Below are 55,118 nucleotides of genomic sequence, written 5' to 3' on the forward strand. Positions count from 1 at the left end.
GTGCTGGCACAGGTCGACAATGCCCGCGCACAGCAACTGGCGGATGCCGTAGGGGTGCCGTTGCTGTTCGAAGCGTTTGCCGATCGGGCCTACCAGCCGGATGGTCGTCTGCTGCCACGCAGCCAGGCGTCTGCCGTGCATGCCGGGGAGGAACAGACCATTGCCCAGGGGCTGGCCATCGCTCGCGGCGAGCCGTTTGCCGATTGCAATGGCCAGGCCTTGCAATTGACGGCTGACAGCCTCTGCGTACATGGCGACAACCCGCAAGCACTGGCCGTGTTGCGGCGCTTGCGGGCATTGCTGGACTGCACATGATCCGTCTCGAGCCGGCCGGTGCCGAGGCGCTGCTGCTGGTATTGGCAGAGCAGCCGGACGCCGATCTGCCGCAACGTATCAACCGGCTGGCGGCGCGCATCCGGCAGGTGCTGGGGCCGGCAGTGATCGATCTGGTGCCGTCCTGGACCACTTTGCTGGTGCACTACGATGTGCTGAAAATCAACCATGCCCGGCTGCTCGAACGTCTGGAGCCGGTTCTCGAAAACTGGCTGGATCAGCCGCTGGCCGAACAGGCCGGTAGCTGTTTCGAGCTGCCGGTGTGGTACGCCGGCGAGGATCTGGCTGCTGTAGCCCAGGCCTGCGGGCTGGGTATCGACGAGGTGATCGAGCGGCATAGCGTTGCGGAGTACCGGGTCGGCGCGATCGGCTTTGCGCCGGGATTTGCCTATATGCGTGAGCTGGATGCGCAACTGGCGTTACCACGTCGCAGCACTCCACGGATCCTGGTGCCGCAGGGCAGTGTGGCGATTGCCGAACGGCAGACGGCTGTCTACCCGCAAGCATCGCCGGGTGGCTGGCATCTGCTCGGGCGCTGTCCGTGGCGACTGTTTGATCTGCAGGCAGAGTTGCCCTGCCTGCTCGGCATCGGCGACCGGGTGCGCTTTGTGCCGGTTGACCATGCCACCTATCTGGCGGAGGGCGGCCAGCCATGAACGGCTTCGAGGTGCTGCAGCCGGGGCCTTTGACGCTGTTGCAGGATGCCGGGCGCCCGCATGTACAGCACCTGGGCGTCTCGCCAAGCGGTCCGGTGGACATGCATGCTGCGGCCTGGGCCAACCGCCTGCTGGGCAATCGCTGGGGCACGCCCCTGCTGGAAGTAGCACTGGGCGGGCTGAGTCTGCACTGTCATGTCGATACCCGGGTGGCGCTGTGTGGTGCAGACCTGCCGATCAGTCTCGATGAATTGCCGCAGCCGAACTGGTCGTGCTTTGCCGTACGTGCCGGGCAGCGCCTGCAGCTGGGCTATGCGCGCAGTGGTCAGCGTGCCTATCTGGCGGTGAGCGGCGGCTTTGTCGCCAGTGCACAACTGGGCAGTGTGGCTACCCAGCAGCGCGAGGGCATCGGTGGCTTGCGCGGTGACGGCAGCCCGTTGCAGGCGGGCGATCTGCTGTCCTGCGCCGGGCAACTGCCAGGGCGGATGCACAGCGTGCCGGCAGTCTTTCAGCCGGATTACCAGCTGGAGCCCGAGCTGCGGTTTATCAGCGGCGGGGATGCGCTGAACTTTGGCGAACATGAACTCAATGCCTTTTTCGCGCGTGCCTGGCGGGTCAGCCCGCAGTCCGACCGTATGGGCGCGCGATTGCTCGGCGAACCGTTGCAGCTGCCCGCGCTACCGGCAGCACGCGAGTGGTCGCAGGGCGTCAGTAACGGCACGGTACAGGTACCGCCGGATGGCCTGCCCATCGTGCTGCTGGCCGACCGGCAGAGCATGGGCGGTTATCCGTTGCTGGGCTGGGTGCATCCGCTGGATCTCGGCCGGCTGGCCCAGTGCCCGGCTCACCATGGGGTACGTTTCACGCCGGTGACCCTGGGCAAGGCGCAGGCCGACTTGCGGCGGTTCTACCGCTTTTTTGGCCGCTGAGGGGCAGTGGGCGTCTGTCATCGCGCCGGAGCGGCGGTGACGGACGACTCGGCGGGCGCGGTTTTTTGTTACTGTCCCCGGTGAGAATGGCAACTGCAAGGCTTCTGGCACATGAGCATTGCTGAGACTGATCAGGCCCGGTTGCATCTGTCGGTGACGCTGCGGCGGGCACTATGCCTGCTGTCGGTGTTGCTGGGCCTTGGGCTGGGCGGCTGCAGCAGCAATCAGTCGCACAGCTCGATTGTCAGTAATCAGAGCGAACCGGCTCCCGATGAGCTGTTCCAGACCCAGGCCGACCGCATTGCCACCATCAGCATGCGCAACAACCTGAATACGCTCTATCTGCTGATGAGCAAGTTGTACAAGCGCAACCCGCGCGAGTGGCGCAAGACCACTGCGCCGAACCGTCTGGTTGCCGAGCAGCGCATCCAGTGGGCCATTGAACATCAGCAAACGCTGCCGGGGCTCGGCGGGAGAAGGAATGTGGTTGCTCTGGCCTACACCCTGAGTCCGGAATACCGCGGCGACCGCGTTGGCGCCTTCATCTTCTCGCTGGGCAGCATGCTGATCACTGCCCACGGCGGGCGGACCCGTTTCTACATGACCGATACGCTGGATCCGCAATATATCCACAATGCCGCGCGCAACATGGAAAAGGCGTCCTGGATGCTGGCCAATCGCAAGGATGCGCAAGGCCAGCCCTGGCTGCTATCCAATGAAATCAGCGAGCATGGCAGCAACCTGAGTTATGCCGTGCAGTTCGGCAAAATAGTCGCCCGCCTTGATCTGCTCACCGATGTGCTGGATGAAAGTACGCGGCGCATGGGCGTGGGCTATGCCCAGAGCCTGCTGTTCATGAACTTCCTGCCGGTGCAGTAAGCTCCAGCCGGACTACAGCTTGCAGCCCGCCTGTGAGGAGCCAGTGTTTGGCGCGATGTTCACCCTGGATGCGTGCCGAAGCCTTAGGGCATCAATACCTCGATCACCCCGTCGGCGCTGACGCTCACCTCGCTGCTACCGGCTTCGATTTCCTGCGCCGGCGCCGCATCGGACATCATCGCCATACCCTTCATGGCTTCCATGCGCATTGGCATCGGTGGGCGGAAGCCGCCGCTGTTGAGGTTCAGGCTGACCAGGCGAAAGCCGGTGCCGCCCATGGCCTGACTGATCAGGCTGGCGCGGGCATTGAAGGCCTGGATGGCGTCCTTGTACAGGGCGTCTTCGGCTTGCTGGCGGGAGGCTTTGGCAATGCTGAAGCTCATGCCGCCCATCTGCAGTGTGCCCAGCAGGTCGGCAGTCAGTTGCGAGAGGGCGGCAAAGTCACTGCTTTCCAGACGCAGGTCGGCGCGTTCGCGCCAGCCGGTGATCTTCTGCCGCTTGTTGTCGTAGACCGGATAACTGTTGCGGCTGCCCAGGCTGACCCTGACCGCCTTGACCTCGCGTGCCCTGGTTACGGCAGCGTTCATGGTTTCGCTGATCTGGCGCGCCAGGCGGGCAGGGTCACTGTCCTGTGCCTCGCTGAACAGGCTGACCTGCATCTCGTCATGGGCAATGCTCTGGCTGGCCTCGGCGCGCAAGGCGACCTGGTTGTACTGCGGCTGTCCGGCCAGCGCCGGGTAACTGAGCAGCATGCTGGCCATCAGCGCCAGAGCTGCACCAAAACGAATGCTGTGGGTCATGGGGAATTCCTCGAGCAGAAGCAACATTGCCCGGACATCTGTCAGGGCTTCGGGGCTGCAGGCAGTTTGCCTGATTGGCAGCGGATAAGGGGGTCTGACCTGCTTGTGCCAAAAGGGTTCCTTCCGCGCCGGTCGGTCAGCTGCCCATGGCCTGCACTGCAGCGGGTGGCGTGGCTTGGGTATACTCGCGGCGGAGTTTACCCGGAGTCAGCATGAACACCCCTGTGCAGTTGTTGTCCGCCAGCCGGCAGAATCTCTGGCGCCTGATCCTGATCCGTTTGCTGGTACTGGCTGCACAGTCGGCGGCGCTGGGCTTTGCCTATCTGTCCGACCTGTTGCCGCTGCCCTGGTTGCCGCTGGCGATCACCCTTGGCGTGTCGCTGGCCATATGCCTGCTGACGGCCCTGCGCATGCGCGCCCCATGGCCGGTGACAGAGCTTGAATACGCGGTCCAGCTGGGCTGTGACCTGCTGATTCACAGTGTTCTGCTGTATTTTTCCGGCGGCTCGACCAATCCGTTCGTGTCCTATTACCTGGTGCCGTTGACCATTGCTGCAGCCACTCTGCCATGGGTCTACTCCATGCTGCTCAGCGGTCTGGCGTTGAGCGGTTATACGGCACTGCTGATCTGGTACCACCCCCTGCACCTGCTTGGCATGCATCAGGAAGCCACCCTGATCAGCCTGCACCTGTTCGGCATGTGGCTCAACTTTGCCCTGTCGGCCGCCTTCATCACCTTTTTTGTGGTGAAAATGGCGGCGGCGCTGCGTCTGCAGGATCAGCTGCGCGCGCAGCGGCATGAGGAGAGCATGCGTGACCAGCAGTTGTTGGCCGTGGCAACCCAGGCCGCCGGTGCGGCCCATGAACTGGGGACGCCGCTGGCAACCATCAGTGTGCTGCTCAAGGAATTGCGCCGCGAGCATGCCAGCCAGCCAGCCTTGCAGGATGATCTGGCCTTGCTGCAGGAGCAGGTCAAGCTGTGCAAGGACACCCTGCAGCAACTGGTCCGGGCCGCAGAAGCGGACAGGCGGCAATCGGTGTCCGAACTGACAGCGCTTGAATGGCTGGAAACCAGCCTGAACCGCTGGCATCTGATGCGCCCGGAGGCCAGCTATCGTTACCGGATGGTCGGCCCGGGAGTGCCCCCGAGCATCAAGCCGCCGGCCGATCTGACCCAGGCCCTGCTCAATCTGCTGAACAATGCGGCCGATGCCTGCCCGGACAAGCTGGATATTCAGCTCGACTGGGACGCCCAGTGGCTGGTGCTGGGTATTCGCGACCATGGTGCCGGCGTGCCGCTGGCGATTGCCGAGCAGCTGGGCCGCCCGTTTATAACCAGCAAGGGCAAAGGCCGCGGTTTTGGCCTCGGCTTGTTTCTCACCCAGGCCAGTGTGGCCCGCGCCGGCGGCACGGTGAAGCTATACAATCTGGAACAGGGTGGCACGCTTACCGAAATGAAGCTGCCACGGGCCTTTGGCCTGATTTGAACAGGTATAGGGAGGATGAATGAGCGAAGTACCCCTGCAGGACGATGAAGAGCAGCCACATCTGTTGCTGGTTGATGATGATCCGACCTTTACCCGGGTCATGGCGCGCGCCATGACCAGCCGGGGCCTGCGTGTCAGTGTGGCCAATTCTGCGGAAGAGGGTTTGCAGCTGGCGCGTGAAGACTTGCCCGACTATGCCGTGCTCGACCTGAAAATGCAGGGTGACTCCGGGCTGGTGCTGCTCCCTCGGCTGCTGGAGCTGGATGGCGAGATGCGTGTGCTGATTCTTACCGGCTATTCGAGCATCGCCACGGCGGTCGAGGCGATCAAGCGCGGTGCCTGCAATTACCTGTGCAAACCGGCCGATGCTGACGACGTGCTGACGGCCCTGTTATCGCAACATGCCGATCTGGACACACTGGTGCCGGAGAATCCGATGTCGGTCGACCGTCTGCAGTGGGAGCACATCCAGCGCGTGCTGGCAGAAAACGAGGGCAATATTTCGGCCACTGCGCGGGCCCTGGGCATGCACCGGCGCACCTTGCAGCGCAAGTTGCAAAAGCGGCCGGTCAGGCGCTGAAACACATGGGGGCGCAGCCGGCAGGAGGCCAGGCATCCACAGGCCTTTGCCGCCAATCATCACCAGCGGGCAAAGGCTAAAGCGTCAGGCTTTTTTCTGCTGCTCGTCGATCACTTCCTGCGCCGCACGAAACGCGTCTATACATGCCGGCACCCCGGCATACACCGCGCAGTGCAGCAGGGTTTCACGAATTTCTTCCACCGTGCAGCCATTGTTCAGTGCGCCACGCACATGGCCTTTGAGCTCTTGCGGGCATTTCAGCGCCGTCAGCGCGGCCAGGGTAATCAGGCTGCGGGTTTTGCGTGGCAGGCCGTCGCGATTCCATACGCCGCCCCAGGCATGCTGGTTGACGAAGTCTTGCAGAGGCTGGGTGAATTCGGTGGCGTTGCCCAGCGCGCGGTCGACAAAGGCATCGCCCATCACTTCACGGCGTACTTGCAGGCCTTCAGGCTTGGTTGTGGACATGCGGTTCTCCTCAGAGGTAGCGCTGGCGCTGCCAGGCACGGGTGCCGACCACCAGCAGGGTCACTGTGGTCAGCGGCAGAACGAACCAGATCATCGCCTCGCGCAGAAGTTCCACTCCCGACATGCCGGTCTGGCTCATGATCAGGTACAGCGTGTAAAGCAGGTAATAGCTGACAAACAGCGCGCCTTCCCAGCGCTTGATGCAATAGCCGTTAAAGAAGATCGGCAGGCAGGCGATGGCCACGGCGATCATCACCGGGAAGTCGAAGGCCAGTGCATTGGTGGCTACCGGAACATCCACCGGTGATACCAGCGCCGTCAGTCCGAGCACGCAGAGCAGGTTGAAAATATTGCTGCCGACGATGTTGCCCACGGCAATGTCGCGCTCGCCCTTGAGTACGGCGATCAGCGAGGTCGCCAGCTCCGGCAAGGAAGTACCGATCGCGATCACCGTCAGACCGATCACCAGCTCCGACAGGCCGAAGGCCCGTGCCAGTTCAACCGCACCTTCCACCAGCAGGTTGGCACCTCCGACCAGCAGCGCCAGGCCGAGGATCAGCAAACCGAGATTGACTGCCCAGGCATAGGCTCGAGGCGCTTCGTGCAGACCATATTCTTCGGTGAATTCATCACTGCTTGCTGCGGCCTTGTCCTGACGACCCTTGATCACCTGAAATGTCGTGTAAGCCAGGATGCAGGCAAACAGCAGGGCACCATCCAGCCGGCTGAGGTTGCCGTCCAGGGCCAGGCCGTAGGCCAGCAGGCTGGCGCCAATCATCAGCGGCACATCCAGACGAATCAGTTGTCGCGAGACCACCAGCGGGGCAGCCAGCGCGGTGATGCCGAGGATCAGCAGGACGTTGGCGATATTGCTGCCCAGCACGTTGCCAATCGCCAGGTCGCCACTGCCGGCGTAGGCCGCCTGTACGCTGACGGCCGTTTCCGGGGCGCTGGTGCCGAAAGCCACCACGGTCAGGCCGATAATCAGCGGCGGGATGCCGAACTGCGCTGCCAGTTTGGCGGCACCGCGTACCAGTACTTCGGCACCGCCGACCAGCAGCACCAGACCGGCAAGCAAGTAGAAGGCAATTGTCAGGGTCATGGGCAGGCTCCGGAAAGGTCGGCATAGCTTACTTAATCGGTGCGGATCGGCCAGTGCAACCTGCAGGGCATTGTTGCAGGGTTTTGCCGGCCTGGTGGTTGCTGCCGGTTGCCGGGGGTGGAGCCCCGAAACCGGCTGCGCCCGGACGGCGGGACTAGGCGTCGAGTTTCTTCTTCAACAGCTGGTTGACCTGGCCCGGGTTGGCTTTGCCTTTCGAGGCTTTCATCGCCTGGCCGACGAAGAAGCCGAACATCTTGCCGCGTTTGGCTTCGTCGCTGGCGCGGTATTGCTCGACCTGTTCGGCATTGGCGGCGAGCATTTCATCGAGCATGGCTTCGATAGCGCCGCTGTCGGTGACCTGCTTGAGCCCCTTGCTCTCGATGATCTCGTCGGCGCTGGCACCTTCGCCGGCAGCCAGGGCTTCGAAGACCATCTTGGCGAGCTTGCCGGAGATGGTGTTGTCGATGATGCGTACGATCATGCCGCCCAGTTGCTCGGCAGAAACCGGTGACTGCTCGATCGAAAGGTTGCCGGTGTTGAGCAGGCTCGACAGTTCGCCCATCACCCAGTTGGCCGCCAGCTTGGCATCGCCGCAAATCTGCTGAACGGCCTCGAAGTAGTTGGCCAGCTCGCGGCTGGCGGCCAGCACGTCGGCGTCGTAGGTGGAGAGGCCGTACTGGCTCTCGAAGCGTGCGCGTTTTTCCCCGGGTAGCTCCGGCAGGCTGGCGCGGATTTCATCCAGCAGGCTCTGCTCGATGACCACTGGCAGCAGGTCAGGGCAGGGGAAGTAACGGTAATCGTTGGCTTCCTCTTTGCTGCGCATGGAGCGGGTCTGGTCCTTGTTGGGGTCGTACAGGCGGGTTTCCTGCACCACCTTGCCGCCGTCCTCGATCAGCTCGATCTGCCGCTGCACTTCATGATTGATGGCTTTTTCGATAAAGCGGAAGGAGTTGACGTTCTTGATCTCGGCACGGGTGCCGTATTCGGCCTGGCCGACCGGGCGCACCGAGACGTTGCAGTCGCAGCGCAGCGAGCCTTCGGCCATGTTGCCGTCGCAGATGCCGAGGTAGCGCACCAGTGCGTGAATCTGCTTCACGTAGGCCACGGCCTCCTTGGCGCTGCGCATGTCCGGTTCGGAGACGATCTCCAGCAGTGGCGTGCCGGCGCGATTGAGGTCGATGCCGCTCATGCCGTGGAAGTCTTCGTGCAGGCTTTTGCCGGCGTCTTCTTCCAGGTGCGCGCGGGTCACGCCGACGCGTTTCTGCGTACCGTCTTCCAGGGTGATGTCGAGGAAGCCCTTGCCGACGATCGGGTGATCCATCTGGCTGGTCTGGTAACCCTTGGGCAGGTCGGGGTAGAAGTAATTCTTGCGGGCGAACACGTTGCGTTCGGCGATTTCGGCGTTAATCGCCAGGCCGAACTTGCAGGCCATGCGCACGGCTTCGGCGTTGAGCACCGGCAGGGTGCCGGGCATGCCCAGATCGATCAGGCTGGCCTGGGTGTTCGGTTCGGCGCCAAAGGTGGTGGCGCTGGCCGAAAAAATCTTCGACCGGGTGCTGAGCTGGGCGTGAATTTCCAGTCCGATGACAGTTTCCCATTGCATGTTTCTAATCCTCAGAAGCCGGCGGGCGCTTGTTGGTGCCAGTCAGTCACTTGCTGGTACTGGTGCGCCACATTGAGCAGGCGGCTTTCCGCAAAGTAGGGTGCGAGCAACTGCACGCCTACCGGCAGGCCATCGACGAAGCCTGCCGGCATCGACAGGCCGGGGATACCGGCCAGGTTGGCGGTGATGGTGTAGATATCTTCCAGGTACTGCGCCACCGGGTCGTTGTTCTTTTCGCCCAGCTTCCAGGCCGGGTTCGGCGTGGTTGGCCCGAGAATCAGGTCGACCTCGTCGAAGGCGCTGACAAAGTCATTCTTGATCAGCCGGCGGATCTGCTGGGCCTTGATGTAGTAGGCATCGTAGTAACCGGCCGACAGTGCGTAGGTGCCGACCATGATCCGGCGTTTCACTTCGGCGCCAAAACCTTCACCGCGCGAGCGCTTGTACAGGTCTTCCAGATTGACCGGGTTTTCACAGCGATAACCGAAACGCACGCCGTCGAAACGCGACAGGTTGGAGCTGGCTTCTGCCGGCGCGATGACGTAGTAGGCCGGAATCGCGTGCTGCATATTTGGCAGGCTGATGTCCCTGACGCTGGCGCCGAGCTTTTTCAGCACTTCGACCACTTCCAGCACCTTTTCTGCGATGCGGGCATCCAGGCCGGCACTGAAGTATTCCTTTGGCAATCCAATGCGCAGGCCGTTCAGGGGCTGGTTGAGGTTGGCCAGATAGTCATCGACCGGCTGCTCGACGCTGGTCGAGTCCTTGGGGTCAAAGCCGGCCATGGCTTGCAGCAGCAGGGCGCAGTCTTCGGCAGTGCGCGCCAGCGGGCCACCCTGATCGAGGCTGGAGGCGTAGGCGATCATGCCCCAACGCGAGACACGGCCGTAGGTCGGCTTGAGGCCGGTGAGGTTGGTCAGTGCCGCCGGCTGGCGGATCGAACCGCCGGTGTCGGTGCCGGTGGCAGCCGGCAGCAGGCGTGCCGCCACCGCCGCAGCCGATCCGCCGGAGGAGCCGCCAGGCACGTGCTGCAGGTTCCACGGGTTTTTCACCGCGCCGTAATGGCTGGACTCGTTGGCCGAGCCCATGGCGAATTCGTCCATGTTCAGCTTGCCCAGCATCACCGTGCCGGCACTGGCGAGCTTTTCCACCACGGTGGCGTCATAGGGCGCCTTGAAACCGCTGAGAATCTTCGAGCCGCAGCTGGTGAGGATGCCCTTGGTGCAGAACAGGTCCTTGTGGCCGATCGGTGCGCCGAGCAGGGCGCCACTTTCGCCATTGGCGCGGCGCGCATCGGCACTTTGCGCCTGGGCAAGGGCCAGTTCTTCGGTGAGGCTGATAAAGCAGTTCAGCTGCGGATCCAGCGACTTGATGCGTGCCAGCAGGCTTTGCGCCAGTTCGACGGCGGAAAAGTCCTTGTTGGCCAGGGCCTGACTGATCTGGCTGAGGGTCAGTTGCTGCATATCCATTATTCGATCACCTTGGGCACCAGATACAGGCCGTTTTCCACCGCCGGGGCAATGGCCTGATAGGCATCGCGCTGGTTGAGCTCGGTCACTTCGTCGGCGCGCAGGCGCTGGGTGGTTTCCAGCGGGTGAGCCAGCGGCTCGACACCGGAGGTATCAACTGCCTGCATGGCGTCGATCAGGCCGAGAATGTTGTTCAAAGTGGCGGTGGTCTGCGGAATTTCTGCCTCGTTCAGGCCCAGACGGGCCAAATGGGCAATTTTTTCCACCTCGGTGCGTTCAAGCGCCATGGAGGCCTCCAAAGTAAGATTTGGTAACTGAAAACCGGCAAGGCTGGGCGAATACGTGTGGAGTCGCTCAAGGCGGCTGCTTAGAGCCTGACAGACGGGCGTTTCAGTGCGAGAGCCGGGCAATCTAACACATCGCGCGCCTTGCCCAAAAGGCTCATGATTGGTAGAGTTCGCCGCACTTTTATACCCGGCGTTTTTCTGCACGCCAAGTCTTAGGGTTTTCCCCCATGTTCAAGAAGCTGCGCGGTATGTTCTCCAGCGATCTTTCGATCGATCTGGGAACAGCCAATACACTTATCTATGTCCGTGATCGCGGTATCGTGCTCAACGAGCCTTCCGTCGTGGCCATTCGTACCAGTGCCAATAACCAGAAGAGTGTGGTGGCAGTCGGTACCGACGCCAAGCGCATGCTTGGCCGGACGCCAGGCAACATCCAGGCCATTCGTCCGATGAAAGACGGCGTGATCGCCGACTTCAGCGTTTGCGAAAAAATGCTGCAGTACTTCATCAACAAGGTGCATGAGAACAGCTTTCTGCAGCCTTCGCCGCGGGTATTGATCTGCGTGCCGTGCAAATCGACCCAGGTCGAGCGCCGGGCGATCAAGGAATCCGCGCTGGGCGCTGGCGCCCGTGAGGTCTACCTGATTGACGAGCCGATGGCTGCTGCCATCGGTGCCGGACTGCCGGTGGATGAGGCGCGCGGCTCGATGGTGGTGGATATCGGTGGTGGTACTACCGAAATCGCGCTGATCTCGCTCAACGGTGTGGTGTATGCCGAATCCGTACGGGTGGGTGGCGATCGCTTCGACGAAGCCATCGTGACCTATGTGCGCCGCAACTACGGCAGCCTGATCGGTGATTCCACGGCCGAACGCATCAAGCAGGAAATCGGTACTGCGTTTCCCGGTGGCGAACTGCGTGAAATCGACGTACGTGGCCGTAATCTGGCCGAAGGCGTGCCGCGCAGCTTTACCCTCAACTCCAAAGAAGTGCTTGAGGCGCTGCAGGAATCGCTGGCGGCCATCGTGCAGTCGGTTAAAAGTGCCCTGGAGCAATCGCCGCCCGAGCTGGCCTCGGATATCGCCGAGCGCGGTCTGGTGCTCACCGGTGGTGGTGCCCTGCTGCGCGATCTGGACAAGCTGCTGGCCCATGAAACCGGTCTGCCGGTCATTGTTGCCGAAGACCCGCTGACCTGCGTGGCACGCGGTGGTGGCAAGGCGCTGGAAATGATGGACAAGCACACGATGGACCTGCTTTCCTCCGAGTAAGGCCTAAGCTGTAACATCAAAGCCGGAAGCATGCTCTTCCGGCTTTGCGTTTGTGCCGTACTGCAATGAGGGCTTCATCATCAATCCACTATTCAGCAAAGGACCTTCGCTCGCCATGCGCCTGTTGGTGCTCAGCGTGCTGTCTGTTGTGTTGATGGTGGTGGATGCGCGCTTCGATACCCTGAAACCGTTTCGCAGCCAGCTGGGTCTGGTGCTGACGCCGTTCTACTGGATGGCGGATATGCCGCAGCGGCTATGGATCGACATGACCCAGAGCATCAGCAGTCGCAGCGAATTGCTCGCCGAGAACGAGAAGCTCAAGGCTGAGGCGCTGCTGCTGGAGCGGCGCCTGCAAAAGCTGGCGACCCTGACCGAGCAGAATGTGCGTTTGCGCGAGCTGCTCAATTCGGCCGAACTGCTCGATGAGAAGGTACTGGTCGGCGAGCTGATCGGTGTTGACCCCAACCCCTTTACCCACCGCATCCTGATCGACAAGGGCGAGAAGGATGGCGTGTTTGTCGGCCAGCCGGTACTGGATGCCCGTGGCCTGATCGGCCAGGTGGTCGAGGTTATGCCGTATACCGCCCGGGTGCTGCTGCTGACGGACTCCACCCACAGCATTCCGGTGCAGGTCAATCGCAACGGCTTGCGCGCCATTGCCAGTGGCGTGGGTAACCCGGAAAGCCTCGACTTGCGGCATGTTGCCGATACCGCCGATATCAAGGTTGGCGATTTGCTGGTCAGTTCCGGGCTCGGCCAGCGTTTTCCGGCGGGATACCCGGTCGCGGTAGTGACCGAGGTAATCCATGATTCCGGGCAACCGTTTGCCGTGGTCCGTGCCAAACCGACCGCCAGCCTGAATCGCAGTCGCTATGTGCTGCTGGTGTTCAGTGATCCGCGCTCGCCCGAGCAGCGTGCCGCCGATGCTGCCGTTGCCCAGGAAAAAGCGGATCAGCAGGATGCCGCAAGCGCGATAGATGCGACCGGCAGCGCTACTGCACCTGCGCAGGGAGCTCAGTGATGGTCGGTGTGCGTTCCCATAATGGCTGGGTGATCTGGCTGACGATCGCTATCGGCATGCTGCTCAGCGTGATTCCGATGGGCTTCATGGAGGTCGGGCGGCCGTTGTGGCTGGCTCTGATTCTGAGTTTCTGGACCATGGTTCTGCCGCACCGCTTCGGTCTGGCGCGCGCCTGGCTGCTCGGGCTGGCCGAGGATGTCCTGTATGGCTCATTGCTGGGGCAGAATGCATTGATCCTGACCCTGATTACCTTCCTGGTGATGACCTTGCACCGGCGCTTGCGCATGTTTCCGCTGTGGCAGCAGAGTGTGGTGCTGCTGGTGGTATTCGGTCTCGCCCAGCTGCTGCAACTGTGGCTCTACACCTTGTCGGGCAATCGTCCGCCAACCTTGCTGTTCCTGTTGCCGGCGCTGGTCAGTGCGTTGCTCTGGCCCTGGGTATTCACCATCCTGCACGGCCTGAGCAGACGCTTCCACGTCCACTGAGTGGCAATCCCGCCCTTCGCCTCCGGCTAGCCAGCAACAGGAGAGACTCGCATGCCTTCACTCTATCTGGCTTCACTATCGCCGCGCCGCAGTGAGCTGCTGAAACAGATCGGGGTGTCTTTCCGGGTGCTGGCGTGCAGCATTGATGAAAGCGTACGGCCCGCAGAGCAGGCAGCCCTTTACGTTGAGCGGCTGGCGCGCGCCAAGGCGCAAGCCGGACTGGCCCTGCTGACGGCAGATGCGGATGCTTGCGTGCTCGGCGCCGATACCAGCGTAGTGCTGGATGGGCGGATTCTTGGCAAGCCTGCCAATCGGCAAGAGTCGCTGCAGATGCTGCAGGCACTTTCCGCTCGCGAACACCAGGTGCTGACCGCCGTGGCACTGGCAACCCGTGATGGTTGCCAGGCGCGCCTGGTGACCAGTCAGGTAGGCTTCAGGACTATCAGCGCAGCAGAAATGCAAAATTACTGGGACACCGGTGAACCGGCGGACAAGGCCGGTGGTTACGCCATTCAGGGGCTGGCGGCGATCTTTGTGGCGTACCTGCAAGGCAGTTATTCGGCTGTCGTCGGGCTGCCCTTGTGCGAAACTGCTGAATTATTGGCCGGCTGCAATATTCCTTGCTGGCAGTTGCAAGATAACGCCTGAGCGAAACCCGCATATGAGTGAAGAGATACTGATCAACATCACCCCCATGGAGTCGCGCGTGGCTGTGGTGGAGAACGGCGTGCTGCAGGAAGTGCATGTCGAGCGTACGCAGAAGCGCGGCATTGTCGGCAATATCTACCGGGGCAAGGTGGTACGGGTACTGCCCGGCATGCAGGCGGCTTTCGTGGACATTGGTCTGGAGCGCGCCGCCTTTATTCATGCGGCGGAAATCTCCAGCCGCGAAGGCAGCGCGGTGGAATGTATCAGCCTGTTGGTCCGCGAAGGCCAGGGGCTGGTGGTGCAGGTGACCAAGGATCCGATCGCCAGCAAGGGCGCCCGGCTGACCACCCAGCTGTCGATTCCCTCGCGCTATCTGGTCTATATGCCCAGCACCAGCCATGTCGGCATCTCGTTGCGCATCGAGGACGAGGCCGAGCGCGACCGCCTGAAAGCCATAGTGACCGATTGTCTGGCCTCGGAAGAGATCGAAGAGCAGGGCGGTTTCATCCTGCGCACGGCGGCCGAAGGTGCCGGGGCCGATGAAATCGTTGCCGATATCCGCTATCTGCGGCGCCTGTGGGAACAGATAGCGGCGCTGCGCAACACCGCCCCTACGCCCTCGGTGATCTACGAAGATCTCTCGTTGGCCCTGCGCACCCTGCGCGATCTGGTCAATCCGCGCAGCGAGAAGATCCGCATCGACTCGCGTGAGACTTTTCAGAAGGCTACGCAGTTTGTCGCCGAACTGATGCCGGAAATCAGCGACCGGCTGGAACATTATCCCGGCGAGCGCCCGATCTTTGACCTGTACGGCGTGGAAGACGAAATTCAGAAGGCGCTGGAGCGCAAGGTGCCGTTGAAGTCGGGTGGCTATCTGGTGGTTGATCCGGCAGAGGCGATGAGCACCATTGATGTGAACACCGGCGCGTTCGTCGGTCATCGCACGCTGGAAGAAACCATCTTCAAGACCAATCTCGAGGCTGCCACCTCGATTGCCCGCCAGCTGCGCCTGCGCAACCTGGCCGGGATCATCATCATTGATTTCATCGACATGCAGGACGAGGAGCATCAGCGCCAGGTGCTGCGTACACTGGAACGGCAGCTGGAACGCGATCACGCCAAGACCAATATTATCGGCATCACCGAGCTGGGTCTGGTTCAGATGACCCGCAAGCGCACCCGCGAAAGTCTCGAACAGATACTCTGCGAGCCTTGCGTCAGCTGCCAGGGTCGCGGCAAGCTGAGAACACCGGAAACCATCTGCTACGAGATTTTCCGTGAAATCCTGCGTGAAGCCCGTGCCTATCAGGCCGGTGCCTATAGAGTGCTGGCCAATCAGCGGGTGGTGGACCGTCTGCTGGACGAGGAATCCGGCAATGTGGCGGATCTTGAAGCCTTTATCGGGCGTACCATCCAGTTTCAGGTCGAGGCCATGTATTCCCAGGAGCAATATGATGTCGTTCTGCTTTGACTGCAGGTCTGCGGGCCTGAAACTATCTTGCGAGTAACTGCAGTATGAGCTGGCTGTCACGCCTGATCATGATCCTGATACGCGGCGTGCTGTGGTCGTTCACGCTGTCGCTGGTGTTCGCCGCGTTATACGTCAGCCTCGGCCGGCAGCTGATGCCGTTGCTCGGCGAATACCGTGCCGAGGTTGAGCAGCGGGCACAGAGTGCATTGGGCATGCCGCTAAAGATCGGCAGGCTGGAAGGCAGCTGGCGCGACTTTTCCCCACTGCTGGTGGCGCATGATGTCGAGCTGGGTGAGGGCACCACGAAGATTCATCTGCAGACCCTGCGAGTCAAGCCGGACCTGCTGATCGGCCTGCTTGAGCGACGCATGGAAATCCAGCGCCTCGAACTGGACGGGTTGCAGCTGACCATTGAGCAGCAGTCAGCCGAGGGTGCCTGGGCGGTGGCCGGTTTGTCGCCACCCAGGGAGGCTGCAGAGTCGGACCCGCAACAAGCCATCAAGGCCCTGCTCGGCATATCCCAGCTGCTGCTGTACAACAGCCAGATTACGCTGCAACCCTTTGCGGCAAAGGCGATCCGTTTTACCCAGGCCGAATTTGAGTTGCGCAATGGCCGCAGGCAGCGAATCGACGGGCATCTGACCTTTCCCAGTGGCTTGCCGCTGAGTTTCAGCCTACGCGGCAAACTGGACCCGGCCGACTGGCGCGGCAGCCCGGCAGAGCTCTATCTGAGCTTGCCGCAGAGCAGTCTGGCCGAACGCATACCCTCCTCGTTGCTCGGCGGCTGGCAAATCGACAGCCTGAAGGCCGGCGGCGAGCTCTGGGCGGTAGTCGAGGCAGGTCAGCTGCAGCGGGTGGTGACGCGCCTGAACGCTACGGAACTGCAGGCAGCGGCGGCAGACCGCCAGCCGGTCAGCGTGGAGGATCTGGCCTTGACCGCTTATCTGGATCGCCGCACCGGTGGTTATGATCTGCTGCTGGATTCTCTGGCGCTGAGTCTCGATCAGCAGCGCTTTGGCCCCATCCGGGTGGGCCTGCAGATGCGCCAGGCAACTCCCGAGTCTGCGCCGGTCTGGAAGGCCCAGGCGGACCGGCTGGATCTGGCGCCGCTGACCACGCTGGCACTGTCGCTGGCCCCGGCTGCTCCGGCAGTCGATGAATGGCTCGATGGTCTCCAGCCGCATGGTCAGCTGAGCAATATCCAGGTGAGTCTGGATAGTGCGAAAACAACTGCGGATCGCCTGCAGTTTGCCGCCAATCTGGGCAATGTGGGTATTTCAGCCCATGCCGATGTGCCCGGGCTGGAAAATGTCAGCGGCAGTATCAGCGGCGACATGGGCCAAGGGGCTTTACGCCTGAATAGCGAGAATTTCGTTCTCGATCTGGCCGAAGTGTTCCCGCAGCCCTGGCAGTACTTCAAAGCCGGCGCCTTGCTGAGCTGGAAGCTGGATGATCAGTCCTTCAACCTGTTCAGTCCGTATATCAAGCTGGAGGGCGACGAAGGGCGGATCGCCGGAGAGCTGAAAATAGCTATCCCGTTTGCCGACGATCAGTTCGCATACATGGACCTGCTGGTCGGCCTGCAGGATGGCAATGCCGCATTTACCAGCAAGTATCTGCCGACTCCGGGCGCTGATTTCACGGCCGAACTGGCCGACTGGCTGAAAACAGCGATTGTCGGCGGGGCGATTGATGAAGGCATTTTCCAGTATCAGGGTACTTTGAGCACTCAGGCGCCGGCCAACTCCAGCACATTGAGTCTGTATTTCAAGCTGCATGATCTCGAACTGGCCTATCAGCCAGGTTGGCCGGCTCTGCAAGAGGCTGCTGGCGAGGTGTTTGTCGGTGACAGCGGCGTGCAGGTCAACGTCAGCTCCGGGAAGGTTCTCGATAGTCAGGTCAGCAATGTGACTGCCAGCGTGCCGCCCGCCGGCAATGGGCAGGTGGCACGTTTGCAGCTGACCGCTGATCTGCAAAGCAATGTCAAAGACGGGCTGGATATCCTGCAGAAGGCGCCACTGGGCACCGAGTCTGTTTTTGCCGGCTGGCAAGGTACGGGCGCGCTGGACGGAAAGCTGTCGCTGGACATACCTCTTGGTGGCACGGCAGCGCCGCTGGTGGTGGTGGACTTCGCAGCCAAAGACGCCCAACTGAGCATCCCCGAGCCGGTACTTGAGCTTTCCGGGATTACCGCCGCGTTTCGTTACAACAGTGCCAGCGGGTTGAGTACGCCGGCCCTCAGGGCGCGGGCTTTCAACCAGCCGGTCAGCGGCAAGATAGTTGCCGAAGGCGCACGCGGCAGAACGCGGACGCGCATTGAGGCTACCAGCAAGATCGCCCTTGCAGATCTGACCAAATGGCTGGATGTGGCTGAAGTAAAACTGCCGGTCAGTGGCACGCTGCCCTATAAGCTCAACGTGATCCTCGACGAGAATAACAGTCAGTTGCAGGTGGACTCGAGCCTGCGGGGCCTGGCGGTTGATTTGCCAGCACCTTTCGGCAAGCGCGCCGATGAGGTGCGCAACAGCAGCTTCAGCATGCCACTGACGGCCAGGGTGCCCACTTACCGGGCAAATTATGCAGGCATGGCCAGCCTGGCGCTGGCCATGCCCGATGGCAAGGCGGATTCGCTGCGTGCGGAACTGGTGCTGGGCGGAGAAACGGCCAATTTGCCCGACAGCCAGGGCTTCTGGCTGCGTGGCCGGGTTGCCGAGCTGGATGCAGAGGCATGGAAAGCGCTGGCTGAGCAGTACTCGGGTACTGCACCGTCAAGCAGTCAGGACATGCTGCGTAGCGTCCACCTGCAAGTTGGTCAGTTCCATGGCTTCGGTATGGAGGCCAGTGATCTCGGGCTGAGCCTGGAACGGGCTGGCAGTGCCTGGCAAATCGGCCTGAACAGTGCAATGGTGGAAGGCGAGGTAACGGTTCCGGATCAGGACGGGCAACCGATTGTGCTGAATTTGCAGCGCCTCAGTCTGCCGGAGCCGCCGACTACCGACGCCGAGGCGATGGCTAAACCCGATGCGCTGGCCGATATTGAGCCGGCCAGTCTGCCACCCCTGGACGTGAAAATAGCCAAAGTCATGCTTGGCAGCGAGGCGCTGGGTGCAAGCTCGTTCAAACTTCGGCCCGTCCCCGGGGGCGTGCAGTTCAACGAGCTGAATATGGATTTCAAGGGCTTGCAGGTGACCGGCACGGCGGGCTGGGACGGTCACAAGGGGGCCACCAGTTCATGGTACAAGGGCCGGCTGCAAGGCACTGATCTGGGCAAGGTGCTGCAGGCCTGGAACTATGCCCCCTCGGTGGAGAGTGAACGCTTTCGGGTGGATGGCGATATACGCTGGCCAGGCTCGCCTGCCTGGCTAGACCTGGCGAGAATGTCCGGCACACTGGATGGCAGCATCCGCAATGGCCGCTTTACCGAGGTGCAAGGGGGCGGCAGCAGTGCCTTGCGTGTATTCGGCTTGTTGAACTTCAGTGCGATTGGCCGGCGTCTGCGCCTGGACTTCTCCGACCTGTTCGGCAAGGGTTTGGCCTTTGACCGCGTTAAGGTATTGCTGGCTGGCGATAACGGCGTGTTCGTTACCCGCAAGCCGCTTGAAGTGAACGGTCCTTCTGTCCAGTTACAGCTCGATGGCACGCTGAACATGGTCCAGCAGAGCATCGATGCCAAGCTCTACGTAACGCTGCCGGTGTCCAATACGGTAGCGCTGGGCGCGTTGCTGGTCGGTGCCCCTGCGGTGGCTGGTGCCATATTTGTTGCCGACAAAGTAGCTGACAAGCTGTTTGGCTTTGGTACTTCCAACCTGACCAAGGTCCAGTATCAGGTCAAGGGTCCGCTGGAAGATCCGAAGATCACATTTTTCAAGCCATGAAAGGTAGAGCGCTGTGGCCATGAACCTGGCTGTAATACAGATGGTCAGTCAGGATCAGGTGGCCGCCAACCTGCTGAGCGCGCGCCGTTTGCTCGAGCAGGCCGCGGAGCAGGGTGCGCAGCTTGCCGTGCTGCCGGAGAATTTTGCCGCCATGGGCTGTCGCGATCTTGCTGCGCTGGCGCGTGCCGAAGGGGCGGGGCAAGGGCCGATCCTGCCATGGCTGACGCAGGCCGCACGTGATCTGGGTTTATGGATAGTCGGCGGAACCTTGCCGTTGCCGCCGGATGCTCAGCCGGATGCCCGCCCCCTGGCCAGCTCCTTGCTGTTTGATGCGCAGGGGCAACGAGTGGCCCGTTACGACAAGCTGCATCTGTTTGATGTCGAGGTGGCAGACAGCCGCGGCCGCTATCGCGAGTCGGATGACTACGTACATGGAGCGCAGGTCGTGGTTGCCGATACACCGGTCGGCCGTATTGGTTTGAGTGTCTGCTACGACCTGCGTTTTCCCGAGTTGTATATGGCGCTGCGCGCGGCCGGTGCCGAGTTGATCAGTGCCCCGGCAGCGTTCACTGCGGTAACCGGTGCCGCCCACTGGGAAGTACTGCTACGTGCGCGCGCCATCGAAACCCAGTGTTACCTGCTGGCTGCCAATCAGGGCGGTAGTCATCCGGGTGGCCGCGAAACCTTCGGCCACTCGTGCCTGATTGATCCGTGGGGTTGTGTGATGGCCGTGCAGCCCCGGGGTGAGGCCGTTCTGCTGGGAACTCGCGACCCCGGGCAGCAAGCCGGAATTCGTCAGAAAATGCCGCTGGCCAGCCAGCGCCGCTTTGCACCACCCGGCAAACCCTTGCCGGTGGCTATGGAGAAACCATGAGTGATTTGTTGTCATCGGTCAGTGAGCATTTGCTGGCCCCGGGCAGTCTGGGTATCCAGCTGTTACCCGAAGTGCTGGGCGAATTGGCCGGCCCCGGAATTGACGCCGCTGACCTGTATTTCCAGAGTCAGGTTTCCGAAACCTGGGCGCTGGAAGACGGCATCGTCAAGGAGGGTAGCTTCAACCTGGATCAGGGTGTCGGCGTACGTGCCCAGTCCGGTGAGAAAACCGGTTTTGCCTACAGCAACAGCATCAGTCGCCAGGCGTTGCGTGATGCATCGCAGGCAGCCCGTTCGATTGCGCGTGCCGGGCAGTCAGGCCGCATAGAGGTGTTGCGGCAGCAGCCGGCAGTGCCCCTGTATCCGGCACAGAATCCGCTGGAGGTCATCAGCCGGGCGGAGAAGGTCGCCTTGCTCAAGCGTATCGATGTGGCTACGCGTGCGCTGGATCCGCGTATCCAGCAGGTCAGTGTCAGTCTCTCGGGGGTCTGGGAGCGCATTCTGGTTGCGTCCAGTGATGGCGATCTGGCTGCAGATGTTCGACCACTGGTGCGATTCAATGTCAGCGTCATCGTCGAGCAGAATGGCCGTCGCGAGCGCGGTAGCCATGGCGGCGGCGGGCGCAGTGATTACCGTTACTTTCTGGAGCCGAACGAGCACCACGAAGAGCGTGCCATGGGCTATGCCCGCGAGGCGTTGCGGCAGGCGCTGGTCAACCTCGAGGCTGTGCCGGCTCCGGCCGGGACGCTGCCGGTGGTACTTGGGCCGGGCTGGTCGGGCGTGTTGCTGCATGAGGCGGTTGGTCACGGCCTGGAAGGTGACTTCAATCGCAAAGGCAGTTCGGCCTACAGCGGGCGTATTGGCGAAAAGGTCGCCTCCGGTCTGTGCACCATTGTTGATGACGGCACCCTGTCCGGACGCCGCGGCTCCCTGAGCGTGGATGATGAGGGCACCCCGACCCAGTGCACCACACTGATCGAGAATGGCGTGCTCAAGGGGTACATGCAGGACAAGCTGAATGCGCGCCTGATGGGCGTGGCGGCGACCGGTAATGGGCGGCGCGAGTCGTATTCCTGCCTGCCGATGCCGCGCATGACCAATACCTACATGCTGGCCGGCGCCAGCGACCCGGCAGAGATCATCGCCTCGGTACAGCGCGGTATCTATTGCGCCAGTCTGGGTGGTGGCCAGGTCGATATCACCAGCGGCAAGTTCGTGTTTTCCACCAGCGAGGCCTACCTGATCGAGAACGGCAGGATTACCACGCCGGTCAAGGGTGCCACGCTGATCGGTAACGGTCCCGAGGCCATGAGCCGGGTGTCGATGGTGGGCAATGATCTGGCGCTGGACAGCGGTGTCGGCACCTGCGGCAAGGATGGCCAGTCGGTACCGGTGGGGGTCGGACAACCAACACTGAAGATCGATGCGATTACCGTGGGCGGGACCGGCGCCTGATGGACGCCGGCAAGTGTCGGGTGATCAGCGCAGGCCGCGTTGTATTTCATCCAGTTCGCGAATGTATTTGAATACCTTGCGCGCGGCTGCCGGCGGCTTGTTGTGAGCCGCTTCGTGCTGGGCGTGGCGGATCAGGCTGCGCATTTGCTGGCGATCGGTTTCCGGGTATTCGCTGACAAAGGCCTCAAGGGTAGAGTCGTCACCGCCGAGCAGGCGATCACGCCAGCGCTCGAGCCCGTGGAAACGCTCGTTGTACTGGCGCGTCGAAGCATCAAGCTGGTCGATCAGCGCGCTGATGGCGTCGACATCGGCATCCCGCATCAGCTTGCCGATGTATTGCATATGCCGTTTGCGGGCAATATGCGCCTTGTGTTTGGGGGCATCGGCCAGAGCTTTTTGCAGGGGCTCGGTGAGTGGCAGCTTGGCCAGCAGATCCGGTTTGAGCGTGGTCAGGCGCTCGCCCAGATCCTGCAGGGCGTGCAGTTCACGCTTTACCTGGGATTTACTCTTCTCCTCGGAGAAGTCATCGAATTGTTCAGACATGCGGCGTATCCGGAAGAAAACGTCGTCATGATAACCACTCGGGAGCCGCTTGTCCGGCTCCTGCCGAGTGTTGCATAGGGATGGAGTGAGAAATGAGTGCGGTAGACATTGTAGGGCCGGAAGCTCTGCCCAGATTGCAGGAGCAGGTTGAGCAGATTCTCGCCGAAGCGCGCCGGCAGGGTGCCAGTGCCTGTGAAGTGGCGGTCTCGGTGGAGCAGGGGTTGTCGACCACGGTGCGCCAGCGCGAGGTGGAGACGGTCGAGTTCAATCGTGACCAGGGCTTCGGTATCACCCTGTATAGCGGCCAGCGCAAAGGTTCGGCCAGCACCTCTGCCACCGGCCCCGAGGCCATTCGTGAAACGGTGGCCGCAGCGCTGGCCATTGCCGAACATGCTTCGGAAGACGAGTTTGCCGGTCTGGCTGATGCCGGCCTGATGGCCGGGCAGCTGGCGGAACTCGATTTGTATCATCCATGGGCCATCAGTCCGGAGCAGTCGATTGAACTTGCGCTGGAGTGTGAGGAAAGCGCTTTTGCCGCCGATTCACGTATCAGCAACGCCGATGGCACTTCGCTGAGCTCCCATCGTGGCTGCCGTGTTTACGGCAACAGCCACGGCTTTGTCGGCAGTTATGCCAGTACGCGGCACAGCCTGAGCTGCGTGATGATTGCCGAACTGGGCGGGCAGATGCAGCGCGATTACTGGTATGACGTCAATCGCCGGGGCGAGGCACTGGCCAGTGCTGCGAGTATCGGCCAACGCGCCGCGCAGCGTACCGTCGCCAGACTCGGCGCGCGCTCGGTGCCCACCTGCGAGGTGCCGGTATTGTTTTCGGCAGAGCTGGCAGGCGGTTTGTTCGGCCACTTTCTGGCGGCGGTTTCGGGTGGCAATCTGTACCGCAAGGCGTCCTTTCTGGAAGGCTCCCTTGGCCAGCAGCTGTTTCCGCAGTGGCTGAGCCTGCATGAGAATCCCCATCTGCTGCAGGGGCTGGCCAGTGCCAGCTTTGATGGTGATGGTCTGGCCACCTATGCCAAACCCTTTGTGCAGGCGGGCGAGGTGGTTTCCTATGTGCTGGGTACCTATTCCGGGCGCAAGCTGGGATTGCCCAGCACGGCAAATGCCGGTGGCGTGCATAACCTGCTGGTCACTCACAGCGCGGAAGATCAGGACGCCCTGATCAAACGCATGGGCCGTGGCCTGCTGGTCACCGAGCTGATGGGCCAGGGGCTGAATTTGGTGACGGGTGATTACTCCCGCGGTGCTGGCGGGTTCTGGATCGAGAATGGCCAGATCCAGTATCCGGTTCAGGAGGTCACCATTGCCGGCAATCTGCGCGACATGTTCAGGCAGATTGTGGCCGTTGGCAGCGATCTGGAAATGCGCAGCAATATCCGCAGTGGATCGGTGTTGATTGAGCGGATGACCGTTGCTGGTAGCTGATGCGGGGCGTCAGGGCTTGAGGCGAGCGCCTATTCGCCTTCGTCAAAGTAATTGTTGATCAGATCGACGAGGCCCTGCATGGCCTCGGCTTCCTGTTCACCATCGCTCTGCAGGTGGATGCTGGTGCCCTTGCTGGCGGCCAGCATCATCACCGACATGATGCTTTTGCCATCGACCAGGCTTTCCGGGCTGCGCCCAACTCTTATCTGACAGGGATATTGGCCGGCAACGCCAACGAACTTGGCCGCCGCCCGCGCATGCAGGCCGAGTTTGTTGATGATGGTGATTTCACAGTAAAGCATTGCCTGGTACTGTTCCCTAGGCCAGGTCGCGGTGGCGAACCTGAATGTTCTTCAAACCGGGTTTCAGGGCTGCGCAGAGCCGCTCAGCCAGATATACCGAACGATGGTGGCCGCCGGTGCAGCCAATGGCAATGGTTACATAAGAACGATTGCTGGCGGCGAAGCGCGGCAGCCATTTGTTCAGATAGGCATAAATATCGTCGAACATTTCATTGACATCGGCTTGAGCACCCAGGTATTCGGCGACTTCCTGGTCCTTGCCGGACAAATTGCGCAAGTCGGATTTCCAGTAAGGATTGGGCAGGCAGCGCACATCGAAGACCACGTCAGCATCCACCGGCATACCACGCTTGAAGCCGAAGGACTCTACCAGAAAGGCGGTTCCGGGCTCGGGCTTGTTGAGCAGGCGCAACTTGATGCTGTCGCGCAGTTGATAGAGGTTCAGGTGTGTGGTGTCGAGCCGCAGGTCGGCCAGGTCGGCGATCGGTCCGAGCAGCTTGGTTTCATCCTGAATGGCTTCTGCCAGCGAGCGGCTGTCGGAGGTCAGCGGATGTCGTCGGCGGGTTTCCGAGAAACGCTTGAGCAAGGTGTCATCATCGCTGTCCAGATAGACCACGTCACACTGGATATGCCGGCTACGCACTTCAGCCAGCAGTTCAGGGAATCGTTCGAGTTGACTGGGCAGGTTGCGGGCGTCGATCGACACCGCGACCTGGGGTTGCATAAGGTCAATATTCAGCAGCGCGCGTTCTGCCAGATCGGTAAGCAGACCGGCCGGCAGATTGTCGATGCAGTAGAAGCCACTGTCTTCGAGTACGTCCAGAGCGGTGCTTTTCCCCGAGCCGGAACGGCCGCTTACGATGACCAGACGCATGGATGAGCTCCCTATTGAGTGCTTTGTGCATCCAGAACCAGCTGGAAAAGCCGGTCACTGCTCTGGGCCTGGCGCAGGCTCTCGCGAACCTCGCTACGGTTAAGCATGCTGGCTATCTGTCGCAGCAGTTCAAGGTGTGCGTCCGTCGCTTCCTCGGGAACCAGCAAGACAAACAGCAGGTCTACCGGCGCTCCGTCGATGGCGTCGAAGTCGACTGCGCTTTCCAGATGCAGAACGGCACAAATCGGCGTGTTGCAGCCGGCCAGCCGGCAGTGCGGTATGGCAATGCCATTGCCGAAACCGGTTGAGCCGAGTTTTTCGCGCGCAATCAGGCTTTCGAAAATGCTCTGGCTATCCAGATCGGGAAGTTCGCGCACAACCAGACTGGCAATCTGCTCGAGAACGCGTTTTTTGCTGCCACCCGGCACGTTAACCAGACAACGGCCGGGGGTCAGGATTTGCTCAATTAGGATCATGGGGGATGGGTACGTGATTATCGGGTGGTGACGCCGTGCTTGTGGTCAAGCTGCTTTTCTTTGTGCTTGATCAGCTGGCGATCCAGTTTGTCGGTCAGCAGGTCAATGGCTGCGTACATGTCTTCATGCTCGGCATTGGCGACTACTTCACGACCTGCCACATGCAGGGTAGCTTCAACCTGTTGTTTGAGCTTCTCGACCTGCATGATTACTTGTACGTTGGTGATTTTGTCGAAATGGCGTTCAAGTTTGCCAAGTTTTTCACCGACATATTCACGCATGGCGTCGGTTACATCCAGCTGATGTCCACTGATGTTCACTTGCATACTGCATTCTCCTTGTTGCCGTGTATGAGCGACAGGTTACTGCACCTGTCACCGGGACACTGTTGTTGCGGATCAAGCCTTTTTACATTAAGCGTTTGCGTTCACTGGAGGAGGCAATGCCGAGGGATTCCCGATATTTGGCAACGGTCCGGCGTGCTACCTGGATGCCTTGTGCCTCAAGTAGACCTGCAATTTTGCTGTCACTCAACGGCTTTTTCTGACTTTCCGCAGCTACCAGCTTCTTGATTATGGCGCGGATTGCCGTGGACGAGCATTCGCCGCCCTCAGCCGTGCTTACGTGGCTTGAGAAAAAGTATTTCAGCTCATAAATGCCCCGCGGGGTGTGCATGAACTTTTGCGTGGTGACACGGGAAATGGTCGATTCGTGCATGCCAACGGCTTCGGCTATGTCATGCAGGATCAGCGGTTTCATGGCTTCAGCACCGTACTCGAGAAAGCCGCGCTGGTGCTCGACAATCTGCGTGGCAACCTTGAGCAGGGTTTCATTGCGACTGAGCAGGCTTTTGATGAACCAGCGGGCTTCCTGTAACTGGTTGCGCATAAAGGTATTGTCCGAGCTGGCGTCGGCGCGGCGAACAAAGCTGGCGTACTGCGGGTTTACCCGCAGGCGGGGCACGGACTCCTGGTTGAGTTCGACCAGCCAGCGGCCATTGTGCTTGTGTACCAGTACATCGGGGATCACATATTCCGCTTCAGTGGATTCGATCTGCGAGCCTGGCCGCGGATTGAGGCTTTGAATCAGGGCAATGATCGGCCGCAGGTCGCCTTCCTTGATCTTCATCCTGCGCATCAACTGGGTGTAGTCACGATTGCCGAGCAGTGCGAGAAAATCACTGACCAGACGCTGCGCCTCGCTGCGCCAGGGCATTGTCTCGGGCAACTGGCGCAACTGGATCAGCAGGCATTCGCGCAGGTCCCGCGAGCCGCAACCAACCGGATCAAAAAGCTGAATTCGGTGCAGGACGGCTTCCAGTTCATCCAGTTCGATGTCGAGTTCCGGGTCGAAAGCCTGCAGGATTTCCTCGAGTGATTCTTCCAGATAGCCATCGTTGCTGATGCAGTCGACCAGCGTTACGGCAATCAACTGGTCGGTTTCTGACATCTGGGTCAGATTGAGCTGCCAGAGCAGATGGCTTTGCAGGCTTTCACCGGCAGAGGTCCGCGCGGTGAAATCCCATTCTTCAGAGTCGTTGCTGGGCAGGCTGCTGGCGCTGGTCTGGTAAATGTCCTCCCAGGCAGTATCTACCGGCAGTTCGCCAGGAATACGCTCGGTCCATTCGCCCTCATCGAAGCGCTCGGTATTTTCCGTCGCGCTGTCGTAGCTGGCTTCCTGGCTGGGAGCAGTTGTGGCGGTTTCGGTGTTCTCGCCGTCGTCAGCCAGCGGATCGTCATTGTCGAAGTCCTCGCCTTCTTCCTGACGCTCCAGCATGGGGTTGGAGTCGAGGGCCTCCTGAATTTCCTGCTGCAGATCCAGCGTCGAAAGCTGGAGCAACCGGATCGCCTGTTGCAGCTGCGGTGTCATCGTCAGCTGCTGGCCCATTTTTAGGACTAGCGAGTGTTTCATGACTTGGAAAAATTCACCTTTTTCAACTGGCGGATACCCGCCATCAGGTTCGGGGCGCCAAGGCCGTGGGACAGGGCAAAGTATATGCCGGCAGCCGGTTACTTTCCTCCGCGGTGCGGAGGCTCACGGGAGTGCCGGCGTCTATAGACGGAACTCTTGTCCGAGATAGACATCCTTGACCAGCTGATCGGCAAGAATGCTTTCTGCGTCACCTTCGGCGATCAGCTGGCCGTCGTTGACGATGTAGGCAATCTCGCAGATGTCCAGGGTGTCTCGGACATTGTGGTCGGTGATCAATACACCAATGCCCTTGGCTTTGAGGTGGTGAATGATCTGTTTGATGTCGCCTACCGAGATCGGATCGACACCGGCAAAAGGCTCATCCAGCAGTATGAACTTGGGCGAGGTAGCCAGCGCCCGGGCAATTTCCGCCCGCCGCCGCTCGCCTCCGGACAGACTCATGCCCAGAGTGTCGCGAATATGGTGAATGTGGAATTCTTCAAGCAGGTTTTCCAGTGCCAGTTGGCGGCCGGCGCGATCCAGATCCTTGCGCGTTTCAAGGATGCTCATGATGTTGTCGGCCACGCTCAGCTTGCGGAAGATCGAGGCTTCCTGGGGCAGATAGCCGACCCCGGCCCGTGCACGACCATGCATCGGCAGGTGGCTGATATTCAGGTCGTCAATCAATACCCGGCCCTGATCCGCCTGAACCAGGCCGACAATCATGTAAAAGCAGGTGGTTTTACCGGCACCGTTGGGTCCGAGCAGTCCGACGATCTGGCCGCTGTCGATTGACAGGCTGACATCGCGCACAACCTGGCGGCCCTTATAGCTTTTTGCCAGATGCTGGGCTTTCAGAGTAGCCATTACGGTGCCTTCTGTTCCGGTTTTTTCTTGGGCAGGATAACCATGTCGATACGTGGTTGCGGCGTGCTGATCGAGGTCTTCCCGGCTCTGCCGGCGTTGACGATCTGGCGCCTGGTGTCATAGACAATCTTTTCGCCCTTGAAGGTGTTGCCTTCCTGAATGACTTTCGCCTGATCAATCAGCACGATGCGTTCAGTCGGCGCGAAATACTGGATGGTCTTGCCGTATGCCTTGACCAGGGACTTGTCTGTTTCCGGCTGCTGCTCGTAATAGGCGGGCTCGCCAACGGCGGTAAATACATCGATATCACCCTGTTTGTTCTGGGTGATGGTGACCTGATTGCCGGTGATTTTCAGGGTGCCCTGGGTAATTACCACCGAGCCCCGGTAGATCGCCACGCCCTGCTTGTCGTCGAGCTCTGCGCTGTCGGCCTGCACCCGGATCGGCTGATCCCGGTCGCTAGGTAACGCCATTGCCAGACTGCTGAACATACTGCCCAGGCCAATGAGTGCTAAGGGGAGAAATTTAACGAACCTCATGCTGGCCTCTTACATTGGAGAGCAGGAGCATCCTGCCTTCATTCAGATACGCTTTCATGCCATTGGCCGTGGTCACACCATTGGCGGCTTCGATTTTAACGGCCTGACTGGTCTCGGCATATTCTTTGTCAGGAAATACGGTCATGCGGCTGCTGGTCAGCAGGGTTTTACGATTTTTGGCATCGGTGCGCTGCACCCTGACGTCGTCAATCAACTCTACCTGTTCCCCTGAAGGCGCCACTTCGCCCCGCTTGCTTTGCACATGCCATGGTGGCTCGTCTGCGCGATACACGAGCAGATCAGGCAGATCCAGCAAGGTGATGTCGGTTGCCTTGACGTGCTCAAGCTTGCTGGCGGTTATCCGGTAGGACAGGGTGCCGTCAGCTTTGAATTGCCGAGTGTGCGGATTGTCGACGAAAAAGTCGATGGAAGTGTCGGGGGTGGTATCCATTTGTATTTCGTCGAAACTTTCCGGACGCACGTTCCAGTAGCCAAGCGCAATCAGCAATGCTGCGATGGGCAGGAAGATCAGGGCTTGGCGAAAGCGGTTCGACATAATCAGGGTGGCTCTACAGGTAGGCGGCTTGCGCGTGATCAAGATTACCTTGTGCGCGCATGATCAGCTCGCAAAATTCTCGTGCTGCTCCTTCGCCGCCGCGCGCCAGGGTTACGCCATGGGCGTTATCGCGGACAAAGCGGTCGGCGCTGGCAACCGCCATGCCCAGACCAACCCGGCGCATGACCGGCAGATCCGGCAGGTCATCACCCAGATAGGCGACCTGCGCATAGCTCAGCTGTAGTTTGGCCAGCAGCTCATCCAGTACCACCAGCTTGTCTTCGCGGCCCTGGTACAGGTGCTGGATACCCAGGTTCTGTGCGCGGCGCTCGACCACCGGGGTTTTCCGTCCGGAGATGATTGCGGTACAGACGCCGGAAGCGATGAGCATTTTTATGCCGTGGCCGTCCAGAGTATTGAAGGTCTTGAACTCGCTGCCGTCAGCAAGAAAATACAATTTGCCATCGGTCAGTACGCCATCCACATCAAAAATCGCCAGTTTCACGTCGAGTGCGCGTTGCAGCAGTTGCTCGTGCATTTACATTACTCCGGCGCGAAGCAGGTCGTGCATGTTGAGGGCGCCAACCGGGCGGTCGTCGGCGTCGACGACAACCAGTGAGTTTATTTTGTTGTCTTCCATGATCTTCAGCGCCTCGGCGGCGAGCATCTCGGCGCGGGCAGTTTTGCCGTGGCTGGTCATCACGCTGTCGATGCTGGCGTTGCGTACGTCGATGCCCCGGTCGAGGGTGCGGCGCAGATCGCCATCGGTAAAGACCCCGGCCAGCCGGCCGTCCGCTTCCAGCACAACGGTCATGCCCAGCCCCTTGCGGGTCATCTCCAGCAACGCATCTCGCAGCAAGGTGCCGCGGGCTACTTGTGGCAGGGCATCACCGGCATGCATGACATTTTCCACCTTGAGCAGCAACCTGCGGCCGAGGGCGCCGCCCGGATGGGAAAACGCGAAATCTTCGGCAGTGAAGCCGCGCGCTTCCAGCAGGGCGATTGCCAGCGCATCGCCAAGCACCAGCGAGGCGGTGGTGGACGAGGTGGGTGCAAGATTCAGCGGGCAGGCTTCATGCGCTACCCGTGCATCCAGATTGGCTTGCGCTGCCTGGGCCAGCGGCGAATCCGGATTCCCGGTCATGCTGATTAACTGGATGCCCAGCCGCTTGATCAGCGGCAGCAAGGTGATAATTTCGGCGGTAGAGCCGGAGTTGGATAGCGCCAGCACCACGTCATCGCGGGTAATCATGCCCATGTCGCCGTGACTGGCCTCGGCGGGGTGAACAAAAAAAGCCGGCGTTCCGGTGCTGGCAAGGGTGGCGGCAATCTTGTTGCCGATATGCCCGGATTTGCCCATGCCAACCACCACAACCCTGCCGCGGCACGCCAGCAGTAATTCGCAAGCGCGCACGAAATCGGCGTTGATACGCTCGAACAGCGCTTCAATTGCTTCCAGTTCGAGGCGAACAGTTCGCTGGGCAGACTGAATCAGGGCGGTGGACTGGGTCATGGGAGAGGTGCGCATCAGGTCGAAGACGAAAGATTATAACGGTATTACGCAGATACCTCACGCGCCGGACCGTTGCTGCGTTTTTTTGCTGAACGCTAATCTATGGCCATGCAACGTCCCGGATGTTTTGGGATGCGGCGAGGTCAATGATATATTGCGCCGCTTGTTCGGCGGTCTGGTTGAATTGGGCTGTGCCTTGGCAGAATTGATTCCGGCTGCCGTTCTCAAGGAGTGGAAAGATGAGTGCCGAAAGTGAAAACGCAGTCGAGCTGAGGGGGGTGACCTTCAAGCGCGGTTCGCGTGCCATCTTTGAAAATATCGATATTGTTATTCCGCGGGGCAAGGTTACTGCCATCATGGGCCCCTCGGGTTGCGGGAAAACGACTTTGCTGCGCCTGATCGGCGCGCAATTGATGCCCAGTAGTGGTGGCGTCTGGGTCAATGGCGTGAATTTGCCCGCGCTTTCGCGTATCGAACTTTTCGATATGCGCAAACAGATGGGCGTGCTGTTTCAGAGCGGTGCATTGTTCACGGATCTGGATGTGTTCGAGAACGTGGCCTTTCCTTTGCGCGTGCACACCAAGCTGCCGGAGGAGATCATTCGTGACATCGTTCTGATGAAACTGCAGGCAGTCGGTCTGCGCGGTGCCATTGATCTGATGCCGGATGAGCTTTCCGGAGGCATGAAGCGTCGGGTAGCACTGGCCCGCGCGATTGCACTGGATCCGCAGATACTCATGTATGACGAGCCTTTTGTAGGTCAGGACCCTATCGCCATGGGTGTGCTGGTACGAATGATTCGTCTGCTCAATGATGCGCTGGGCATTACCAGCATCGTGGTCTCCCATGACCTTGCCGAAACGGCGAGCATTGCGGACTACATCTATGTGGTGGGCGATGCCAAGGTGCTGGGCTTTGGCACACCGGATGAACTGATGAATTCGCAGGATCCACAGATCCACCAGTTCATGAAAGGTACCCCCGACGGGCCGGTGCCGTTCCATTTCCCGGCGCCGGATTACCGTAGCGATTTGTTGGGGCAGGGTTGATGCGCAAAACTTCTATCCTCGAAAGGCTGCGCCTGGTTGGCCGCACGGGCATTGATATCGTCGAGTCCCTGGGCCGCTCGGGCATATTCCTGCTGCGTGCCTTGCTGGGGCGTGGCGGTCTGGGTAACGGCTTCAATCTGCTGGTAAAACAGTTGTTCTTTGTGGGCGTCCTGTCGCTGCCGATCATCGTGGTGGCCGGCTTGTTCATCGGTATGGTGCTGGCGTTGCAGGGCTACAATATTCTGGTCGATTACGGCTCCGAGCAGGCGGTCGGGCAGATGGTAGCCCTGACTTTGCTGCGGGAACTGGGTCCGGTGGTCACCGGGTTGCTGTTCGCCGGGCGGGCCGGCTCCGCTTTGACTGCGGAAATTGGCAACATGAAGTCAACCGAGCAATTGTCCAGTCTGGAGATGATTGGCGTTGACCCGCTGAAATACATCATCGCGCCGCGCCTGTGGGCGGGCTTTATCTCGATGCCTCTGCTGGCCGCCATTTTCAGCGTTGTCGGGATCTGGGGTGGTGCGATGGTCGCCGTGGACTGGCTGGGCGTCTACGATGGCTCATTCTGGGCAAACATGCAGAACAGCGTCGAATTCACTGAAGATGTGCTTAACGGCATGATCAAGAGTGTGGTTTTTGCCTTTGTGGTGACCTGGATTGCCGTGTTTCAGGGTTACGATTGCGACCCGACCTCGGAAGGCATCAGTCGCGCGACAACCAGAACCGTGGTTTACGCTTCACTGGCCGTATTGGGCCTGGACTTTATTCTCACTGCCTTGATGTTTGGAGATTTTTGATGCAAACCCGCACTCAGGAAATCGGCGTAGGCCTGTTTATCATGGCTGGTTTTTTGGCCTTGCTGCTGTTGGCTTTGCGTGTCAGTGGGCTGACAGTCGGCAGCGCAGACCAGTCGTACAAGGTCTATGCCTACTTCGACAATATTGCCGGGCTGACGGTTCGCGCCAAGGTAACCATGGCCGGGGTGATTATCGGCAAAGTCACGGCTATTGACCTTGACCATGATAGCTATACCGGGCGGGTTACCATGGAGATCAATGACCAGGTAGATAATCTCCCGGAAGATTCCACGGCGTCGGTGCTTACCGCCGGACTGTTGGGCGAGAAGTACATCGGTATCAGTATTGGCGGCGAAGAGGGAACGCTAAAGGATCAGAGCGTGATTAATGACACCCAGTCTGCGCTGGTTCTGGAAGATCTGATCAGCAAGTTCCTGTTGAACTCGGTTAACAAGAGTGAGGAGAAACAGTGATGGTCCTGCAGCGATATCCGCAGATGTTTCAGGTAGTACGCCGGGCGTTTTTCCTGGTCGTGCTGTCCATGTTGTCCGTTTCAGCCATGGCTGCACCTACGGCGGCCGAGGTGGTCAAGCAGACCACCGACGAGCTGTTGGCGGACCTGAAAGCCAACAAGGAGCTGTACAAGACGGATCCGTCCTCTTTCTATGCGGCGCTGGATCGTATTCTCGGTCCGGTAGTCGATCTTGAGGGTATCTCCAAGGGCGTGATGACCGTGAAATTTTCGCGCAAGGCATCTCCCGAGCAAATGCAGCGCTTCGAACAGAACTTCAAGACCAGTCTGATGCGCTTCTATGGCAATGCCCTGCTGGAGTATGACAATCAGGAGATTATCATTGTGCCGGGCACCGGCAGGCAGGAGCCTGGTCGTGAGTCGGTGAATATGGAAGTCAAGGACAGCAAAGGCACGGTTTATCCGCTGTCCTACACCATGGTTGATCTGGACGGCAACTGGCGGATGCGCAACGTCATTATCAATGGCATCAACATCGGTAAATTGTTTCGGGATCAGTTTGCCCAGTCGATGCGTGAGCATGGCAATGATCTGAACCAGGTGATCGATACCTGGGCGGAAACGGTGTCCAAGGCCAAACAGTCAACCAAGGAACCGGCGTGAGTATTGCCGAAATCGCCGAGGTCGGCTCCGGGAAGCTGCGGCTTTCGGGGGTTCTCGATTTTCGCTCCGGGCCGCAGTTGCGGGTGACCGGAAAGAAACTGATTGGTGAAAGTCAGGCCCAGGAACTGCTGCTTGACTGCAGTGCGGTGGAAAAGTCCAGCAGCGTTGGCGTTGCCTTGCTGCTTGCCTTCATGCGCGATGCCGCTGCCGCCGGGAAAACCCTGAGCATGAGCGGGCTACCTTCAGACATGCGACAGATTGCCCAGGTGTCGGGGCTGGAGGAGTTGCTGCCACTACAGGCTTGAGCATATTCGCCGGTCTGGGCGGTTTTTTGTATGATGGCAGCCCTGCTGGCCTCGGCCATGTTTTGAATTTTCAGACTTCAGCGCGATGTTTTTGCTTTGTGCGCCTGTCAATGGCCGATTCAACCAGCCAGCGATAGCACAATTCAGACGTCCCGGTTGAGGCGCTAAACGAGGTTGAGCATGCAGGCGCATGAAGTAAAGGTTCATCTCCAGGAAAAGTTGCCGGGTGTCCAGGTTGAAGTGGAAGGCGAGGGTTGCAACTTTCAGCTCAACCTGATCGACGATACGTTGGCCGGTCTGAGCCCGGTTAAGCGGCAGCAGCTGATTTATGCACACCTGAACGCCTGGATTGCTGATGGCAGCATCCATGCAGTCACCATGAAATTCTTCAGTCGCGCCGCTTGGGCTGAGCGCGGCTGAGCCCACTGGCAGCGAGAAACCATTCCATGGATAAACTGATTATTACCGGCGGCGTTCCCCTTAAAGGTGAAATTCGCATTTCCGGTGCAAAGAATGCCGCATTGCCTATTCTGGCTGCCACGTTGCTGGTTGATCGACCGGTTACGGTCTGTAACCTGCCGCACCTGCATGACATCACCACCATGATCGAGCTGTTCGGGCGCATGGGCGTTGAGCCGGTGATTGACGAAAAACTGAGTGTCGAAGTGGATGCCAGCACCATCAAGACGCTGGTTGCGCCCTATGATCTGGTCAAGACCATGCGTGCATCGATACTGGTGCTGGGTCCTCTGGTAGCACGTTTCGGTGAGGCGGAAGTGGCGCTGCCCGGCGGTTGCGCCATTGGCTCGCGGCCGGTTGACCTGCATATTCGCGGCCTGGAGGCGATGGGCGCGGAAATTACTGTCGAAGAGGGCTACATCAAGGCCAGGGCACCTGAGGGTGGTTTGCGTGGTGCGCATTTCTTCTTTGACGTGATCAGCGTTACCGGCACCGAGAACATCATGATGGCCGCTGCGCTGGCCAAAGGACGCTCGGTACTGGAAAACGCCGCGCGTGAACCGGAAGTGGTCGACCTGGCCAACTTCATCAATTCCATGGGTGGCAAGGTTAGCGGTGCCGGTACCGACACCATCGTGATTGACGGGGTTGAGCGGCTGGGTGGCGGGCGCTACAGCGTGATGCCTGACCGTATTGAAACGGGTACCTATCTGGTTGCCGCTGCCGCCACGGGCGGGCATGTAAAGCTCAAGGATACCGATCCGGCGATTCTTGAAGCGGTGCTGTCCAAGCTGCAGGAAGCCGGCGCTGAAATTACCACCGGCAAGGACTGGATCGAGCTGGATATGAAGGGCAAGCGGCCGAAAGCGGTAAACCTGCGTACTGCGCCCTATCCGGCTTTTCCAACGGATATGCAGGCACAGTTCGTCGCACTCAATGCGATTGCCGAGGGCACCGGCACGGTTATCGAAACCGTCTTCGAAAACCGCTTCATGCACGTATATGAAATGAACCGCATGGGCTCGCAGATTCTCGTTGAGGGCAATACCGCAGTGGTAACCGGTGTGCCTCGCCTGAAGGCTGCGCCGGTGATGGCGACCGATCTGCGCGCTTCGGCAAGTCTGGTTATTGCCGGGCTGGTGGCGGATGGCGATACCCTGATCGACCGCATCTATCACATTGATCGCGGTTACGAGTGCATCGAGGAAAAACTGCAATTGCTGGGCGCCAGGATTCGTCGCGTACCGGGTTAGGTCGTCATTACTGCTGACCAGGCAGTGCAACCAGCCCGCAGGGGCTGGCTCCCGTTAAAGGATATTTTTCAATGCTGACCATTGCCTTGTCCAAAGGCCGGATTCTGGATGACACCCTGCCACTATTGGCAGCTGCGGGCATTGTGCCGACCGAAAATCCGGACAAAAGCCGCAAGCTGATCATCCCCACCACGCTGGACGATGTGCGTCTGCTGATAGTCCGGGCCACCGATGTGCCGACCTATGTAGAGCATGGAGCGGCAGATCTGGGTGTGGCTGGCAAGGATGTGCTGATGGAGTACGGCGCGCAGGGCATTTACGAACCGCTGGATCTGCAGATTGCCCGCTGCAAGCTGATGACCGCCGGTGCTGTGGGTGCATCCGCACCGCGCGGACGCCTGCGCGTGGCCACCAAGTTCGTCAATATCGCCAAACGCTACTATGCCGAGCAAGGGCGTCAGGTCGATATCATCAAGCTGTACGGCTCGATGGAGCTGGCGCCACTGGTAGGCCTGGCGGACAAGATCATCGATGTGGTCGACACCGGTAATACCTTGCGTGCCAATGGCCTGGAGCCGCAGGAATTGATTGCTGAAATCAGCTCCCGGCTGATCGTCAATAAAGCCTCGATGAAAATCCAGCATGGGCGTATCCAGTCGCTGATCGATACCTTGCGCGAGGCAGTCGAGGCGCATCAGCGCTGATTCCCTCACGCGATGATCCTGATCGCGCCAGCCTATCCGTGTCATAGCCAGATTCTCAGGTAGCTGCACGGCAGGCTTGTTACCCTGACAGCGCCTGAGAAGTGTTAACTACGAGAATTGCCATGACAGCACCGAACACTATCCGCCGACTGAACGCCGCCAGCCCGAACTTTGGCGAGCAACTGGACCATCTGCTGAGCTGGGAAAGTGTCTCGGATGACGGGGTCAACCAGCGGGTGCTGGAGATCATTGCCGATGTGCGTACCCGTGGTGATGCCGCGCTGGTGGAGTTGACGCAGCGCTTCGATGCTTTGCAAGTGACCAGCATGGCCGAGCTGATTCTGCCGCGCGAACGTCTGCAGCTGGCCCTGACGCGTATCACGCCCGAGCAGCGCAAGGCGCTGGAAACGGCCGCCGCACGCGTGCGCAGTTATCACGAAAAGCAGAAACAGGATTCCTGGTGTTATACCGAGGCGGATGGCACCCGGCTGGGCCAGCAGGTCACTCCGCTGGATCGGGCCGGCTTGTATGTTCCGGGTGGCAAGGCTACCTATCCCTCTTCGGTGCTGATGAACGCCATTCCGGCCAAGGTTGCAGGAGTTGCCGAGGTAGTGATGGTGGTGCCGACCCCGCGTGGCGAAATCAACGAAATGGTGCTGGCGGCCGCCTGCATTGCCGGTGTCGATCGCGTCTTCACCATCGGTGGGGCGCAGGCCGTGGCCGCCCTGGCCTATGGCACCGAAAGCGTGCCGCCGGTGGACAAGATAGTCGGCCCGGGCAACATCTACGTGGCCACGGCCAAGCGCCATGTGTTCGGCAAGGTCGGCATCGACATGATCGCCGGGCCATCGGAGATTCTGGTGGTCTGTGATGGCCAGACCGATCCGGACTGGATCGCCATGGACCTGTTTTCCCAGGCCGAGCACGATGAGGACGCCCAGTCGATTCTGCTCAGTCCGGACGCGGCTTTTCTGGATGCAGTAGCTGCCAGTATCGACAAGCTGCTGCCAGGCATGGAGCGTGAACCGATTATCCGTACTTCGCTGGCGGCGCGTGGTGCCCTGATCCAGGTTAGCGATATGAATCAGGCGATCGAAGTGGCCAACCGCATCGCACCGGAACACCTGGAACTGTCGGTGGAAAACCCGGAGCAATGGCTGCCACAGATTCGGCATGCCGGGGCCATTTTCATGGGTCGCTACACGGCAGAGGCGTTGGGCGATTACTGCGCCGGGCCGAATCACGTGTTGCCGACTTCGGGCACGGCGCGCTTTTCCTCGCCGCTGGGGGTCTATGACTTCCAGAAGCGTTCGTCGATCATCCATTGTTCTGCGCAGGGCGCTTCGGTGCTGGGCAAAACCGCGTCGGTACTGGCCCGGGGCGAGTCACTGACTGCCCATGCGCGCAGTGCCGAATACCGCATCAAGAACTGATGGCTGTCTGGCAGGGCGGCAAGCACGTCCTCTGTGATATCGAACGAACCCAAGGAGTGAAGGGCAGATGAGCAAATTCTGGAGCCCCTTCGTAAACAACCTGGTGCCCTACGTGCCGGGCGAGCAGCCCAAGCTGAGCAAGCTGGTCAAGCTCAATACCAACGAGAATCCCTACGGCCCTTCGCCCAAGGCGCTGGCGGCGATGCAGGCACAATTGAGTGATGATCTGCGTCTCTACCCCGACCCTAATGGCGAACGCCTGAAACAGGCAGTTGCCGACTATTACAAGGTGCAGCCGGCGCAGGTGTTTGTCGGCAACGGCTCCGACGAGGTGCTGGCGCATGCTTTTCATGCCCTGTTCCAGCACGGCCGTCCATTGCTGTTTCCGGACATCAGTTACAGCTTTTATCCGGTGTATTGCGGCCTGTATGACATTCCGTTCGAGGCGGTGGCGCTGGATGAGCAGTACCGGATTCGTGTGGCGGATTACGCGCGGCCCAATGGCGGTATCGTTTTCCCCAATCCCAATGCCCCGACCGGCTGCCTGCTGGCAACGGAAGCTATCGAGCAATTGCTGCAGGCCAATCCCGACAGCGTAGTGCTGGTGGATGAAGCCTATATCGATTTTGGTGGTGTCAGCGCCATTGCCCTGGTCGAGCGGTATCCGAACCTGCTGGTTACCCAGACCCTGTCCAAGTCGCGTTCGCTGGCCGGTTTGCGGGTTGGCTTTGCAGTCGGCCATGTCGATCTGATCGAGGCGCTGGAACGGATCAAGAACAGCTTCAACTCCTATCCGTTGGACCGCATCGCCATTGCCGGTGCGGCGGCAGCCTTCGAGGATGTGGCGTACTTCAGGCAGACCTGCCAGCAGGTGATCGCCAGCAGGGAGGCTGTGGTGGCCGGGCTCGAGCGGCTGGGTTTCGAAGTCCTGCCTTCGGCGGCGAACTTTGTGTTTGCCCGGCACCCGCAGCACGATGCCGCGCAGCTGGCGGCTGGCTTGCGTGAACAGAGCGTGATCGTCCGCCATTTCAAGCAGGCGCGGATTGCCCAGTTCCTGCGCATCAGTATCGGTTCCGAAGTGCAGAATCAGGCCCTGCTGAATGCCCTTGAGCAGCTCGTCTGATTACGCTCTGAGCGCCGTACCGATCTAGTCGGCGGCGCTTTCCTTGGCTTGTGGTGTTGGCCGCAAGCCAACTTCCGCCTGCATCTCGAGTGTCTGACCGCGCCGCAGTACCTGAATCTTGACACTGTCGCCCGGTCGTTTACGGGCGACCTGATTCATTGAGCGGCGGCCATTACTGGCAGGTTCGCCATCTATGCTGAGAATTACATCGCCCGGCTGCAGCCCCGCCATGTACCCGGGGCCATTGCGGTAGAGACCGGCAACGATGATGCCGGGGCGGCCTTCCATGCCGAACGACTCGGCCAGTTCGGGTGTAAGCGGTTGTATCTCGATGCCCAGCCAGCCGCGAATCACCCGGCCTTGCTGGATGATGGCGCGCATCACTTCCATGGCCAGCTTGGTCGGTATGGCGAAACCAATACCTTGAGAACCACCGGATCTGGAGAAAATCGCGGTGTTGATGCCCAGCAGCGTGCCGTAGGTATCCACCAGTGCTCCTCCGGAGTTGCCGGGATTAATCGCAGCATCGGTCTGGATGAAATCTTCGTAGGTGTTGATCCCCAGCTGGTTGCGTCCGGTTGCGCTGATGATGCCCATGGTCACGGTCTGGCCGACACCAAAGGGGTTACCGATGGCCAGGGCGACATCACCGATGCGAATCTGCTCGGAGCGACCGAGGGTGATTACCGGAAGATTCGGCAGATCGATCTTCAAAACGGCCAGATCGGTTTCCGGGTCAGTGCCGACCACTTGAGCCAGGGTTTCGCGCCCGTCCTTGAGTGCCACGACAATCTGGTCGGCGCCTTCAATCACATGATTGTTGGTCAGCAGGTAACCTTCCGGGCTGATGATGACCCCGGAGCCCAGACTGGACTCCATGCGATGCTGCTTGTGCACGTCATCACTGTATAGGCCCCGGTTGGTTGGTGGCTGCTGTGCCGCCTTGCTGACCAGCTTGGTACTGTAGAGGTTGACCACTGCCGGGGCAGCACTGCTCACCGCATCGGCATAGGAAGCCTGCCCCTGATTGGCAGACTTGGTCGGTCGAACCTGTTGTAGATGTACTGCCTGCTCGGGCAGGCCGACCCATTGCGGGTAGCGCTGGATGATCAGTAGTGCCAGCAGAGTGCCGACCAACAGGGGCCAGCCGAGAAATCGCACAGCCTTGAGCATTGAGAGCAAATCCAGAGGGTTGCCGGAGCGCCGCGCGCGCCTTTAAGGTGGCTTTATTATACGGGGCTGCCCGGCAAATGGCAGTCGATCCTGTCGCGTGGAGAAGCAGCATGGCTATTGCACTGACCAGTCTGGTCGAAGAAGCAAATCGATACCTGAACGTAACGGCAATCAGTGATTATTGTCCCAATGGCCTGCAGGTCGAGGGTCGGCCGCAGGTGCAGCGTATTGTCAGCGGTGTGACGGCCAGTCAGGCCTTGCTTGATGCTGCCGTCGAGGCGCGGGCGGATGTGCTGCTGGTGCACCACGGCTATTTCTGGAAGGGCGAGGATGCCTGCATCACCGGGATCAAACAGCGCCGGCTGAAAACCTTGCTGGCGAACGATATCAGTCTGCTGGCTTATCACCTGCCGCTGGATGTGCATCCGCAGGTCGGCAACAACGTACAGCTGGCCATGCAGCTTGGCATCGACGTTGAAGGGGAGCTTGAGCCGGGCAATCCGCGCACTGTGGGCCTGCTTGGCGTGCTGGCGCAGCCCTTGCGGCTCGACGCATTTGCACGTCGCGTGGAGCAGGTGCTTGGCCGCCAGCCGCTGGTGGTGGAAGGGCCGGAAGTGATCCGGCGGATTGGCTGGTGCACGGGGGGCGGACAAGGCTTCATCGATAAGGCAATTGCTGCGGGCGCGGATCTGTATCTGACCGGCGAAGCGTCCGAGCAGACTTTCCACAGTGCGCAGGAAAACGGCATTGCCTTCATGGCGGCCGGCCATCACGCCACCGAGCGCTATGGCGTGCAGGCCCTGGGTGAATACCTGGCCCGGCGCTTTGCGCTGGAGCACCTGTTTATCGACTGCCCGAACCCGATTTGACCGGCATATAAACAGATTGTTTTGTTCTAAGCGGCGGCCTGATTAGAAGATGCTGCTGTGCTAAAGTTCGCCCTCTTCAGCGGCCGGCCGGCCGTCATTCAGCTTCTGTGTGAGTAACCATGATCGAAAAACTGACGCACCTCAAAGAGCTTGAGGCGGAAAGTATCCATATCATTCGTGAGGTGGCCGCCGAATTCGATAACCCGGTGATGCTCTATTCCATCGGTAAAGACTCTGCGGTCATGCTGCATCTGGCGCGCAAGGCGTTTTTCCCCGGCAAGTTGCCGTTTCCGGTGATGCACGTCGATACGCGCTGGAAGTTTCAGGAGATGTACCGCTTCCGCAGCAAGATGGTCGATGAGTACGGTCTGGATCTGATCACTCACACCAACCCTGATGGCGTGGCGCAGGACATGAACCCCTTCACCTACGGCAGTGCCAAACACACCGACGTGATGAAAACCGAGGGGCTGAAGCAGGCGCTGGACCAGTACGGATTCGATGCCGCCTTCGGTGGCGCGCGCCGTGACGAAGAAAAATCCCGCGCCAAGGAGCGGGTGTATTCCTTCCGCGACAGCAAGCACCGCTGGGACCCGAAGAATCAGCGCCCCGAGCTGTGGAACGTCTACAATGGCAAGGTGAAGAAGGGCGAGTCGATCCGCGTGTTTCCGCTGTCCAACTGGACCGAGCTGGATATCTGGCAATACATCTATCTGGAAAGCATTCCGATTGTGCCGCTGTACTTCGCCGCCGAGCGCGAAGTGATCGAGATGAACGGCGCGCTGATCATGATCGACGACGAGCGCATCCTCGAACACCTCACCCCGGAGCAGAAAGCCAGCATCCATAAAAAAATGGTGCGCTTCCGTACCCTGGGCTGCTACCCCTTGACCGGCGCGGTGGAGTCTACGGCCACCAGTTTGCCGGAAATCATTCAGGAAATGCTGTTAGCCAAGACCTCTGAGCGTCAGGGCCGGGTCATCGATCATGACTCCGCCGGCTCGATGGAAGAGAAGAAACGTCAGGGGTACTTTTAATATGTCGCACCAATCCGAATTGATCAGCGAGGACATCCTCGCCTACCTGGCCCAGCACGAACGTAAAGAGCTGCTGCGTTTTCTCACCTGCGGCAATGTGGACGACGGCAAGAGCACCCTGATTGGCCGCCTGCTGCATGACTCCAAGATGATCTACGAAGACCACCTGGACGCCATCACCAAAGACTCGAAAAAAGTCGGCACCACCGGCGAAGAGGTCGATCTGGCGCTGCTGGTCGACGGCCTGCAGGCAGAGCGCGAGCAAGGCATCACCATTGATGTGGCCTACCGCTATTTCAGCACCACCAAGCGCAAGTTCATCATCGCCGACACCCCCGGCCATGAGCAGTACACCCGCAACATGGCCACCGGTGCATCGAACTGCGACCTGGCGATCATTCTGATCGACGCCCGTTACGGCGTGCAGACCCAGACCAAGCGTCACAGCTTTATTGCCTCGTTGCTGGGCATCAAGCACATCGTCATCGCCGTAAACAAGATGGACCTGAAAGACTTCGATCAGGGCGTGTTCGAGCAAATCAGGGCCGACTACCTGAAGTTTGTCGAAGGCATCGCGTTCAAGCCCAGTTCCATGCACTTCGTTCCCATGTCGGCGCTCAAGGGCGATAACGTGGTCAACAAGAGCGAGCGCTCGCCCTGGTACAGCGGTCAGTCGCTGATGGAGATTCTTGAGACCGTGGAAGTGGCGGGTGACCGCAACTTCAACGATATGCGCTTCCCGGTGCAGTACGTGAATCGCCCCAACCTGAACTTCCGCGGTTTCGCCGGCACACTCGCCAGCGGCATCGTGCACAAGGGCGATGAAGTGGTGGTGTTGCCGTCCGGCAAGGGCAGCAAGGTCAAATCCATCGTCACCTTCGAGGGCGAGCTGGAGCAGGCCGGCCCGGGCCAGGCCATCACCCTGACCCTGGAAGACGAAATCGACGTGTCGCGCGGCGACATGCTGGTGCATGCCGATAACCGCCCGCAGGTGGCCGACAGTTTCGATGCCATGCTGGTGTGGATGGCCGAAGAGCCGATGCTGCCGGGCAAGAAGTACGACTTCAAACGCGCCACCAGCTATGTGCCGGGTTCGATCCCGAGCATTGTTAACCGGGTGGACGTAAATACCCTGGAGGAAGGCGCCGCGAGTAGTTTGCAGCTCAATGAGATCGGCCGGGTCAAGGTGGCGCTGGATGCCCCTGTTGCGCTGGATGGTTACGCGCATAACCGCACGACCGGTGCCTTCATCGTCATCGATCGTTTGACCAATGGCACCGTGGGCGCCGGCATGATCATCGCTGACCCGCTCGGTAGCAAAACGACCAGCGCACACCATGGCAAGCTGGCCCACGTAGCAACCGAAGAACGTGCTGCGCGCTTTGGTCAGCAGCCGGCCACTGTGCTGTTCAGCGGCCTGTCCGGTGCAGGCAAAAGCACCCTGGCCTATGCGGTGGAACGCAAGCTGTTTGATATGGGGCGTGCGGTGTATGTACTGGACGGCCAGAACCTGCGTCACGAGCTGACCAAGGGCTTGCCGCAGGACCGTGCCGGGCGAGCCGAGAACTGGCGGCGTGCGGCGCAGGTGGCCCATCAGTTCAATCAGGCAGGTTTGCTCACTCTGGCAGCTTTTGTCGCCCCGGATGCCGAAGGCCGCGAACAGGCCAAGGCGATCATCGGTGCCGAGCGCTTGCTCACGGTCTATGTACAGGCGTCACCGCAAGCCTGTCGCGAACGCGATCCACAGGGGCTGTACGCGTCTGGCAAGGACATCATCCCGGGTGAGTCGTTTGCCTATGACATTCCGCTGGATGCCGATCTGGTGATCGATACCCAGAGTCTGTCGCTGGAAGAGGGCGTCAAGCAGGTGTTGGGCTTGCTGCGCGAGCGCGGACTGATCTGACTGCTGTTGAGTATGCTTGAAACGACAAAGCCCCATTTCGGGGCTTTGTCGTTTCAAGGGAAAACTGAGCGCGGAATCAGCTCACTTCTTGCTTTTAATGCCAAAGCTTTCGTCCAGCGTTCCGGGCTGATCTTTATCTTTCGGTGCGTAGTCCCTGGGCGGCTCATTGCTCTTTGGCGGGGATAGCCGCTCACGGTTGCTGGCGGGTGTCGCATCAACCCGTAATGAATCCAGAAGGCGTTCGCGAGTGAGTTCGTCGAGCGCCAGTTGATCCGCACCAAAGGCGAGATGCTGTTGAACATCCTGATAGCTTTGGGTGAGTCTGTTGACCAGAGTGGCAGTGGTGCTGAAGTGGGAAACAACATTGGTCTGGTAGTCGTCGAAGCGCTGTTGCAGTTCATCCAGGCGTTGCTGGGTTCGTTCCGGATTGCTTGCCGTCACCTGTCGCGAGATGAAATATCCAATGATTGCCCCGACCACCAGGGCCAGACCCAACAGCAACCAGATGTTGTATGACTGTTCCACGTATTCTTCCTCTCTAGGCAGCTTTGCTTTACGTTAGCGCCTGAACCCTGCGCTGTATACCGCGACGCAAGTCCAATTGCGCCAATCCATGACATTTTGCCCTGAACAAAGGGCGCGGAGCCGGTTTTGTCTTTTCAAGAAGTAGCACTTTTGCTGGATGGTCCAAGCGGCTCTCTGGAAGCACGTTACCAGAATAATCCGCAGGCCACAGGGCTGGCCCTGCTGTGTCATCCCAACCCGGCACAGGGTGGCAGTATGCTCAACAAGGTGGTTTCAACCCTGCAAAGGGCGGCCCGGGATGCCAACTACAGCACCCTGCGCTTCAATTATCGAGGCGTGGGCGCCAGTGCCGGAGCGCACTGCCTGAACGAAGGGGAGGTGGATGATGCCGAAGCCGCTCTGGCGTGGCTCTGTGCACAACATCCCGGGCTGCCGGTAACCCTGCTGGGATTTTCCTTTGGCGGCTACGTGGCGGCCAGCCTGACGGCGCGACTGGCGGCGCAGGGACAGAGTGTGCAACACCTGGTGCTGGTTGCGCCGGCAGTGTCGCGGCTACCAGTGGGGCTTGAGTTCTTGCCGCATACTCGTCTGACGTTGATACAGCCCGAGTGCGATGAGGTCATCGAAGCCGAACAGGTGTATGCCTGGTCTGCTGACTTGAAGGGTGACCATGAGTTGCTGAAAGTGGCAGAATGCGGCCACTTTTTTCACGGCAAGCTGGTTGAACTAAAAGAGCTTGTTCTGCCGCGTCTGTGATTACCCGGCGATCGAATATAAATCCTGCAACCGGTACGGCAAGCGGCTGAGCCCCGGCAATGACTTGGCTGACGAAGTGTGGCGGGATTTGATACTGGCTCAACAAAAGCGAATCTAGACATGACCACCCGAATCCTTACCGGCATCACCACCACAGGTACACCGCACCTTGGCAACTACGCCGGCGCCATTCGTCCGGCCATCATCGCCAGCCGCGATGCCGGCGCGGAGTCCTATTATTTTCTGGCGGATTACCATGCGCTGATCAAGTGTGACGATCCGCAGCGTATCCAGCGTTCGCGTATGGAGATTGCTGCGACCTGGCTGGCCTGCGGTCTGGATGTCAATCGGGCAACTTTCTACCGGCAATCCGATATTCCGGAAATTCCCGAGCTCACCTGGCTGCTTACCTGCGTAGCCGGCAAGGGCTTGTTGAATCGTGCCCACGCCTACAAGGCATCGGTAGACAAGAATCTTGCCGATGGCGAAGACCCGGATGCCGGTATCACCATGGGGCTGTTCAGTTACCCGGTGCTGATGGCTGCCGACATCCTGATGTTCAACGCTCACAAGGTGCCGGTCGGGCGTGACCAGATCCAGCACGTGGAAATGGCGCGAGATATCGGTCAACGCTTCAACCACCTGTTCGGCCAGGGCAAGGAACTGTTTACCTTGCCCGAAGCGGTGGTTGAGGAGGGTGTGGCAACCCTGCCCGGTCTCGACGGGCGCAAGATGTCGAAAAGTTACGACAACACCATTCCGTTGTTCGGTTCTGCCCGGCAATTGAAAGATGCGATTGCACGCATTGTTACCGATTCCCGCCTGCCCGGTGAGGCCAAGAACCCGGACGATTCCCATCTGTTTACCCTTTACCAGGCCTTTGCCAGTGCTGCGCAGCAGGCCGAGTTTCGTGCCGATCTGCTGGCCGGCCTGGGCTGGGGCGAGGCCAAGCAACGGCTGTTCCAGCTGCTTGATGCAGAGCTGGGAGAGGCTCGAGAACGCTATCACGCACTGCTCGGTCAGCCGGCAGAGCTGGAAGATATCCTGCTCCAGGGGGCTGCCAAGGCGCGCAAAGTCGCAACACCTTTCCTTGCCGAATTGCGCGAGGCGGTAGGTTTGCGTTCGTTCCGCAGTCACCTGCAAGAGGGCGCAGCAGGCAAGAAGAAGGCGGTGAAGAGCGCGCGTTTCGTCAGTTTTCGTGAAGACGATGGCAGTTTCCGCTTTCGCTTGCTGGACGCCGAAGGGGAGCAGCTGCTGTTGTCCGAGCCATTTGCCGATGGCAAGACGGTGGGGCAGGTCAGCAAGCGTCTGCAGTCGGGCGCGGAACTGGATGTGCGCCTGCAAGACGGGGGATTCAGCCTGTGTCTGGATGATGCCTGTGTTGCCACTAGCCCGGCATATGCCGACGAGCAGGCGTGTCAGCAAGCCATCAGCCGTCTGCGCGAAGCGCTGGCACCACAGGACTGAGTCAGGCGCGGGTTAAACTTGTAGCTAATTGCCAAGCGGCAGGGGCGCCGTTAAAGTGTGCGCCCCTGCTGTTACCGAATTACCCAAGATGACGGTGCTAACCCTTTATCAAGCCGACCTTCAACGGCCGGATTTTTTCCGCGATGCGGCGCAGGAAAACGCTGTTCATCACTTGCAGCGACTTTATGACGACCTGGTGAAACAGTCACAAGGTGGTCCCGGTGTGTTGCTCAGGAAGGTGTTTGGCAAAAAGCAGAGCGGGCCAATCAAGGGCCTGTATTTCTGGGGCGGAGTTGGTCGCGGCAAGACCTACCTGGTTGATACCTTTTTCGATGCCCTGCCGTTCCCGCAAAAGATGCGCACGCACTTTCATCGCTTCATGAAGCGTGTGCATGAGGAGATGAAAACTCTGGGGGGCGAGAAAAACCCGTTGGTGATCATCGCCAAGCGCTTTGCTGCCGAGGCGCGGGTTATCTGTTTTGACGAGTTCTTCGTGTCGGATATTACCGATGCCATGATTCTCGCTACCTTGCTCGATGAGCTGTTCAAAAATGGCGTAACACTGGTGGCGACATCGAATATCGTGCCAGACGGTTTGTACCGCGACGGCTTGCAGCGGGCGCGTTTCCTGCCGGCAATCGAGCTGCTCAAGCAGCATACCGAAGTGGTCAATGTGGATAGCGGAGTGGATTACCGCCTGCGGGCACTGGAGCAGGCCGAGTTGTATCACTGGCCGCTGGATGCAGAAGCAGAACTCAGCCTGGAGAAAAGTTTTCGCAGCCTGTTGCCGGAGCACTGCGAGGTTCAGGAAAACGAAACCTTGCTGATCGAAAATCGTCAGATTCTTGCGCGCAAGGTCGGTGATGACGTGGCCTGGTTTGATTTTCGCGCGTTGTGCGATGGGCCGCGCAGCCAGAATGACTATATTGAACTGGGCAAGTTGTTCCATGCCGTACTGATCGCCAATGTCGAACAGATGGATGCCGGCAGGGACGATATGGCGCGGCGTTTCGTCAATCTGGTCGACGAATTCTACGACCGTAACGTAAAGCTGATTCTTTCTGCCGAAGTGGCCTTGCAGTCACTTTATTCCGGCGGGCGTCTGCAGTTCGAGTTCCAGCGCACGCTCAGTCGCCTGCTGGAAATGCAATCGCACGAATTCCTCTCGCGCCCGCACAAACCCTGAGGGGTGTTTCAGCTGTCACGGCGATCGGCCGGCGTCACATCCTGCTGCTGGAACTGCCGCCGGTAATTGTTTGGCGACAAGTCGGTGTGCTGGCGAAACAGGCGCGCAAAAAAGCTGGCATCGTCATATCCCACTTCGTAACTGATGGTCTTGATGCTTTTACGTGTCACTGACAGCAGGTTCTTCGCGGTTTCGATGCGCAGTCGCTGCAGGTAGTGCAAAGGCTTGTCACCGGTGGCGGCCTGGAACCGGCGCATGAAGTTGCGGATGCTCATGCCGTGCTCGCGGGCCATGTCCTCAAAACGGAATTTTTCGGTGAAGTGTTCTTCCAGCCACTGCTGGATCTGCAGGATGGCGGCGTCCTGATGCATCTTCTGGCCACCAAAACCGATCCGGCCCGGCGAATAGCTGCGCTGCACTTCATGCAGAATGTCGCGGGCGACGGCCTGGGCCACGCTGGCACCACAGAAGCGCTCGATCAGGTAGATGTAAAGATCGCAGCCTGAAGTGGGGCCGGCAACGCAGTACAGATTATCGGCGTCTGTCAGATGCTTGTCCTGGTTGAGCTGCACTTTCGGGAAGCGCACGGCAAATTCGCGGAAGTAGCGTTGATAGGTGGTTGCTTCCTTGCCGTCGAGCAGTCCGGCTGCGGCCATCCAGAACACGCCGTTGGCTTCTCCGCAAATGATGCTGCCGGCCCTGTGTCTTTCGCCAAGCCAGGCGGTTACTTGCGGGTAGGTGGCGAGCAGCGCGTCGAAGTCGCCGCTGAAAGCAGGAAGGATAATCAGATCGGCAACCCCCAGGTCACCGTCAATCGGTAGTTGCAGATTGCTGAAACTGTTGCTGGGATTGCCGTCGGGGCTGACCAGGCAGATATCGAAGGTGGGTACGAGGCCGAGTCCCTGATGTTTGCCATAACGCAGGCTGGCCATGTGGAAAAAGTCCCGGGCCAGCAATGCGGTTGAGGCAAAAACGCTGTCGATGGCCAGTATATGGACACTGGTCAGTGTTTGCGGTGTATTTTGTAGAGACATAAGGGTACTGCTTAATGGTTAATTGGCCATATTGCGGCTGGATCGTCTTATTTTTTGGCGGATGTGTCCAGTGCATTCAGCCTGCCCGAGGGCCTAAAGTCTGACCCTCATCCATCAACCCGATTTCCTAGGAGCTAGCATGATTCCCAGAACGCTATTCAGTTCAGATCACGAGTTGTTTCGCGATAGCGTGCGCAAGTTTCTCGAACAGGAAGCCGTGCCCTATCACGATCAGTGGGAAAAGGACGGGCATATTGATCGCCAGTTGTGGAACAAGGCAGGCGAAGCCGGGATGCTTTGCTCGCATCTGCCGGAAGAGTACGGCGGGATGGCGGCGGATTTTCTCTACAGTACGGTGGTGATCGAGGAAATCGGCCGGCTGGGCTTGAGCGGGATCGGTTTCTCGCTGCATTCGGATATTGTCGCGCCCTACATCCTGCATTATGGCTCCGAAGCGCCGAAACAGAAGTACCTGCCCAAGCTGGTAAGCGGCGAGATGGTCACAGCCATTGCCATGACCGAGCCGGGCGCTGGCTCTGACTTGCAGGGCGTCAAGACCACGGCGGTGCTGGACGGTGACGAGTATGTACTAAACGGTTCCAAGACCTTCATTACCAACGGCTTTCTTGCCGATCTGGTGATCGTGGTGGCCAAGACGGATCCGAAAGCGGGCGCCAAAGGCACCAGTCTGTTTCTCGTCGAAGCGGGTACGCCGGGCTTTGCCAAGGGCAAGCGTCTGTCCAAGGTCGGCATGAAGGCGCAGGACACTTCCGAACTGTTCTTTCAGGATGTGCGCATTCCCAAGGAAAACCTGCTGGGCAAGGAGGGCATGGGCTTCATCTACCTGATGCAGGAGCTGCCGCAGGAGCGCCTGACCGTGGGTCTTGGCGCATTGGCTTCAGCTGAAGCCGGCTTGCAGTGGACGCTGGAGTACACCCGCGAGCGCAAGGCCTTCGGCAAAGCGATTTCGGATTTCCAGAATACCCGCTTCAAACTGGCAGAAATCGCCACCGAAGTTCAGATCGGGCGGGTTTTTACCGATCGTTGCCTGGAGCTGCATCTGCAGGGCAAGCTGGATGTGCCGACCGCAGCCATGCTGAAGTACTGGACCACCGACATGCAGTGCAAGGTACTGGATGAGTGCGTCCAGCTGCACGGTGGCTATGGCTACATGTGGGAATACCCGATTGCACGGGCATGGGCTGATTCGCGGGTGCAGCGTATTTACGCCGGTACCAACGAAATCATGAAGGAGATCATTTCGCGCGCTCTTTGAGTGCGAGGATGAGTGGTGAAAACCCGGCAAATGCCGGGCTTTCACGTTTCAGGGTGCCGGATTCGGCTGCTGCCGGTGAATGTTATCGATCGCCTGCAACAGTTCAGGGCTGAGTTGCATTTCGCAACTGGCCAGGTTGCTGTTCAGCTGTTCGAGTGAAGTTGCGCCGATGATGTTGCTGGTGACAAAGGGTCTGGAGGTCACGAATGCCAGTGCCATTTGCGCCGGATCAAGGCCGTGCTCGCGGGCCAGTGTAATGTACTGCTCGCAGGCGGCTTCGGCCTGCGGGTTGGTGTAGCGTGAAAAGCGGCTGAAAAGAGTGATTCGGGCATTTGCCGGACGAGCCCCGTTGGCGTATTTGCCGGAAAGCATGCCAAAGGCCATTGGTGAATAAGCCAGCAAGCCGCAGTCTTCGCGAATGGCAATTTCTGCCAGGCCGACCTCGAAGGTTCGATTCAGCAGGTTGTATGGATTCTGGATAGACGCCATGCGTGGCCAGCCGCGTGCTTCGGAGAGCTGCAGGTAGCGCATGGTGCCCCAGGGGGTTTCATTGGAAATTCCTATGTGGCGGATCTTGCCTGCGCGAACCTGATCGCTGAGTACCTCCAGGGTGTCCTCCAGGGGCGTGAAGGTGCTTTCCTTATGTTGATAGCCCAGCTGGCCGAAATAATTGGTTGGGCGCTCTGGCCAGTGCAGCTGGTAAAGGTCGATCCAGTCGGTTTGCAGTCGGCGCAAGCTGGCATCGATGGCCGCTACTATGTGTGATCGATTGTGTCTGGGCTTGCCGTCGCGGATGTAGTCGATGCCGTTGCCCGGCCCGGCAACCTTGCTGGCAAGTATCCAGTCGGCACGATTGGCTCTGTGCCTGAAGTAATTGCCGATGATGGTTTCGGTGGCGCCGTAGGTCGTGCTGCGCGGTGGTACCGGATACATCTCTGCCGTGTCGATGAAATTGACGCCGGCAGCTCTGGCGCAATCAATCTGGGCAAAGCCTTCCTGCTCGGTGTTCTGCTCACCCCAGGTCATGCTGCCAAGACACAAGGCGCTCACATTCAAGTCTGTGCGCCCCAGTTTGCGGTATTCCATGTGCATGCTCCTGATTGATTTAGAGTTATTGATCAAAGCAGGTTGCTATTTTTTGTGCAATCGGCATAATTCCGCTCCTTTCTTCGCGGGGATGCCTAGCCTGTGGAGAAAAGAAAAATGGCGGGGATGCCTAGCCCGTCGAACCCTGCCGTAGCGGATGCGCTGACTCGAGCCCCCGATAGCGTCTGTAAATCGGCCGTCTTTGACTTGTCAAAGCAAGCACTATTCAGTAAGATCCGCCGTCTTATTTTTCAGGGCGGCCCCTGAGGCTATAGCGAATGAAGACTTTTACTGCAAAACCGGAAACTGTTAAGCGCGACTGGTATGTCGTCGACGCTGCCGGCAAGACCCTGGGTCGCCTGGCCACTGAAATTGCCAGCCGTCTGCGCGGCAAGCACAAGCCTGAATACACTCCGCATGTGGATACCGGCGATTACATCGTTGTTATCAATGCCGAGCAGGTACGTGTAACCGGCGCCAAGACTACTGACAAAATGTACTACTCGCACTCCGGTTTCCCGGGTGGGATCAAGTCGATCAACTTTGAAAAGCTGATCGCCAAGGCCCCGGAGCGTGTACTCGAGACTGCGGTCAAGGGTATGCTGCCGAAGAACTCGCTGGGTCGCGACATGTATCGCAAGCTGAAGGTGTACAAGGGTGCTGTTCACCCGCACACCGCGCAGCAGCCCCAAGAACTCAAGATTTAACGGGATAGTACATTATGTCGGCTTCTCAAAATTACGGCACTGGCCGTCGCAAGACTGCTACAGCTCGCGTGTTTCTGCGTCCGGGCACTGGCAGCATCTCCATCAATAACCGCACGCTGGAAAACTTCTTCGGTCGTGAAACGGCCCGCATGGTTGTTCGCCAGCCTCTGGAATTGACCGATAATGTCGAAAAGTTCGACATCTTCGTCACTGTCCTGGGCGGCGGTGTCAGCGGTCAGGCCGGCGCGATCCGTCATGGCATCACCCGTGCACTGATGGATTACGACGAGTCGTTGCGTCCTGCTCTGCGCAAGGCTGGCTTCGTGACTCGCGATGCCCGTGAAGTCGAGCGTAAGAAGGTCGGCCTGCGTAAAGCACGTAAGCGTCCCCAGTACTCCAAGCGTTAATTTCGCTTGCAAAAAAACGCCCAGCATCCACTCGGATCTGGGCGTTTTTTTTATCTGCATGGTTTCTCTGCGACAGTGTGTCGCGGCCTGTTCTGTCTGTGCTGGTGAGGTATTCAGTGGTTTTGTTTCAAGCTATTGCCTTGTCAGCAATGGGGCTTTTCTTTACCATTCGTAAAATTTCTGCAGCATGATTTTCTTAGCGGATGCCTGGACTTCGGGCGACATAGTCGATGGGAGACAACTGAATGAGCAATGACGGCGTGAATGCTGGCCGGCGTCGTTTCCTGGTTGCCGCCACCTCAGTGGTGGGAGCAGCAGGAGCGGTGGGTGCCGCGGTCCCGTTTGTGGGGTCGTGGTTCCCGAGTGCCAAGGCCAAAGCCGCAGGTGCACCGGTCAAGGTGAATATCAGCAAGGTGGAGCCTGGGCAGCAGATTGTTGCTGAGTGGCGGGGGCAACCGGTGTTTGTGCTGAATCGTACCGAGGAAATGCTGGGAAATCTGGAGAAGGTTGTTCCGCTACTGGCCGATCCGGATTCCAAGGACTCTGTCCAGCCGGCTTACGTCAACCCTCAGCAGCGCTCGATCAAGCCTGAGCTGCTGGTTCTGGTTGGGCTCTGTACGCATCTGGGCTGCTCGCCAACGTTCAGGCCTGAAGTAGCGCCTGCGGATCTCGGCCCTGAGTGGGAGGGTGGATATTTCTGCCCGTGCCATGGTTCCCGTTATGACCTGTCTGGCCGCGTATACAAGGGTCAGCCTGCACCGCTGAATCTGCCCGTGCCCGATTACTCGTACGAGTCGAACGACGTAATCGTCATCGGCGTGGCTCAGGAGAAAGCCTGATGAGCAAATTTATGGAATGGATCGATGCGCGCTTCCCCGCGACTAAAATGTGGGAAGACCATCTGTCCAAATACTATGCCCCGAAAAATTTCAACTTCTGGTATTTCTTTGGCTCTCTGGCGCTTCTGGTGCTGGTCAACCAGATACTCACGGGCGTTTGGCTAACCATGAGTTACACGCCGTCTTCCGAGGAGGCATTCGCTTCGGTCGAATACATCATGCGTGATGTGGATTACGGCTGGATCCTGCGCTACATGCACTCCACTGGCGCTTCGGCGTTCTTTCTGGTGGTCTACCTGCATATGTTCCGCGGGCTGCTTTATGGCTCCTACCAGAAGCCCCGCGAGCTGGTCTGGGTATTCGGCATGTTGATCTACCTGTGCCTGATGGCAGAAGGCTTTATGGGCTACCTGTTGCCCTGGGGCCAGATGTCCTATTGGGGTGCGCAGGTCATCATCTCGCTGTTCGGCGCCATCCCGGTCATCGGTGACGATCTGACCATGTGGATTCGTGGTGATTACCTGATATCCGGCATTACCCTGAACCGTTTCTTCGCTTTGCATGTGATTGCATTGCCGATTGTTCTGCTCGGTCTGGTTGTGCTGCATATTCTGGCGTTGCACGAAGTCGGTTCGAACAACCCGGATGGTGTGGATATCAAGAAGAAGAAAGACGCGAATGGCGTGCCGCTTGACGGAATTGCCTTCCACCCGTACTACACCGTTAAAGATATTGTCGGTGTTGTCGTGTTCCTCTTCGTCTTCTGTGCGGTGATTTTCTTCTTCCCCGAAATGGGCGGATATTTCCTCGAGAAGCCCAACTTCGAGCCGGCGAACCCGTTCAAGACACCAGCGCACATTGCTCCGGTATGGTACTTCACGCCTTACTACGCGATTCTGCGCGCCATTCCCGACAAGCTGATGGGTGTTGTTGCCATGGGTGCGGCGATTGCCATCCTGTTCGTGCTGCCCTGGCTGGATCGCAGTCCGGTCAAGTCGATCCGCTACAAGGGCTGGATGAGCAAAGTCTGGCTGACCATTTTCACGGTTTCCTTCGTGATTCTGGGCTACTTCGGCTCTCAGGCGCCCTCAGAAATAGGCACGCTGATGTCGCGTACCTGCACCATCTTGTATTTTGCCTTTTTCATCCTGATGCCGTTCTACACCCGGATGGAAAAGACCAAACCGGTTCCGGAAAGGGTGACTGGCTGATGAAAAAGCAACTTATTGCATTGATATTTGCAGCATTGCCAGTCCTGGCTTCAGCCAGTGCTGAGCCTGGATACCCAATGGATCATGTCGATATTGACCTGAAGGACAAGGCTTCCCTGCAGGATGGAGCTCGCACCTTTGTCAATTACTGCATGGGCTGCCATAGCGCCAAGTACCAGCGTTACGAGCGTGTCGCCAAGGATCTCGGCATACCCGAAGGGCTGATGCTCGACAATCTGGTGTTTACCGGTGCCAAGATCGGTGAGCATATGTCGATCGGCATGCGTCCGGAGGATGCCAAGGTCTGGTTTGGTGCTGCGCCGCCTGACCTGACACTGGTGGCTCGCGTGCGTGGCAATGAATGGCTGTATACCTATCTGCGGACCTTCTATGAAGATCCGGCACGCCCGTGGGGCGTCAACAACAAGGCCTTCCCGAATGTGGGTATGCCCAATGTGCTGGTAGGGTTGCAGGGTCGTCAGGTGCTTGGTTGCAAGCAGGTCCCTGTGGTTGAGCACGGCAAGAAGCAATACGATCCGCTGACCGGTACGCCGATTACGCATGAGGCTTGCGACCAGCTGACCATTCTGCCAAATACCGGCACTCTGAATGAGGCGGAGTTTGATGAGAAAGTAAGGAACCTCGTTGGATTCCTCGCTTATTCGGCCAACCCGGTCA

The 55,118-nt window shown here is 59.5% G+C and carries 58 protein-coding genes (2 of these 58 only partly in view); 37 read left to right on the forward strand and 21 right to left on the reverse strand.

All coding sequences use genetic code 11. From position 1 onward, the window contains the following. The 4 genes from BLT89_RS01920 to BLT89_RS01935 form a co-directional block, all read left to right on the forward strand. Positions 1-315, forward strand: the 3' portion of a protein-coding gene (locus tag BLT89_RS01920) for a 5-oxoprolinase subunit PxpA (RefSeq protein ID WP_090192829.1). 432 nt of this gene lie to the left of the window's left edge; the window shows 315 of its 747 coding nt (coding positions 433-747); its start codon lies off the left edge, out of view; its stop codon occupies positions 313-315. Beyond that, on the forward strand, positions 312-989 hold the full coding sequence (pxpB, locus tag BLT89_RS01925; protein WP_090192830.1) for a 5-oxoprolinase subunit PxpB: 678 nt from the start codon (positions 312-314) through the stop codon (positions 987-989). Before BLT89_RS01920 ends, pxpB begins: the two co-directional genes overlap by 4 nt. Continuing rightward, positions 986-1,918: a 5-oxoprolinase subunit C family protein gene (locus BLT89_RS01930; RefSeq protein ID WP_090192831.1), complete on the forward strand. Its 933-nt coding sequence runs from the start codon at positions 986-988 to the stop codon at positions 1,916-1,918. Before pxpB ends, BLT89_RS01930 begins: the two co-directional genes overlap by 4 nt. A gap of 111 nt (positions 1,919-2,029) precedes the next feature. Then, a complete protein-coding gene (locus BLT89_RS01935) occupies positions 2,030-2,797 on the forward strand; it encodes a hypothetical protein (RefSeq protein ID WP_231975052.1) in 768 nt (255 codons plus the stop codon). Between the two features lie 83 nt (positions 2,798-2,880). Here the strand turns inward: BLT89_RS01935 and BLT89_RS01940 are convergent, their stop codons facing one another. Continuing rightward, positions 2,881-3,597: an SIMPL domain-containing protein gene (locus tag BLT89_RS01940; RefSeq protein ID WP_090192832.1), complete on the reverse strand. Its 717-nt coding sequence runs from the start codon at positions 3,595-3,597 to the stop codon at positions 2,881-2,883. A 212-nt stretch (positions 3,598-3,809) separates the two neighbouring features. Between BLT89_RS01940 and BLT89_RS01945 the strand changes: the two genes are divergently transcribed. Both BLT89_RS01945 and BLT89_RS01950 read left to right on the forward strand, forming a co-directional pair. Beyond that, positions 3,810-5,084 carry an ATP-binding protein gene (locus BLT89_RS01945; protein WP_090192833.1) on the forward strand — a complete coding sequence of 425 codons (1,275 nt, stop codon included), beginning with the start codon at positions 3,810-3,812 and terminating at the stop codon, positions 5,082-5,084. A 19-nt stretch (positions 5,085-5,103) separates the two neighbouring features. Further along, positions 5,104-5,664 (forward strand): response regulator transcription factor, encoded by a 561-nt coding sequence (locus tag BLT89_RS01950; RefSeq protein WP_090192834.1) that lies wholly within the window; start codon positions 5,104-5,106, stop codon positions 5,662-5,664. Between the two features lie 84 nt (positions 5,665-5,748). Here BLT89_RS01950 and BLT89_RS01955 read toward each other — a convergent pair whose 3' ends face one another. The 5 genes from BLT89_RS01955 to gatC all read right to left on the reverse strand — a co-directional run bounded on the left by BLT89_RS01955 (position 5,749) and on the right by gatC (position 10,590). Continuing rightward, entirely contained in the window at positions 5,749-6,129 is a 381-nt protein-coding gene (locus BLT89_RS01955; RefSeq protein WP_090192835.1) for a carboxymuconolactone decarboxylase family protein, read from the reverse strand. Between the two features lie 10 nt (positions 6,130-6,139). Then, positions 6,140-7,231: a calcium/sodium antiporter gene (locus tag BLT89_RS01960; RefSeq protein ID WP_090192836.1), complete on the reverse strand. Its 1,092-nt coding sequence runs from the start codon at positions 7,229-7,231 to the stop codon at positions 6,140-6,142. A gap of 154 nt (positions 7,232-7,385) precedes the next feature. Then, positions 7,386-8,834 (reverse strand): Asp-tRNA(Asn)/Glu-tRNA(Gln) amidotransferase subunit GatB, encoded by a 1,449-nt coding sequence (gatB, locus tag BLT89_RS01965; RefSeq protein WP_090192837.1) that lies wholly within the window; start codon positions 8,832-8,834, stop codon positions 7,386-7,388. Positions 8,835-8,845: 11 nt separating this feature from the next. Beyond that, a complete protein-coding gene (gene gatA, locus BLT89_RS01970; RefSeq protein ID WP_090198601.1) occupies positions 8,846-10,297 on the reverse strand; it encodes an Asp-tRNA(Asn)/Glu-tRNA(Gln) amidotransferase subunit GatA in 1,452 nt (483 codons plus the stop codon). 5 nt (positions 10,298-10,302) lie between these two features. Then, positions 10,303-10,590 (reverse strand): Asp-tRNA(Asn)/Glu-tRNA(Gln) amidotransferase subunit GatC, encoded by a 288-nt coding sequence (gene gatC / locus BLT89_RS01975; RefSeq protein ID WP_090192838.1) that lies wholly within the window; start codon positions 10,588-10,590, stop codon positions 10,303-10,305. Positions 10,591-10,817: 227 nt separating this feature from the next. Here gatC and BLT89_RS01980 point away from each other — a divergent pair, with 227 nt between their 5' ends. The 8 genes from BLT89_RS01980 to tldD all read left to right on the forward strand — a co-directional run bounded on the left by BLT89_RS01980 (position 10,818) and on the right by tldD (position 21,686). Then, the gene (locus BLT89_RS01980; RefSeq protein WP_090192839.1) at positions 10,818-11,858 is read left to right on the forward strand and encodes a rod shape-determining protein; all 1,041 of its coding nucleotides are present in this window, start codon (positions 10,818-10,820) and stop codon (positions 11,856-11,858) included. Positions 11,859-11,985: 127 nt separating this feature from the next. Further along, positions 11,986-12,879, forward strand: coding sequence for a rod shape-determining protein MreC (gene mreC, locus BLT89_RS01985; protein WP_231975078.1), 894 nt, complete (start codon positions 11,986-11,988; stop codon positions 12,877-12,879). Next, entirely contained in the window at positions 12,879-13,364 is a 486-nt protein-coding gene (gene mreD / locus BLT89_RS01990; protein ID WP_090192840.1) for a rod shape-determining protein MreD, read from the forward strand. The genes mreC and mreD overlap by 1 nt, the downstream gene beginning before the upstream one ends. Before the next feature lie 51 nt (positions 13,365-13,415). Next, positions 13,416-14,012, forward strand: a complete 597-nt coding sequence (locus tag BLT89_RS01995; protein ID WP_090192841.1) for a Maf family protein — start codon at positions 13,416-13,418, stop codon at positions 14,010-14,012. 13 nt (positions 14,013-14,025) lie between these two features. Further along, the gene (rng, locus tag BLT89_RS02000; protein WP_090192842.1) at positions 14,026-15,483 is read left to right on the forward strand and encodes a ribonuclease G; all 1,458 of its coding nucleotides are present in this window, start codon (positions 14,026-14,028) and stop codon (positions 15,481-15,483) included. Between the two features lie 44 nt (positions 15,484-15,527). Then, positions 15,528-19,358: a YhdP family protein gene (locus BLT89_RS02005; RefSeq protein ID WP_090192843.1), complete on the forward strand. Its 3,831-nt coding sequence runs from the start codon at positions 15,528-15,530 to the stop codon at positions 19,356-19,358. A gap of 19 nt (positions 19,359-19,377) precedes the next feature. After that, entirely contained in the window at positions 19,378-20,232 is an 855-nt protein-coding gene (locus BLT89_RS02010) for a carbon-nitrogen hydrolase family protein (protein ID WP_090192844.1), read from the forward strand. Further along, positions 20,229-21,686 carry a metalloprotease TldD gene (tldD, locus tag BLT89_RS02015; RefSeq protein ID WP_090192845.1) on the forward strand — a complete coding sequence of 486 codons (1,458 nt, stop codon included), beginning with the start codon at positions 20,229-20,231 and terminating at the stop codon, positions 21,684-21,686. Before BLT89_RS02010 ends, tldD begins: the two co-directional genes overlap by 4 nt. Before the next feature lie 24 nt (positions 21,687-21,710). On the opposite strand, the gene yjgA is transcribed toward tldD, so the two are convergent. Then, positions 21,711-22,229, reverse strand: coding sequence for a ribosome biogenesis factor YjgA (yjgA, locus tag BLT89_RS02020; protein WP_090192846.1), 519 nt, complete (start codon positions 22,227-22,229; stop codon positions 21,711-21,713). 92 nt (positions 22,230-22,321) lie between these two features. Between yjgA and pmbA the strand changes: the two genes are divergently transcribed. Then, positions 22,322-23,668: a metalloprotease PmbA gene (gene pmbA / locus BLT89_RS02025; RefSeq protein ID WP_090192847.1), complete on the forward strand. Its 1,347-nt coding sequence runs from the start codon at positions 22,322-22,324 to the stop codon at positions 23,666-23,668. Positions 23,669-23,697: 29 nt separating this feature from the next. Here pmbA and BLT89_RS02030 read toward each other — a convergent pair whose 3' ends face one another. The 10 genes from BLT89_RS02030 to BLT89_RS02075 form a co-directional block, all read right to left on the reverse strand. Further along, positions 23,698-23,970, reverse strand: a complete 273-nt coding sequence (locus BLT89_RS02030; RefSeq protein WP_090192848.1) for an HPr family phosphocarrier protein — start codon at positions 23,968-23,970, stop codon at positions 23,698-23,700. Positions 23,971-23,986: 16 nt separating this feature from the next. Next, positions 23,987-24,844, reverse strand: a complete 858-nt coding sequence (gene rapZ / locus BLT89_RS02035) for an RNase adapter RapZ (protein ID WP_090192849.1) — start codon at positions 24,842-24,844, stop codon at positions 23,987-23,989. Between the two features lie 11 nt (positions 24,845-24,855). Then, positions 24,856-25,320 (reverse strand): PTS IIA-like nitrogen regulatory protein PtsN, encoded by a 465-nt coding sequence (gene ptsN, locus BLT89_RS02040; protein ID WP_090192850.1) that lies wholly within the window; start codon positions 25,318-25,320, stop codon positions 24,856-24,858. A gap of 17 nt (positions 25,321-25,337) precedes the next feature. Further along, positions 25,338-25,646, reverse strand: a complete 309-nt coding sequence (gene hpf, locus BLT89_RS02045; protein WP_090192851.1) for a ribosome hibernation-promoting factor, HPF/YfiA family — start codon at positions 25,644-25,646, stop codon at positions 25,338-25,340. 82 nt (positions 25,647-25,728) lie between these two features. Next, on the reverse strand, positions 25,729-27,231 hold the full coding sequence (locus BLT89_RS02050; RefSeq protein ID WP_090192852.1) for an RNA polymerase factor sigma-54: 1,503 nt from the start codon (positions 27,229-27,231) through the stop codon (positions 25,729-25,731). Positions 27,232-27,372: 141 nt separating this feature from the next. Beyond that, a complete protein-coding gene (gene lptB / locus BLT89_RS02055; protein WP_090192853.1) occupies positions 27,373-28,098 on the reverse strand; it encodes an LPS export ABC transporter ATP-binding protein in 726 nt (241 codons plus the stop codon). Continuing rightward, on the reverse strand, positions 28,098-28,637 hold the full coding sequence (gene lptA, locus BLT89_RS02060) for a lipopolysaccharide transport periplasmic protein LptA (RefSeq protein ID WP_090192854.1): 540 nt from the start codon (positions 28,635-28,637) through the stop codon (positions 28,098-28,100). Before lptA ends, lptB begins: the two co-directional genes overlap by 1 nt. Continuing rightward, positions 28,624-29,193, reverse strand: coding sequence for an LPS export ABC transporter periplasmic protein LptC (lptC, locus tag BLT89_RS02065; RefSeq protein WP_090192855.1), 570 nt, complete (start codon positions 29,191-29,193; stop codon positions 28,624-28,626). The genes lptA and lptC overlap by 14 nt, the downstream gene beginning before the upstream one ends. A 13-nt stretch (positions 29,194-29,206) precedes the next feature. Further along, the gene (locus BLT89_RS02070; protein ID WP_090192856.1) at positions 29,207-29,731 is read right to left on the reverse strand and encodes a KdsC family phosphatase; all 525 of its coding nucleotides are present in this window, start codon (positions 29,729-29,731) and stop codon (positions 29,207-29,209) included. Then, on the reverse strand, positions 29,732-30,706 hold the full coding sequence (locus BLT89_RS02075) for a KpsF/GutQ family sugar-phosphate isomerase (protein WP_090192857.1): 975 nt from the start codon (positions 30,704-30,706) through the stop codon (positions 29,732-29,734). It abuts the gene before it with no gap. Between the two features lie 239 nt (positions 30,707-30,945). Between BLT89_RS02075 and BLT89_RS02080 the strand changes: the two genes are divergently transcribed. From BLT89_RS02080 to hisC, 10 genes are all read left to right on the forward strand, one after another. Next, entirely contained in the window at positions 30,946-31,755 is an 810-nt protein-coding gene (locus tag BLT89_RS02080) for an ATP-binding cassette domain-containing protein (RefSeq protein ID WP_090192858.1), read from the forward strand. Beyond that, a complete protein-coding gene (mlaE, locus tag BLT89_RS02085; RefSeq protein WP_090192859.1) occupies positions 31,755-32,552 on the forward strand; it encodes a lipid asymmetry maintenance ABC transporter permease subunit MlaE in 798 nt (265 codons plus the stop codon). Before BLT89_RS02080 ends, mlaE begins: the two co-directional genes overlap by 1 nt. Beyond that, positions 32,552-33,025: an outer membrane lipid asymmetry maintenance protein MlaD gene (gene mlaD / locus BLT89_RS02090; protein WP_090192860.1), complete on the forward strand. Its 474-nt coding sequence runs from the start codon at positions 32,552-32,554 to the stop codon at positions 33,023-33,025. Before mlaE ends, mlaD begins: the two co-directional genes overlap by 1 nt. Positions 33,026-33,048: 23 nt before the next feature. Beyond that, positions 33,049-33,687 (forward strand): MlaC/ttg2D family ABC transporter substrate-binding protein, encoded by a 639-nt coding sequence (locus BLT89_RS02095; protein WP_090198605.1) that lies wholly within the window; start codon positions 33,049-33,051, stop codon positions 33,685-33,687. Then, a complete protein-coding gene (locus BLT89_RS02100) occupies positions 33,684-33,992 on the forward strand; it encodes an STAS domain-containing protein (RefSeq protein ID WP_090192861.1) in 309 nt (102 codons plus the stop codon). The genes BLT89_RS02095 and BLT89_RS02100 overlap by 4 nt, the downstream gene beginning before the upstream one ends. Positions 33,993-34,172: 180 nt before the next feature. Beyond that, entirely contained in the window at positions 34,173-34,412 is a 240-nt protein-coding gene (locus tag BLT89_RS02105) for a BolA family protein (protein WP_090192862.1), read from the forward strand. A 26-nt stretch (positions 34,413-34,438) separates the two neighbouring features. Further along, positions 34,439-35,704 (forward strand): UDP-N-acetylglucosamine 1-carboxyvinyltransferase, encoded by a 1,266-nt coding sequence (murA, locus tag BLT89_RS02110; protein ID WP_090192863.1) that lies wholly within the window; start codon positions 34,439-34,441, stop codon positions 35,702-35,704. 71 nt (positions 35,705-35,775) lie between these two features. Further along, positions 35,776-36,408, forward strand: coding sequence for an ATP phosphoribosyltransferase (gene hisG, locus BLT89_RS02115; RefSeq protein ID WP_090192864.1), 633 nt, complete (start codon positions 35,776-35,778; stop codon positions 36,406-36,408). A gap of 122 nt (positions 36,409-36,530) precedes the next feature. After that, on the forward strand, positions 36,531-37,841 hold the full coding sequence (gene hisD / locus BLT89_RS02120) for a histidinol dehydrogenase (RefSeq protein WP_090192865.1): 1,311 nt from the start codon (positions 36,531-36,533) through the stop codon (positions 37,839-37,841). Between the two features lie 67 nt (positions 37,842-37,908). Next, positions 37,909-38,964, forward strand: coding sequence for a histidinol-phosphate transaminase (hisC, locus tag BLT89_RS02125; protein ID WP_090192866.1), 1,056 nt, complete (start codon positions 37,909-37,911; stop codon positions 38,962-38,964). A 24-nt stretch (positions 38,965-38,988) separates the two neighbouring features. On the opposite strand, the gene BLT89_RS02130 is transcribed toward hisC, so the two are convergent. Beyond that, positions 38,989-40,137 carry a S1C family serine protease gene (locus BLT89_RS02130; protein ID WP_090192867.1) on the reverse strand — a complete coding sequence of 383 codons (1,149 nt, stop codon included), beginning with the start codon at positions 40,135-40,137 and terminating at the stop codon, positions 38,989-38,991. A gap of 110 nt (positions 40,138-40,247) precedes the next feature. On the opposite strand from BLT89_RS02130, the gene BLT89_RS02135 reads away from it, so the two are divergent. From BLT89_RS02135 to cysN, 3 genes are all read left to right on the forward strand, one after another. Further along, entirely contained in the window at positions 40,248-41,006 is a 759-nt protein-coding gene (locus tag BLT89_RS02135) for a Nif3-like dinuclear metal center hexameric protein (protein ID WP_090192868.1), read from the forward strand. A 119-nt stretch (positions 41,007-41,125) separates the two neighbouring features. Next, on the forward strand, positions 41,126-42,043 hold the full coding sequence (gene cysD / locus BLT89_RS02140) for a sulfate adenylyltransferase subunit CysD (protein ID WP_090192869.1): 918 nt from the start codon (positions 41,126-41,128) through the stop codon (positions 42,041-42,043). A gap of 1 nt (position 42,044) precedes the next feature. Next, positions 42,045-43,946, forward strand: coding sequence for a sulfate adenylyltransferase subunit CysN (gene cysN, locus BLT89_RS02145; protein ID WP_090192870.1), 1,902 nt, complete (start codon positions 42,045-42,047; stop codon positions 43,944-43,946). A gap of 81 nt (positions 43,947-44,027) precedes the next feature. Here the strand turns inward: cysN and BLT89_RS02150 are convergent, their stop codons facing one another. Next, entirely contained in the window at positions 44,028-44,471 is a 444-nt protein-coding gene (locus tag BLT89_RS02150; protein WP_090192871.1) for a YhcB family protein, read from the reverse strand. Between the two features lie 126 nt (positions 44,472-44,597). Between BLT89_RS02150 and BLT89_RS02155 the strand changes: the two genes are divergently transcribed. The 3 genes from BLT89_RS02155 to zapE all read left to right on the forward strand — a co-directional run bounded on the left by BLT89_RS02155 (position 44,598) and on the right by zapE (position 47,880). Further along, entirely contained in the window at positions 44,598-45,227 is a 630-nt protein-coding gene (locus BLT89_RS02155) for an alpha/beta hydrolase (protein WP_090192872.1), read from the forward strand. A 120-nt stretch (positions 45,228-45,347) separates the two neighbouring features. Further along, positions 45,348-46,694 (forward strand): tryptophan--tRNA ligase, encoded by a 1,347-nt coding sequence (locus tag BLT89_RS02160; protein WP_090192873.1) that lies wholly within the window; start codon positions 45,348-45,350, stop codon positions 46,692-46,694. An 88-nt stretch (positions 46,695-46,782) separates the two neighbouring features. Continuing rightward, a complete protein-coding gene (gene zapE / locus BLT89_RS02165) occupies positions 46,783-47,880 on the forward strand; it encodes a cell division protein ZapE (RefSeq protein ID WP_090192874.1) in 1,098 nt (365 codons plus the stop codon). 8 nt (positions 47,881-47,888) lie between these two features. On the opposite strand, the gene BLT89_RS02170 is transcribed toward zapE, so the two are convergent. Next, positions 47,889-48,914 (reverse strand): GlxA family transcriptional regulator, encoded by a 1,026-nt coding sequence (locus BLT89_RS02170; RefSeq protein WP_090192875.1) that lies wholly within the window; start codon positions 48,912-48,914, stop codon positions 47,889-47,891. A gap of 139 nt (positions 48,915-49,053) precedes the next feature. Here BLT89_RS02170 and BLT89_RS02175 point away from each other — a divergent pair, with 139 nt between their 5' ends. Then, on the forward strand, positions 49,054-50,190 hold the full coding sequence (locus tag BLT89_RS02175; RefSeq protein ID WP_090192876.1) for an acyl-CoA dehydrogenase family protein: 1,137 nt from the start codon (positions 49,054-49,056) through the stop codon (positions 50,188-50,190). 48 nt (positions 50,191-50,238) lie between these two features. Here BLT89_RS02175 and BLT89_RS02180 read toward each other — a convergent pair whose 3' ends face one another. Then, a complete protein-coding gene (locus BLT89_RS02180) occupies positions 50,239-51,276 on the reverse strand; it encodes an NADP(H)-dependent aldo-keto reductase (protein WP_090192877.1) in 1,038 nt (345 codons plus the stop codon). A gap of 278 nt (positions 51,277-51,554) precedes the next feature. Between BLT89_RS02180 and rplM the strand changes: the two genes are divergently transcribed. The 5 genes from rplM to BLT89_RS02205 all read left to right on the forward strand — a co-directional run. After that, positions 51,555-51,983 (forward strand): 50S ribosomal protein L13, encoded by a 429-nt coding sequence (rplM, locus tag BLT89_RS02185; RefSeq protein WP_090192878.1) that lies wholly within the window; start codon positions 51,555-51,557, stop codon positions 51,981-51,983. A 14-nt stretch (positions 51,984-51,997) separates the two neighbouring features. Further along, on the forward strand, positions 51,998-52,390 hold the full coding sequence (gene rpsI, locus BLT89_RS02190) for a 30S ribosomal protein S9 (protein WP_090192879.1): 393 nt from the start codon (positions 51,998-52,000) through the stop codon (positions 52,388-52,390). A 245-nt stretch (positions 52,391-52,635) separates the two neighbouring features. Continuing rightward, positions 52,636-53,229, forward strand: a complete 594-nt coding sequence (gene petA / locus BLT89_RS02195) for a ubiquinol-cytochrome c reductase iron-sulfur subunit (RefSeq protein ID WP_090192880.1) — start codon at positions 52,636-52,638, stop codon at positions 53,227-53,229. Next, the gene (locus tag BLT89_RS02200) at positions 53,229-54,440 is read left to right on the forward strand and encodes a cytochrome b (RefSeq protein ID WP_090192881.1); all 1,212 of its coding nucleotides are present in this window, start codon (positions 53,229-53,231) and stop codon (positions 54,438-54,440) included. The genes petA and BLT89_RS02200 overlap by 1 nt, the downstream gene beginning before the upstream one ends. Further along, positions 54,440-55,118, forward strand: partial view of a cytochrome c1 gene (locus BLT89_RS02205; RefSeq protein ID WP_090192882.1) — the 5' portion only. Its footprint extends 104 nt past the window's final position; only the first 679 of its 783 coding nucleotides appear in the window; its start codon is at positions 54,440-54,442; the stop codon falls past the right edge of the window. The genes BLT89_RS02200 and BLT89_RS02205 overlap by 1 nt, the downstream gene beginning before the upstream one ends.

It is taken from the genome of Pseudomonas pohangensis (genome assembly GCF_900105995.1).
Classification (GTDB): Bacteria; Pseudomonadota; Gammaproteobacteria; order Pseudomonadales; family Pseudomonadaceae; genus Aquipseudomonas; species Aquipseudomonas pohangensis.

Coding starts and splice junctions, on each gene's coding strand:
- pxpB (WP_090192830.1), top strand. CDS start 312: ATGATCCGTCTCGAGCCGGCCGGTGCCGAGGCGCTGCTGCTGGTATTG.
- BLT89_RS01930 (WP_090192831.1), top strand. CDS start 986: ATGAACGGCTTCGAGGTGCTGCAGCCGGGGCCTTTGACGCTGTTGCAG.
- BLT89_RS01935 (WP_231975052.1), top strand. CDS start 2,030: ATGAGCATTGCTGAGACTGATCAGGCCCGGTTGCATCTGTCGGTGACG.
- BLT89_RS01940 (WP_090192832.1), bottom strand. CDS start 3,597: ATGACCCACAGCATTCGTTTTGGTGCAGCTCTGGCGCTGATGGCCAGC.
- BLT89_RS01945 (WP_090192833.1), top strand. CDS start 3,810: ATGAACACCCCTGTGCAGTTGTTGTCCGCCAGCCGGCAGAATCTCTGG.
- BLT89_RS01950 (WP_090192834.1), top strand. CDS start 5,104: ATGAGCGAAGTACCCCTGCAGGACGATGAAGAGCAGCCACATCTGTTG.
- BLT89_RS01955 (WP_090192835.1), bottom strand. CDS start 6,129: ATGTCCACAACCAAGCCTGAAGGCCTGCAAGTACGCCGTGAAGTGATG.
- BLT89_RS01960 (WP_090192836.1), bottom strand. CDS start 7,231: ATGACCCTGACAATTGCCTTCTACTTGCTTGCCGGTCTGGTGCTGCTG.
- gatB (WP_090192837.1), bottom strand. CDS start 8,834: ATGCAATGGGAAACTGTCATCGGACTGGAAATTCACGCCCAGCTCAGC.
- gatA (WP_090198601.1), bottom strand. CDS start 10,297: ATGCAGCAACTGACCCTCAGCCAGATCAGTCAGGCCCTGGCCAACAAG.
- gatC (WP_090192838.1), bottom strand. CDS start 10,590: ATGGCGCTTGAACGCACCGAGGTGGAAAAAATTGCCCATTTGGCCCGT.
- BLT89_RS01980 (WP_090192839.1), top strand. CDS start 10,818: ATGTTCAAGAAGCTGCGCGGTATGTTCTCCAGCGATCTTTCGATCGAT.
- mreD (WP_090192840.1), top strand. CDS start 12,879: ATGGTCGGTGTGCGTTCCCATAATGGCTGGGTGATCTGGCTGACGATC.
- BLT89_RS01995 (WP_090192841.1), top strand. CDS start 13,416: ATGCCTTCACTCTATCTGGCTTCACTATCGCCGCGCCGCAGTGAGCTG.
- rng (WP_090192842.1), top strand. CDS start 14,026: ATGAGTGAAGAGATACTGATCAACATCACCCCCATGGAGTCGCGCGTG.
- BLT89_RS02005 (WP_090192843.1), top strand. CDS start 15,528: ATGAGCTGGCTGTCACGCCTGATCATGATCCTGATACGCGGCGTGCTG.
- BLT89_RS02010 (WP_090192844.1), top strand. CDS start 19,378: ATGAACCTGGCTGTAATACAGATGGTCAGTCAGGATCAGGTGGCCGCC.
- tldD (WP_090192845.1), top strand. CDS start 20,229: ATGAGTGATTTGTTGTCATCGGTCAGTGAGCATTTGCTGGCCCCGGGC.
- yjgA (WP_090192846.1), bottom strand. CDS start 22,229: ATGTCTGAACAATTCGATGACTTCTCCGAGGAGAAGAGTAAATCCCAG.
- pmbA (WP_090192847.1), top strand. CDS start 22,322: ATGAGTGCGGTAGACATTGTAGGGCCGGAAGCTCTGCCCAGATTGCAG.
- BLT89_RS02030 (WP_090192848.1), bottom strand. CDS start 23,970: ATGCTTTACTGTGAAATCACCATCATCAACAAACTCGGCCTGCATGCG.
- rapZ (WP_090192849.1), bottom strand. CDS start 24,844: ATGCGTCTGGTCATCGTAAGCGGCCGTTCCGGCTCGGGGAAAAGCACC.
- ptsN (WP_090192850.1), bottom strand. CDS start 25,320: ATGATCCTAATTGAGCAAATCCTGACCCCCGGCCGTTGTCTGGTTAAC.
- hpf (WP_090192851.1), bottom strand. CDS start 25,646: ATGCAAGTGAACATCAGTGGACATCAGCTGGATGTAACCGACGCCATG.
- BLT89_RS02050 (WP_090192852.1), bottom strand. CDS start 27,231: ATGAAACACTCGCTAGTCCTAAAAATGGGCCAGCAGCTGACGATGACA.
- lptB (WP_090192853.1), bottom strand. CDS start 28,098: ATGGCTACTCTGAAAGCCCAGCATCTGGCAAAAAGCTATAAGGGCCGC.
- lptA (WP_090192854.1), bottom strand. CDS start 28,637: ATGAGGTTCGTTAAATTTCTCCCCTTAGCACTCATTGGCCTGGGCAGT.
- lptC (WP_090192855.1), bottom strand. CDS start 29,193: ATGTCGAACCGCTTTCGCCAAGCCCTGATCTTCCTGCCCATCGCAGCA.
- BLT89_RS02070 (WP_090192856.1), bottom strand. CDS start 29,731: ATGCACGAGCAACTGCTGCAACGCGCACTCGACGTGAAACTGGCGATT.
- BLT89_RS02075 (WP_090192857.1), bottom strand. CDS start 30,706: ATGACCCAGTCCACCGCCCTGATTCAGTCTGCCCAGCGAACTGTTCGC.
- BLT89_RS02080 (WP_090192858.1), top strand. CDS start 30,946: ATGAGTGCCGAAAGTGAAAACGCAGTCGAGCTGAGGGGGGTGACCTTC.
- mlaE (WP_090192859.1), top strand. CDS start 31,755: ATGCGCAAAACTTCTATCCTCGAAAGGCTGCGCCTGGTTGGCCGCACG.
- mlaD (WP_090192860.1), top strand. CDS start 32,552: ATGCAAACCCGCACTCAGGAAATCGGCGTAGGCCTGTTTATCATGGCT.
- BLT89_RS02095 (WP_090198605.1), top strand. CDS start 33,049: ATGTTTCAGGTAGTACGCCGGGCGTTTTTCCTGGTCGTGCTGTCCATG.
- BLT89_RS02105 (WP_090192862.1), top strand. CDS start 34,173: ATGCAGGCGCATGAAGTAAAGGTTCATCTCCAGGAAAAGTTGCCGGGT.
- murA (WP_090192863.1), top strand. CDS start 34,439: ATGGATAAACTGATTATTACCGGCGGCGTTCCCCTTAAAGGTGAAATT.
- hisG (WP_090192864.1), top strand. CDS start 35,776: ATGCTGACCATTGCCTTGTCCAAAGGCCGGATTCTGGATGACACCCTG.
- hisD (WP_090192865.1), top strand. CDS start 36,531: ATGACAGCACCGAACACTATCCGCCGACTGAACGCCGCCAGCCCGAAC.
- hisC (WP_090192866.1), top strand. CDS start 37,909: ATGAGCAAATTCTGGAGCCCCTTCGTAAACAACCTGGTGCCCTACGTG.
- BLT89_RS02130 (WP_090192867.1), bottom strand. CDS start 40,137: ATGCTCAAGGCTGTGCGATTTCTCGGCTGGCCCCTGTTGGTCGGCACT.
- BLT89_RS02135 (WP_090192868.1), top strand. CDS start 40,248: ATGGCTATTGCACTGACCAGTCTGGTCGAAGAAGCAAATCGATACCTG.
- cysD (WP_090192869.1), top strand. CDS start 41,126: ATGATCGAAAAACTGACGCACCTCAAAGAGCTTGAGGCGGAAAGTATC.
- cysN (WP_090192870.1), top strand. CDS start 42,045: ATGTCGCACCAATCCGAATTGATCAGCGAGGACATCCTCGCCTACCTG.
- BLT89_RS02160 (WP_090192873.1), top strand. CDS start 45,348: ATGACCACCCGAATCCTTACCGGCATCACCACCACAGGTACACCGCAC.
- zapE (WP_090192874.1), top strand. CDS start 46,783: ATGACGGTGCTAACCCTTTATCAAGCCGACCTTCAACGGCCGGATTTT.
- BLT89_RS02170 (WP_090192875.1), bottom strand. CDS start 48,914: ATGTCTCTACAAAATACACCGCAAACACTGACCAGTGTCCATATACTG.
- BLT89_RS02175 (WP_090192876.1), top strand. CDS start 49,054: ATGATTCCCAGAACGCTATTCAGTTCAGATCACGAGTTGTTTCGCGAT.
- BLT89_RS02180 (WP_090192877.1), bottom strand. CDS start 51,276: ATGGAATACCGCAAACTGGGGCGCACAGACTTGAATGTGAGCGCCTTG.
- rplM (WP_090192878.1), top strand. CDS start 51,555: ATGAAGACTTTTACTGCAAAACCGGAAACTGTTAAGCGCGACTGGTAT.
- rpsI (WP_090192879.1), top strand. CDS start 51,998: ATGTCGGCTTCTCAAAATTACGGCACTGGCCGTCGCAAGACTGCTACA.
- petA (WP_090192880.1), top strand. CDS start 52,636: ATGAGCAATGACGGCGTGAATGCTGGCCGGCGTCGTTTCCTGGTTGCC.
- BLT89_RS02200 (WP_090192881.1), top strand. CDS start 53,229: ATGAGCAAATTTATGGAATGGATCGATGCGCGCTTCCCCGCGACTAAA.